Annotated in this window: 52 protein-coding genes (2 of these 52 cut by a window edge); 25 read left to right on the forward strand and 27 right to left on the reverse strand. The window is 62.7% G+C overall.

All coding sequences use genetic code 11. The annotated features are described in order from the left end of the window. Positions 1 to 451 carry the 5' portion of a TetR/AcrR family transcriptional regulator gene (locus tag EOA13_RS09610; protein WP_127291779.1) on the reverse strand. Its footprint begins 137 nt before the window's first position, so the window shows 451 of its 588 coding nt (coding positions 1–451); the start codon lies at positions 449 to 451; its stop codon lies off the left edge, out of view. A gap of 138 nt (positions 452 to 589) precedes the next feature. Here EOA13_RS09610 and EOA13_RS09615 point away from each other — a divergent pair, with 138 nt between their 5' ends. Next, the gene (locus EOA13_RS09615) at positions 590 to 1147 is read left to right on the forward strand and encodes a DUF308 domain-containing protein (protein WP_127291781.1); all 558 of its coding nucleotides are present in this window, start codon (positions 590 to 592) and stop codon (positions 1145 to 1147) included. Positions 1148 to 1280: 133 nt separating this feature from the next. Here EOA13_RS09615 and EOA13_RS09620 read toward each other — a convergent pair whose 3' ends face one another. The 5 genes from EOA13_RS09620 to EOA13_RS09640 all read right to left on the reverse strand — a co-directional run bounded on the left by EOA13_RS09620 (position 1281) and on the right by EOA13_RS09640 (position 6555). Continuing rightward, complete coding sequence (locus EOA13_RS09620) at positions 1281 to 2018, reverse strand: dienelactone hydrolase family protein (RefSeq protein WP_127291784.1); 738 nt, start codon at positions 2016 to 2018, stop codon at positions 1281 to 1283. A gap of 104 nt (positions 2019 to 2122) precedes the next feature. After that, positions 2123 to 3418: an MFS transporter gene (locus EOA13_RS09625; protein ID WP_127291787.1), complete on the reverse strand. Its 1296-nt coding sequence runs from the start codon at positions 3416 to 3418 to the stop codon at positions 2123 to 2125. Beyond that, entirely contained in the window at positions 3415 to 4092 is a 678-nt protein-coding gene (locus tag EOA13_RS09630) for a FadR/GntR family transcriptional regulator (RefSeq protein ID WP_127291789.1), read from the reverse strand. The genes EOA13_RS09625 and EOA13_RS09630 overlap by 4 nt, the downstream gene beginning before the upstream one ends. 103 nt (positions 4093 to 4195) lie before the next feature. After that, positions 4196 to 4891 carry a 4Fe-4S dicluster domain-containing protein gene (locus tag EOA13_RS09635; RefSeq protein ID WP_127291792.1) on the reverse strand — a complete coding sequence of 232 codons (696 nt, stop codon included), beginning with the start codon at positions 4889 to 4891 and terminating at the stop codon, positions 4196 to 4198. 89 nt (positions 4892 to 4980) lie between these two features. After that, positions 4981 to 6555: a trimethylamine methyltransferase family protein gene (locus tag EOA13_RS09640; protein ID WP_023812310.1), complete on the reverse strand. Its 1575-nt coding sequence runs from the start codon at positions 6553 to 6555 to the stop codon at positions 4981 to 4983. 274 nt (positions 6556 to 6829) lie between these two features. On the opposite strand from EOA13_RS09640, the gene EOA13_RS09645 reads away from it, so the two are divergent. Further along, positions 6830 to 7528 (forward strand): B12-binding domain-containing protein, encoded by a 699-nt coding sequence (locus EOA13_RS09645; protein WP_126069400.1) that lies wholly within the window; start codon positions 6830 to 6832, stop codon positions 7526 to 7528. A gap of 86 nt (positions 7529 to 7614) precedes the next feature. Here EOA13_RS09645 and EOA13_RS39560 read toward each other — a convergent pair whose 3' ends face one another. Then, entirely contained in the window at positions 7615 to 7833 is a 219-nt protein-coding gene (locus tag EOA13_RS39560) for a hypothetical protein (RefSeq protein ID WP_318011966.1), read from the reverse strand. Between EOA13_RS39560 and EOA13_RS09655 the strand changes: the two genes are divergently transcribed. Beyond that, positions 7819 to 8451 (forward strand): DUF1638 domain-containing protein, encoded by a 633-nt coding sequence (locus EOA13_RS09655; RefSeq protein ID WP_127291795.1) that lies wholly within the window; start codon positions 7819 to 7821, stop codon positions 8449 to 8451. The two genes, EOA13_RS39560 and EOA13_RS09655, sit on opposite strands and share 15 nt — an antisense overlap. On the opposite strand, the gene EOA13_RS09660 is transcribed toward EOA13_RS09655, so the two are convergent. Beyond that, positions 8441 to 9370: an NAD(P)-dependent oxidoreductase gene (locus EOA13_RS09660; protein WP_127291798.1), complete on the reverse strand. Its 930-nt coding sequence runs from the start codon at positions 9368 to 9370 to the stop codon at positions 8441 to 8443. The genes EOA13_RS09655 and EOA13_RS09660 overlap by 11 nt on opposite strands. Positions 9371 to 9485: 115 nt before the next feature. Here EOA13_RS09660 and EOA13_RS09665 point away from each other — a divergent pair, with 115 nt between their 5' ends. The 9 genes from EOA13_RS09665 (at position 9486) to EOA13_RS09705 (ending at position 17921) form a co-directional block, all read left to right on the forward strand. Next, positions 9486 to 10061 (forward strand): DUF4893 domain-containing protein, encoded by a 576-nt coding sequence (locus EOA13_RS09665; protein ID WP_127291801.1) that lies wholly within the window; start codon positions 9486 to 9488, stop codon positions 10059 to 10061. A 92-nt stretch (positions 10062 to 10153) separates the two neighbouring features. After that, positions 10154 to 10936, forward strand: coding sequence for a formyl transferase (locus EOA13_RS09670; RefSeq protein WP_127291803.1), 783 nt, complete (start codon positions 10154 to 10156; stop codon positions 10934 to 10936). Positions 10937 to 11139: 203 nt separating this feature from the next. Continuing rightward, positions 11140 to 11442, forward strand: coding sequence for a virulence factor (locus EOA13_RS09675; protein ID WP_127258521.1), 303 nt, complete (start codon positions 11140 to 11142; stop codon positions 11440 to 11442). Next, positions 11435 to 12061: a methylenetetrahydrofolate reductase C-terminal domain-containing protein gene (locus tag EOA13_RS09680; protein ID WP_127291806.1), complete on the forward strand. Its 627-nt coding sequence runs from the start codon at positions 11435 to 11437 to the stop codon at positions 12059 to 12061. Before EOA13_RS09675 ends, EOA13_RS09680 begins: the two co-directional genes overlap by 8 nt. After that, positions 12058 to 13149 (forward strand): methylenetetrahydrofolate reductase, encoded by a 1092-nt coding sequence (locus EOA13_RS09685; protein ID WP_063168204.1) that lies wholly within the window; start codon positions 12058 to 12060, stop codon positions 13147 to 13149. Before EOA13_RS09680 ends, EOA13_RS09685 begins: the two co-directional genes overlap by 4 nt. A 141-nt stretch (positions 13150 to 13290) precedes the next feature. Beyond that, on the forward strand, positions 13291 to 14265 hold the full coding sequence (locus tag EOA13_RS09690; protein WP_027034745.1) for a methyltetrahydrofolate cobalamin methyltransferase: 975 nt from the start codon (positions 13291 to 13293) through the stop codon (positions 14263 to 14265). Beyond that, positions 14216 to 16366: an ASKHA domain-containing protein gene (locus tag EOA13_RS09695; protein WP_127291809.1), complete on the forward strand. Its 2151-nt coding sequence runs from the start codon at positions 14216 to 14218 to the stop codon at positions 16364 to 16366. Before EOA13_RS09690 ends, EOA13_RS09695 begins: the two co-directional genes overlap by 50 nt. A 193-nt stretch (positions 16367 to 16559) precedes the next feature. After that, positions 16560 to 16739, forward strand: a complete 180-nt coding sequence (locus EOA13_RS09700; protein ID WP_348629751.1) for a hypothetical protein — start codon at positions 16560 to 16562, stop codon at positions 16737 to 16739. Positions 16740 to 16973: 234 nt separating this feature from the next. Next, the gene (locus EOA13_RS09705; protein WP_127291812.1) at positions 16974 to 17921 is read left to right on the forward strand and encodes an alpha/beta hydrolase; all 948 of its coding nucleotides are present in this window, start codon (positions 16974 to 16976) and stop codon (positions 17919 to 17921) included. Positions 17922 to 17948: 27 nt separating this feature from the next. Here the strand turns inward: EOA13_RS09705 and EOA13_RS09710 are convergent, their stop codons facing one another. Then, positions 17949 to 18848, reverse strand: coding sequence for a LysR substrate-binding domain-containing protein (locus EOA13_RS09710; RefSeq protein WP_127291815.1), 900 nt, complete (start codon positions 18846 to 18848; stop codon positions 17949 to 17951). 218 nt (positions 18849 to 19066) lie between these two features. Between EOA13_RS09710 and EOA13_RS09715 the strand changes: the two genes are divergently transcribed. The 3 genes from EOA13_RS09715 (at position 19067) to EOA13_RS09730 (ending at position 21009) form a co-directional block, all read left to right on the forward strand. Further along, on the forward strand, positions 19067 to 19252 hold the full coding sequence (locus tag EOA13_RS09715; protein WP_013531162.1) for a hypothetical protein: 186 nt from the start codon (positions 19067 to 19069) through the stop codon (positions 19250 to 19252). Positions 19253 to 19590: 338 nt separating this feature from the next. After that, positions 19591 to 19725 (forward strand): hypothetical protein, encoded by a 135-nt coding sequence (locus tag EOA13_RS39345; RefSeq protein ID WP_023812324.1) that lies wholly within the window; start codon positions 19591 to 19593, stop codon positions 19723 to 19725. 345 nt (positions 19726 to 20070) lie between these two features. Next, positions 20071 to 21009 carry a GlxA family transcriptional regulator gene (locus EOA13_RS09730; protein WP_348625597.1) on the forward strand — a complete coding sequence of 313 codons (939 nt, stop codon included), beginning with the start codon at positions 20071 to 20073 and terminating at the stop codon, positions 21007 to 21009. A gap of 76 nt (positions 21010 to 21085) precedes the next feature. On the opposite strand, the gene EOA13_RS09735 is transcribed toward EOA13_RS09730, so the two are convergent. The 12 genes from EOA13_RS09735 to EOA13_RS09790 form a co-directional block, all read right to left on the reverse strand. Beyond that, a complete protein-coding gene (locus EOA13_RS09735) occupies positions 21086 to 21427 on the reverse strand; it encodes a peptidase inhibitor family I36 protein (protein WP_023812325.1) in 342 nt (113 codons plus the stop codon). A 155-nt stretch (positions 21428 to 21582) separates the two neighbouring features. Further along, positions 21583 to 22431: a DUF1194 domain-containing protein gene (locus tag EOA13_RS09740; protein ID WP_127291818.1), complete on the reverse strand. Its 849-nt coding sequence runs from the start codon at positions 22429 to 22431 to the stop codon at positions 21583 to 21585. A gap of 95 nt (positions 22432 to 22526) precedes the next feature. Further along, on the reverse strand, positions 22527 to 25088 hold the full coding sequence (locus EOA13_RS09745; protein ID WP_127291820.1) for an FAD-dependent oxidoreductase: 2562 nt from the start codon (positions 25086 to 25088) through the stop codon (positions 22527 to 22529). A 154-nt stretch (positions 25089 to 25242) separates the two neighbouring features. Beyond that, entirely contained in the window at positions 25243 to 26001 is a 759-nt protein-coding gene (locus EOA13_RS09750; RefSeq protein WP_127291822.1) for an FkbM family methyltransferase, read from the reverse strand. Next, positions 25998 to 27230: a DUF2029 domain-containing protein gene (locus tag EOA13_RS09755; RefSeq protein ID WP_127291825.1), complete on the reverse strand. Its 1233-nt coding sequence runs from the start codon at positions 27228 to 27230 to the stop codon at positions 25998 to 26000. The genes EOA13_RS09750 and EOA13_RS09755 overlap by 4 nt, the downstream gene beginning before the upstream one ends. A gap of 21 nt (positions 27231 to 27251) precedes the next feature. Further along, entirely contained in the window at positions 27252 to 28724 is a 1473-nt protein-coding gene (locus tag EOA13_RS09760; protein WP_127291826.1) for an aspartate aminotransferase family protein, read from the reverse strand. A 62-nt stretch (positions 28725 to 28786) separates the two neighbouring features. Beyond that, positions 28787 to 29794: an NAD(P)-dependent oxidoreductase gene (locus EOA13_RS09765; RefSeq protein ID WP_127291829.1), complete on the reverse strand. Its 1008-nt coding sequence runs from the start codon at positions 29792 to 29794 to the stop codon at positions 28787 to 28789. Continuing rightward, positions 29791 to 30225: an EamA family transporter gene (locus EOA13_RS09770; RefSeq protein WP_127291832.1), complete on the reverse strand. Its 435-nt coding sequence runs from the start codon at positions 30223 to 30225 to the stop codon at positions 29791 to 29793. Before EOA13_RS09770 ends, EOA13_RS09765 begins: the two co-directional genes overlap by 4 nt. A 124-nt stretch (positions 30226 to 30349) precedes the next feature. Further along, positions 30350 to 31702, reverse strand: coding sequence for an FAD-binding oxidoreductase (locus tag EOA13_RS09775; RefSeq protein ID WP_127291835.1), 1353 nt, complete (start codon positions 31700 to 31702; stop codon positions 30350 to 30352). Between the two features lie 2 nt (positions 31703 to 31704). Then, the gene (locus EOA13_RS09780; protein ID WP_127291837.1) at positions 31705 to 33138 is read right to left on the reverse strand and encodes a UbiA family prenyltransferase; all 1434 of its coding nucleotides are present in this window, start codon (positions 33136 to 33138) and stop codon (positions 31705 to 31707) included. A gap of 202 nt (positions 33139 to 33340) precedes the next feature. Then, positions 33341 to 33604 (reverse strand): hypothetical protein, encoded by a 264-nt coding sequence (locus EOA13_RS09785; protein ID WP_023812335.1) that lies wholly within the window; start codon positions 33602 to 33604, stop codon positions 33341 to 33343. Positions 33605 to 33758: 154 nt separating this feature from the next. After that, complete coding sequence (locus tag EOA13_RS09790; RefSeq protein ID WP_127291840.1) at positions 33759 to 36245, reverse strand: mechanosensitive ion channel family protein; 2487 nt, start codon at positions 36243 to 36245, stop codon at positions 33759 to 33761. 240 nt (positions 36246 to 36485) lie between these two features. Between EOA13_RS09790 and EOA13_RS09795 the strand changes: the two genes are divergently transcribed. The 5 genes from EOA13_RS09795 to EOA13_RS09815 all read left to right on the forward strand — a co-directional run bounded on the left by EOA13_RS09795 (position 36486) and on the right by EOA13_RS09815 (position 43296). Next, positions 36486 to 37745, forward strand: a complete 1260-nt coding sequence (locus tag EOA13_RS09795; protein WP_127291843.1) for a sarcosine oxidase subunit beta — start codon at positions 36486 to 36488, stop codon at positions 37743 to 37745. 69 nt (positions 37746 to 37814) lie between these two features. After that, positions 37815 to 38126 carry a sarcosine oxidase subunit delta gene (locus tag EOA13_RS09800; RefSeq protein ID WP_127291845.1) on the forward strand — a complete coding sequence of 104 codons (312 nt, stop codon included), beginning with the start codon at positions 37815 to 37817 and terminating at the stop codon, positions 38124 to 38126. Continuing rightward, complete coding sequence (locus EOA13_RS09805) at positions 38123 to 41116, forward strand: sarcosine oxidase subunit alpha (RefSeq protein WP_127291848.1); 2994 nt, start codon at positions 38123 to 38125, stop codon at positions 41114 to 41116. The genes EOA13_RS09800 and EOA13_RS09805 overlap by 4 nt, the downstream gene beginning before the upstream one ends. Then, on the forward strand, positions 41109 to 41696 hold the full coding sequence (locus tag EOA13_RS09810) for a sarcosine oxidase subunit gamma (protein ID WP_127291851.1): 588 nt from the start codon (positions 41109 to 41111) through the stop codon (positions 41694 to 41696). Before EOA13_RS09805 ends, EOA13_RS09810 begins: the two co-directional genes overlap by 8 nt. 157 nt (positions 41697 to 41853) lie before the next feature. After that, positions 41854 to 43296 carry an MFS transporter gene (locus tag EOA13_RS09815; protein WP_127291854.1) on the forward strand — a complete coding sequence of 481 codons (1443 nt, stop codon included), beginning with the start codon at positions 41854 to 41856 and terminating at the stop codon, positions 43294 to 43296. Positions 43297 to 43307: 11 nt separating this feature from the next. On the opposite strand, the gene EOA13_RS09820 is transcribed toward EOA13_RS09815, so the two are convergent. Next, positions 43308 to 44012: a nitroreductase gene (locus tag EOA13_RS09820; RefSeq protein ID WP_164780034.1), complete on the reverse strand. Its 705-nt coding sequence runs from the start codon at positions 44010 to 44012 to the stop codon at positions 43308 to 43310. A gap of 225 nt (positions 44013 to 44237) precedes the next feature. On the opposite strand from EOA13_RS09820, the gene EOA13_RS09825 reads away from it, so the two are divergent. From EOA13_RS09825 to EOA13_RS09845, 5 genes are read left to right on the forward strand one after another with little or no spacing between them, the layout of a single operon-like run. After that, complete coding sequence (locus EOA13_RS09825; RefSeq protein WP_164754263.1) at positions 44238 to 44780, forward strand: XRE family transcriptional regulator; 543 nt, start codon at positions 44238 to 44240, stop codon at positions 44778 to 44780. Positions 44781 to 44800: 20 nt separating this feature from the next. Continuing rightward, positions 44801 to 47254: an FAD-dependent oxidoreductase gene (locus tag EOA13_RS09830; RefSeq protein ID WP_127291859.1), complete on the forward strand. Its 2454-nt coding sequence runs from the start codon at positions 44801 to 44803 to the stop codon at positions 47252 to 47254. Next, on the forward strand, positions 47251 to 48156 hold the full coding sequence (locus EOA13_RS09835; protein ID WP_127291862.1) for a homocysteine S-methyltransferase family protein: 906 nt from the start codon (positions 47251 to 47253) through the stop codon (positions 48154 to 48156). Before EOA13_RS09830 ends, EOA13_RS09835 begins: the two co-directional genes overlap by 4 nt. Then, entirely contained in the window at positions 48149 to 49330 is a 1182-nt protein-coding gene (locus tag EOA13_RS09840) for a pyridoxal phosphate-dependent aminotransferase (RefSeq protein ID WP_127291865.1), read from the forward strand. Before EOA13_RS09835 ends, EOA13_RS09840 begins: the two co-directional genes overlap by 8 nt. After that, positions 49327 to 51777, forward strand: coding sequence for an FAD-dependent oxidoreductase (locus EOA13_RS09845; protein WP_127291868.1), 2451 nt, complete (start codon positions 49327 to 49329; stop codon positions 51775 to 51777). The genes EOA13_RS09840 and EOA13_RS09845 overlap by 4 nt, the downstream gene beginning before the upstream one ends. Positions 51778 to 51926: 149 nt before the next feature. On the opposite strand, the gene EOA13_RS09850 is transcribed toward EOA13_RS09845, so the two are convergent. The 5 genes from EOA13_RS09850 to EOA13_RS09875 form a co-directional block, all read right to left on the reverse strand. Further along, complete coding sequence (locus tag EOA13_RS09850; protein WP_127291870.1) at positions 51927 to 52514, reverse strand: NAD(P)H-dependent oxidoreductase; 588 nt, start codon at positions 52512 to 52514, stop codon at positions 51927 to 51929. Further along, entirely contained in the window at positions 52514 to 53095 is a 582-nt protein-coding gene (locus tag EOA13_RS09855; RefSeq protein WP_127291873.1) for an NAD(P)H-dependent oxidoreductase, read from the reverse strand. Before EOA13_RS09855 ends, EOA13_RS09850 begins: the two co-directional genes overlap by 1 nt. A gap of 205 nt (positions 53096 to 53300) precedes the next feature. After that, on the reverse strand, positions 53301 to 54704 hold the full coding sequence (locus tag EOA13_RS09860) for an FAD-binding oxidoreductase (RefSeq protein ID WP_127291935.1): 1404 nt from the start codon (positions 54702 to 54704) through the stop codon (positions 53301 to 53303). After that, entirely contained in the window at positions 54704 to 56005 is a 1302-nt protein-coding gene (locus EOA13_RS09865; protein WP_127291876.1) for a cytosine deaminase, read from the reverse strand. Before EOA13_RS09865 ends, EOA13_RS09860 begins: the two co-directional genes overlap by 1 nt. Positions 56006 to 56191: 186 nt before the next feature. Continuing rightward, a protein-coding gene (locus EOA13_RS09875; RefSeq protein ID WP_127291882.1) for an ABC transporter permease crosses the window boundary here: on the reverse strand, positions 56192 to 56606 show its end. The gene runs 437 nt beyond the window's last position; 415 of the gene's 852 nt are visible here — the last part of the coding sequence; its start codon lies off the right edge, out of view — the gene reads right to left on this strand; its stop codon occupies positions 56192 to 56194.

Genomic DNA, 56606 nt, shown 5'->3' on the forward strand with positions numbered 1-56606 from the left:
GGTTGTTCAACCGGAACAAGTCCTGCTCCGCTCCAGCCCGCAGCACCGACATAAGCCATCCCGCGAGACTTTGAAAATGGGCGCGGACGCGTGATGCGACCTCTTCGGGCAGCATCTGCATCTCGCCAGCGAGCATCGCACAGACGCAGAAGGACGGCGAGGCATCGCGAATGCATGTCCGCCAATAGTTCAGGTAGGACTGCAGTTGTTCAGCAGGGCTTGAGAGTTCTCCCTGGAGAGATTCCAGACCCGTTTCGGCCTGCTGCCTGTAACGATCCACCAGCACCGAAACCAGTTCCGCCTTCGTTGGAAAGTGATGGTGGATGCTCGCCTTCCTGATGCCGATCGCAGCCGAGATATCGGCATAGCTGAACCCGTTGTAGCCTCCCGCGACGATGAGGGACTGCGCGACATCGAGAATCTTTTCTGAAGTCGAAACCATTGATTTCATATCCCAGCCTACCTTCTGGTAGGCAAACCGTCAAGATTGTGCATCGTTCCCGATTCTCACGGGGAGGTGTCCGGATATCGGGTTGACTCAAAGGTTTTGCCTACCTACTAATAGGTAGTTAACAATAAGGAGCCTGCCATGCAAAGCCAATCTTTCACCCAGTCCAACTGGTTACGATCCTATTATTTCGCCCGCGCCATATTTTCTATCGCCTGGGTTGCTGCCGCCATTCTGTTCAACGGACAACCCGGCCCCACCGCGTTTCTGCTCGTGATCTACCCTGCATGGGACGCCCTCGCCAATCTGGTTGACGCCAGGGTGAATGGCGGCCTGAAAACCAACTCGTCCCAGGCATTGAATGTCGTGGTCAGCACGATAACGGCGCTCGCCGTCATCGTGGCGGTTAGCAACAGCATGTATGCCGTTCTGGCCGTGTTTGGGGTTTGGGCGGTCCTCTCGGGTCTGCTGCAGTTGAGTACGGGAGCAAGGCGTTGGCGCTACCAAGGCGCGCAGTGGCCGATGATCCTCAGTGGCGTGCAATCAGCCCTCGCCGGCGGCTTCATGATCAGCAGATCCCTCGGTACGGTTGAGCCGACGATTCTGGACATCGCCCCTTATGCTGGGTTCGGCGCGTTTTACTTTCTGCTTTCCGCAATTTGGCTTGTCGTCGCAGCCTATCGCAAGGCAAACGCCTAGACGCAGCCTGATCCGGCGGCGGCAAGGTGAAGTCATTTGCCACCGTCGAAAGGGCAAGCATCGCTCACTCTTCGCCGCATGCATTGTGATCCAAGGTCGCGTGGCGTCCTGCTCAGGGGCGCTACCCCTGACCTTAGATCAGCGTCTCGGCGAACAACGTCGTCAGCCGCTTCCAATGGCGTTCCGCGCCGGCTGCATTGAAAACGCTATGATCGGGTACGCACCAGCCGTGCGCCATGCCGGCATAGTTCTCGATGACATGGTCGACTTCCGCGACCCTGAGCGCCTCGGCCAGCCGCGCCGACTGTTCCGGCGGGAAACTCCTGTCGACGCCGGACGTGCCGACATAGACGCGCGCCTTGATGGAGGCTGCCTTGCGATGCGGGCTGTCGGCGGCGTCGCTGGCCAGATTGCCGCCATGGAAGCTTGCCGCCGCCCTTATCCTGTCGGGATAGGTTGCGGCGGCATTCAGTGCCCGGCCGCCACCCATGCAATATCCGACCGTGCCGATCGGCCCAGTGATTCCTTCCGCCGCGAGCGCATCGAGGAACGCACCGCTGTCACTGATGGTCATGTCCTGCGTCGTGCCGGTGACCAGCGCCATCAGCGGGATTTTGGTCTTTTCCTCGGCGAAGGCGGTCTTGGCGTCGAACGGCCCGTAGGGTGCATTGCGGTAGAACAGGTCCGGCACCAGCACCGCATAGCCTTCATTCGCCAACCGCTCGGCCATACTGTCGAGCGCCGGCCGCGGACCGAAGGCGTCCTGATAGAGAATGACACCGGCCTTGGCAGGAGATGCGTTTGCCGAGCGGAAAAGCCCGGCATTGGCAACACCATCCCTGGTCTTGATCTGAAGGTCGTGTTTCGTCATCGCCCGCTCCGTTCGACTGATGCGCGATACATATCCGCGCTAGCCTATACGGCAAGGCGTTCCCTGAACCCGGCAGTCAACATTTCGTGCAGGATTTCGTGACGCTATTGCTCGCCTTCTCGCACGGTCCGCGCGCCGACATGCAGCGCACGGCCGGCACCGAGCCCCATAATGGCTACGCCAAGCCCGAGCGCGACAAACAGGAATGCCGTTCCCGAAAAACTGCCGGTCCAGTCGCGGATCAGGCCCACCAGCAGCGGGCCGAAGGCCGCCAGCACATAGCCGACGCCTTGCGCCATGCCTGAAAGATGCGCGGCGACATGCGAATCCGGCGAACGCAGCACGATCAGGCTCATGGCAGCCGCGATCAGGCCACCCTGCCCGATGCCTTGCAGGACCGCCCAGAAAAGCACGGTCGAGGTCGGTGCGAAAAGAATGCCGAGCAGAGCGATCACCGCTATGGCAATCAGCGCCACATTGATGCCGCGCTGATCCTTCAGCCGCATCGCAAAGGAGGGCACCGCGAGGCACGTGATCACCTGGGCCATGACAGACACCGAAACCATGGCGCCGGCGGTGGCCGCATCGAAGCCGCGCTCGCGCAGGATCGGCGCCAGCCAGCCGAAGATGCAATAGGCAAGTGCCGACTGCAGTCCCATGAACAGCGTCACCTGCCAGGCCAGGCGATCGCGCCAAAGCCCGACGACGTGAAAGCCGCGATGACTGACCTGCCGACGGCTGCCCAGCGCCTGCGGAATCCAGATCAAAAGGACGACCAATGTAGGCACCGCCCAGGCAGCGAGTGCCCCGGACCATGAACCGGTGACAAAATGCTCGATCGGCAGCGTGAAGCCCGCGGCGGCGGCCGAACCGGCGCAGAGCGCCATGGTGTAGAGCCCGGTCATGACAGCGGCCCTGTCGGCGAAATCGCGCTTCACCAGGCCCGGCAGCAGCACATTGCCGATGGCAATCGCGCCACCGGCCAGGAATGTGGCGACAAACAGCAGGGGAACCGTACCGAACCAGCGCAGGCCGGTTCCCAGCACCAGCAAGGCGAGCGCCCCGAGCAAAGTGCGCTCGGCTCCATAGCGCTGCGCAAGCCTTGGCGCGAAGGGCGCGAACAGGCCGAGGCACAGGACGGGTAGCGTCGTCAGCAGGCTGGCGCCCGTCGTCGAAAGACCGGTTGCCTGCATCACCTCGGGCAACAGCACCGAAAGGCTGGAAAACAGCGGCCGCAGGTTGAAGGCGATCAGCACAAGGCTCGCGCCAAGCACGATGCGCGCCGCACGGCTGCGCAGTTCAGGCGGCTGCGGCATGGGCAGGCTGTCGGCCTCGGCATCGACGAGTTCCAGACCCTCGACCTCGGCCTTCGGATCAGGCTGACGAAAACTCTGGTTCATTGCGAAAGCAGTCTTTCAAGTTGGGTAAGCACCGGCGCCATGAAGGCTCGGACGGCGGCAACGGCGCGCTCGGGATCGCTCGCGGCAATGGCGTCGACGATTGCCGCATGCGCCTGGTGGTCCGGTTCGGGCAGATCGCCGTCGATGGTGGCATGGATGGTCTCGGTGATGGCGGCGGTGAAGAAGTCATAGAGCTCCATCATCGCCCTGTTGCCGGACGCCGCGACGACGGATTTGTGGAAAGCGAGATCGCGCCGGATGAAGGCATCGCTTCCGCCGTCCGCGACGGTGCCGCGTTCGGCAAGCAATTGCCGCATCCGCTCGAGGTCGGCTGGCGTGTGACGCAAGGCGGCGAGCCTCGCGGCCTCGAGGTCCAGCGCCGCCCGCGCCTCCCACTGATCGCGCAAGCCGCTGCGTTTGACCCGGTCAAGCGCGGCAGAAGTATCGACGGCGGAGCGCACATAGGTGCCCGAGCCCTGACGCGTATTCAGCAACCCCTGCGAGACCAGCACCCGCACCGCCTCGCGGACGGTGCCCCGACTGACCGACAGAAGGTCGGTCAGAGCTGCCTCGTTGGGGATACGCTCGCCGACACCCCAGCGGCCGCTGACGATTTCAGCCCGCAGGCTCTCAGTGGCGCTGTCGGTGAGATTGGTTCGGATAGCAGGTTGCATCGGCCTATTCATCAAGTCATCAGATGACTTGATGAATAGGCTTGTTTCTAACTATCGTCAAGATGCTCATCGAAGCGAACGAACACCACGCAATGGGAATGGATCAGCTGGTGGCTCGTGCGAAGCTCGCCATGTGGAAGGCCTGAACCTCCGGCGGATAGCGATACTCCGTGCCATAGGGGCACGCATTGCGATCAAGGCAGCCGCCGCTGCGGCAAGGCGAGCCGCCGGCTCCACGCACATGCACCAGGCAGGATTGATAAGCAAATCCTTGCGCGGAATAGGCGTCGACCGGACAAGATTTCAGGCAAGGTTTCTCGACGCAGCTATCGCAAAGGTGAGGCGCCGTTTCGCCGGCTTGAATCGGAAGCTCGTCCTCGAACAGCAGCGCACCGCGATAGGCATGCCATAGCCCGTATTGCGGATGCATGAGGATGCCGAGCGGCGACGGCTTCAGTCCCTCCGCCCGCATCGCCCATTGCTGAAACGGCAGATAAGGTCTGTCGGAAGGGGAAACGGCTCGCGCCCCGAATGCCTCGGCAACGGCTCCGATCACTTCGCGCGACCACGAGTCGAGCGGATTGGCGATGGTCTGCGATTGCTTGTCGATCCAGCGCAGGAAATGCGGCCAAGGCGCTGCACCCGCCTGCCCGACCAGCAGGACGGATTTGACGGGAGCACCTGAGAGGTCGGCAAACGGGGTTTCGCTCGCTCCGCACTTGAAGCCGCCGCGCAGGATGAGGCCATGGGCCGAAAGCACGGTCGCGATGTCCTCAACCCGGCGCCCCGCGGCAATCATTCCTTCTTGACCGGATCGGAGAACGCGCTCCGCCAGACTTCCTTGTGGATAATGTTGGCGACTTTAGCCCCGCCTGACTCGGGCTCCTTTCAAGTGAAGGCGTCGGGCATCGACCCCTTCTTCTTGGCGATGAAGTCCTGCAACGCTTCGTCGATGCTCGGATCGAGATAGGGCGCCTCGTAGCTTTCCAGCCAGCGACGGGCGAGCTCGTTGGCGCGCTGCGGCGCGGTCTTCTCGCCTTCGGCCAACCACTGCTCGTAGGAATTGTTGTCGGCGATGTTGGAACGATAGAAAGCGGTCTGGAAGTTGGCCTGGGTGTGGTCGCAGCCGAGATAGTGGCTGCCCGGCCCGACCTGGCGGATGGCGTCCATCGCTTGGCCGTTTTCCGACAGATCGACGCCCTCGGAAAACTTCTGCGTCATGCCGAGCTGGTCGATGTCCATCATGAATTTCTCGTAGCAGGACGCCAACCCGCCCTCGAGCCAGCCGGCCGAATGCAGCACGAAATTGGTGCCGGCCAGGATGGTCGAGTTCAGCGTGTTGGCGCTTTCATAGGCCGCCTGAGCATCCGGAACCTTCGACGCGCAGAGCGAGCCGCCGGTGCGGAACGGCAGGCCCAGCCGACGCGCCAGCTGCGCGGCGCCATAAGACACCAGCGACGGCTCCGGCGTGCCGAAGGTCGGCGCTCCCGACTGCATCGAAATCGACGAGGCGAAGGTGCCGAACAGCACCGGCGCGCCGGGACGGATCAGCTGCGTGAACGAGGCGCCGGCCAGCACTTCGGCCAGAACCTGCGTCAGCGTGCCGGCCACCGTCACCGGGCTCATCGCGCCGGCAAGGATGAATGGCGTGACGATGCAGGCCTGGTTGTGGCGCGCATAGACTTTCAGCGCGCCGAGCATGGTCTCGTCGAACACCATCGGCGAGTTGGCGTTGATCAGGCTGGTCAGCACCGTGTTGTTCTCGACGAAATCGTCGCCGAACACGATCTTGGCCATGGCGACGGTGTCTTCGGCGCGCTCAGGCGCGGTCACCGAGCCCATGAACGGCTTGTCGGAATATTTGATGTGGCTGTAGATCATGTCGAGGTGGCGCTTGTTGACCGGCACGTCGACGGGCTCACACACCGTGCCGCCCGAATGGTGGATCGACGGCGCCATATAGGCGAGCTTCACGAAATTCTGGAAATCCTCGATCGTCGCATAACGCCTGACGCCATCGAGGTCACGCACGAAGGGCGGACCGTAGACCGGCGCAAAGACGGTGGCATTGCCGCCGATCTGCACCGAACGCTCGGAATTGCGCGCATGCTGGGTGTAGACGGACGGCGCGGTCTTGAGCAGCGAACGGCACAGCCCCTTCGGAAAGTGCACGCGCTCGCCCTTGACGTCGGCGCCGGCCTCTTTCCACAGTTGCAGCGCTTCCGCGTCATCACGGAAGATGATGCCGATCTCCTCGAGCACCGTGTCGGTGTTCTTTTCGATCAGCGCCAGGCCTTCCTCGTCCAGCACCTCGTAAACGTTGATCTTGCGCTTGATGTAGGTGAGCTGCGTACCCGGGCCACCGCCCGAACGTGCTGCCCGCCGGGCTGCAGCCCCGCCACTGGCGCCACGCCCACGTCGCGCGTTTGACGCTTCCTGATCGACTGCCGCGTGTTCGCTCATGGTGGTTCTTCCCTGAATCTGTTCTTGTCTGGAATCCATAGCGGCTGCATCTCGCCGCTTCTTGCCAGATCGTAGCCATGCACCCTATTCGAAACGGCCCGCCAGCGCCAACGCCTGTCGCAAAATCGACAAGAATTCCAAGAGAGTTACGGTCGCTTTCCTTTTGCGGGAAGTCGCAAATCAGCTATGGATACATGCCCTCAGCGGGTTAGGTATGAACGCGAAGATGTGTGCCTTGCGACATGGTCGCGATGCCGGCAGGAGCTCGATACAAATGTCCGACGACGAGATCATCCTTTCTGAACTTTCCGACGACGAGTTGGTGCAGCAGATGCACGACGATCTCTATGACGGGCTGAAGGAAGAGATCGAGGAAGGCACCAACATCCTGCTCGAGCGCGGCTGGGTGCCCTACAAGGTGCTGACGGAAGCGCTGGTCGAAGGGATGCGCATCGTCGGCGAGGATTTCCGCGACGGCATCCTGTTCGTTCCCGAAGTGCTGCTGTCGGCCAATGCGATGAAGGCCGGCATGTTCATCCTGCGCCCGCTGCTCGCCGCCACTGGCGCGCCGAAGCAGGGCAAGATGGTCATCGGCACCGTCAAGGGCGACATCCACGACATCGGCAAGAATCTCGTCGGCATGATGATGGAAGGTGCTGGCTTCGACGTCATCGATCTCGGCATCAACAATGCGGTCGAGAAATATCTCGATGCGATCGAACAGCACCAGCCGGACATCATCGGCATGTCGGCACTGCTGACCACGACCATGCCTTACATGAAGGTCGTCATCGATACGATGAAGGAAAAGGGCATCCGCGACGATTATGTCGTGCTGGTCGGCGGCGCGCCGCTGAACGAGGAGTTTGGCAAGGCCGTCGGCGCCGATGCCTATTGCCGCGATGCGGCGGTGGCGGTCGAGACCGCCAAGGACTACATGAAGCGCAAGCACAATGTGCGCGCTTCGGCCTGATTGGCCAATCCGGCATGGACAATAGGAAGCCGCGCCTTGCAGCGCGGCTTTTTTGTTCCCAGATGGTGGAGAAGGCCGCGCGCGGATCAGGGCTTGGTGACGGTGTCCTCGACCGCCTTGGCAGTCGATTTGACATCCCTGCCGACACCACGGACGGTGTTCGCGCAAGCCGCAAGGGCCAAGGCGCAGGCCAGTATGGCAATCGGCGTGATGCGTAGCAGTTTCATAGACGGTGTCTCCCTCAATAGATAAATTAGCGCCACAACAACGAAGGCCGCTCGACTGGTTCCATGGCCAAGACGCAAAAAACGAAACCGAATCAAGACGACAGGCTGCTCGTCATCGCCTGCGGGATGATTGCGCGTGAAGTTCTGGCCGTCAAGGAACAGCTCGGACTGGATCACCTCGACCTGACCTGCCTGCCGGCGGAATTCCACTTCTACCCGGACCGCATCGCTCCGGCCATGGACAAGGCAATCGAAAAGGCCAAGGCCGAAGGCTACAGCAACATCTTCGTCGGCTATGCCGATTGCGGCACCGGCGGCCTGCTCGACAGGGTCTGCGAGAAGCATGGCGTCGAGCGCATGGCCGGCCCGCATTGCTTCGCATTCTACCAGGGCATGGAGGCCTACGCGAAGGTCGCAGACGACGACATGATGTCGTTCTACATGACCGATTTCCTCTGCCGGCAGTTCGACGCCTTCTTCATGAAGCCGCTCGGCCTCGACAAGCATCCGGAGTTGATCAAGGACTATTTCGGCAACTACGAAAAGCTGATCTATCTGGCCCAGACCAACGATCCGGAACTCGACAAGGTCGCCGAAAAGGCCGCCAGAATGCTCGGTCTCGTCTACGAACGCCGCGCCACCGGCTATGGCGACCTGACGGCCGGAATGGCGCACGCCGCAGCGGTCACCGGCTAGGCTGCCCCTCTTCCGCGCGTAACGCTGCAAGTATATCGGCAAAGCTCGTCTTGCAGACGAAAGCCAGCCTGTCCCTCGCCCGCGACGCGTCGTAGACCCGGTCGATGGAGGAAAACATCGTCCAGCCTTTTCGCGCGTAGAGGGCCGGAAAATCCGGAAAGTAGCGCGCGACGACCGACGGGGCATCGGCAATCAGCGCCGAGCAATCATCGGGCCGGAACGGCGTCGGCGCGCAGACGATGAAAATGTCGAAACCCAGCTCTGGTGCCTTTTCCAGGGCAAGGATGTGGGCATCGGCCGCGTCCTCCACCGTCAATCGGCGAAACAACAGCTCATTGGCCTTGGTGTTGGCGTCCGACTGTTCGATCGCATGCGCCATGTCGTCGGCTTCGGGAAAGAAGCGGGCCGTGCGGAGCACCACCACCGGCAGCCCGTGCTGGATGTGATAGAGGCGGCAGAGATGCTCGGCCGAAAGCTTGGTGACGCCATAGATGTTGCGTGGCTCGGGCGACATCGCTTCCGTCAGCCAGGTCGCCTTGCGCGCACCACCGCTGAACCCGTCGCGTATTGCCTGCGAAATCATCAGCGAGGTCGTCGAGGTGAAGACGAAGCGCTGCACGCTGGCCGCCACCGCCGCGTCGAGCAGGTTGAGCGTGCCTTGCACATTGGTGGCGACGAAATCGCTGTTGGCGCGGCTCTCTATGTTGGGCTTGTGCAACGCGCCGCTGTGGATGATCGCCTCGATCCGGTTGTCCCGAACTGTCCGCATGATAAGGTCGCGATCAGCGATTGAGCCGACGATGAGGGTCTCCGCCGATGGCACAGGATCGAGGCCGGTGACATCGTGCCCGAGCGCGCGCAGACGCGGCGCCAAAGCGCTGCCCAACCAACCCGACGACCCCGTGAGCAAGATTCGCATTCGTCACACCATGATTTTTGACCGTGACGCTGTTAAGCACGGATGACAGGCGCCAGCGACCCGATAAGTTATGCACCAGCCGGCGCTGCGCCAGACTTCAACCGGGAGGCCTCTTATGACACTTCGCCCGCTGTTCGCCCTTGTCGGCCTGCTCTGCTGCACTCTTCCCGCTCATGCCGACGGCGAGATACAGAAACTCATCACCCCAGCCGACAAGACGCGGCTCGACAAATATGGCGAGACCCGCAAGGCAGCCCTTGCCGAGGCGAAGGCAGGCAACCCGGCCGAGGTCAAGCAACTCGATGCCCTGCTGGCAAAGCCGCTGGTGGCTTTTTCCGACAAGGACCTGACCGGCAGCTGGCAGTGCCGCACGATCAAGGCCGGCGGACCTTTGCCGCTCGTCATCTATGGCTGGTTCAAGTGCAAGGTGACCGACGACGGTTCCGGCTGGCGGCTGGAAAAGATCAGCGGCTCGCAGCGCACCAAGGGCCGCTTCTTCGACGATGGCGAGAAACGCGCGATCTATCTCGGCTCCTTCTATGTCAACGATGATCCGGCAAAGCCCTATGGAAGCGGCCCGCAAACCGACCAGGTCGGCTACGCCTTCCGCAACAGCGCCAAGGAATGGCGCATCGAATTTCCGGCGCCCTACTACGAATCGAAGCTCGATATCATCGAATTCAAGCGCTGACTGTGTATCGAAGGCTGATCACCAAGGATTAACCCGGACACCCTAGCATCCCGTCCATTGTCGAGAACGGGTTGCTTGGAGGGGCAGTATCCATGGCAGCATTAGAATCCAGTACGCGTCCGATCGTGGTCGTCACCGGGGGCGGCCAGCATGTCTGGGCTATGATCAATGCAATTGCCGATCGCGTTGGTCCTGTCAGCGTCGTCCTCGAAACGCCTGAATCCAAAAAGCAATTGCTTCGCGGCCGGGCTCGCCGCCAGGGCTGGATCTCCGCCATCGGCCAACTTGGCACGATGGTGCTGAGCAGGTTGGGCAAGCGATTCCTGGCCGGCCATAGCGCGCGATTGATTGCCGAGGAGAAGCTGGAGGTTGAGCCGCGACCAGGCCAGGAGATCATCCAAGTATCCTCGGCCAATGGGCTTGAGTGCCTGCAGGTGATCCAGAAGATCCGGCCAGGCGTTGTGCTGCTCAACGGTTGCCGACTAATCTCGGCGGAGATGCTGAGGAAAATGCCCTGCCCGGTGCTCAATTACCATGCGGGCATCACGCCGAAATATCGCGGCATGAATGGCGGCTATTGGGCTCTGGTATCAGGCGATGCGCAGAATTTCGGCACGACTGTCCACCTCGTCGACGCTGGCGTCGACACCGGTGGCGTGCTGAAGCAGGCGCGCGGCAGATCGAAAAAGGGCGACACCATCTCAAGTCACGCGCTACGCCAGACGGCGTTCTCGCGCGACATCTGCGTCGAGGCCGTCAGCGATGCACTGGCTGGAAAACTCACGACGATCGATCCCGGCCTGCCTTCGAAGCTGTGGTATCATCCGACGATCTGGTTCTACGTCTGGACGGGCCTCAGAACCGGCATCTGGTAGCGAGTTCCTCGCCCGTATCCGCATGCCGCACGCTGGCTCTTCCGGCGCGTCGAACCTGCCGCCAGCACACGCCGCAAACGAATAAACCCACCTTTCATTTTACGACATCCAAATGCGTCGCTTTTGAATGCGCGCGCGTCGTCCCATAACAAGCGGCCCCACTGCGCTTCCGGCAATGCTCGCAGATCGAGGAGTGAGAATTCATGGCCGATCTGATCGTCGTCTACTGGCGCGATATCCCCGCCCAGATCATCGTCAAGAAGGGTCGGCAGAACGCCAAACGTGAACTGCCGCTGCGCTTCACCGAGGCGATCGACATGTGCGCCATGCGCACTGGCGCCGGCGGCACCGACGACTATCTGGCCGAATGGCGCAAGGCCGATCCCATTCCGGTTGGCGACGACCTCGAAGCCGAGGTCGAGAAGGCTTTTCAGGACATCGACACGAAATATGACCGTGAGCGGCTGGTCGCGCTGGTCAAGGCGGGCGGCAAAGAAAATGTCTGAGACCATTCCTGCCAAGGAGGGGCCGGCTGTTACCCAGGCCACTCTGGTCAAGAAGGCAGCGCCGAAATCCGACTACAAGCCGGCCGACGTGTCGCCGCAACGGCGCGTGCAGCGTTCCTTTGCGGTTCGGCTGTGGTCTGTGCGGCACTCGCGATTGCTCGAATGGTTCTACGCCAAATTCGCCGACATGTTCCTGCTCCTCCATCCCCTCTGGAAGGGCATAGGCTACGGCCGCATCGAAGGGCCGATCAAATTCGTCGAGAAGCGCGTGAAGGGCTTCATGTTCGACTGCCGCATGTGCGGCCAGTGCATCTTGTCCTCGACCGGCATGTCGTGCCCGATGAACTGCCCCAAGCAATTGCGCAACGGCCCTTGCGGCGGCGTCCGCGCCAACGGCAATTGCGAGGTCGAGCCCGATATGCCCTGCGTCTGGGTCAAGGCCTGGGAAGGCTCGCAAAACATGGTGCACGGCGACAGGATCCTGACCGTGCAGAAGCCGGTCGACCAGTCGCTGCGCGAAACCTCGGCCTGGCTGCGGGTGACCGCGCAGGCGGCCACCGCGCGCGAAGCGGCCGCTGCCGCCAAGAATGAGACGGCCAACACCGGGGCGTCGGCATGATCGGCCGCCAGCGCGACGAGAACCCGGCTGGCATCCACCTGCCGCTCGAACCCCTGCCCGGCCACACCTCGCGCGGCCGGCTGGAACGCGTCCTGCGGCGCGGCGAGTTCGCGGTGACCACGGAACTCAACCCGCCCGACAGCGCCGATCCGGAAGACGTCTATAACAGGGCGAAGATCTTCGATGGCTGGGTCGACGCCATCAACGCCGTCGACGCATCGGGCGCCAATTGCCACATGTCGTCGGTCGGCATCTGTGCGCTTTTGACCCGCATGGGCTATGCGCCGATCATGCAGATCGCCTGCCGCGACAAGAACCGCATCGCCATCCAGGGTGACGTGCTCGGTGGTGCCGCCATGGGCGTCGCCAACATGCTGTGCCTCACCGGCGACGGCGTGCAGGCCGGCGACCAGCCCGGCGCCAAGCCGGTGTTCGACCTTGACTGCATGTCCCTGTTGGAAACCTGCCGCATCATGCGCGACAATGGCAAGTTCCTGTCCGGCCGCAAGCTGACGACGCCGCCGCAGCTTTTCCTGGGTGCTGCGATCAACCCGTTCGCGCCGCCGATCGATTTCCGCCCGCATCGCCTGGGCAAGAAGATCGCCGCCGGCGCGCAATTCGTGCAGAGCCAGTATTGCTTCGACGTGCCGATGTTCCGCACTTACATGCAGAAGGTGCGCGACCTCGGCTACACCGAAAAATGCTTCATCCTGGTTGGCGTCGGGCCGCTGGCCTCGGCCAAAACGGCCAAGTGGATCCGCTCGAATGTGCCGGGCATCCATATTCCCGATTCGGTTATCAAGCGGCTGGAAGGCGCCCAGGACCAGAAAAAGGAAGGCAAGCAGCTCTGCATCGACATCATCAACGAGGTGAAGGAAATATCAGGCGTTTCCGGCGTCCATGTGATGGCCTACCGGCAAGAGGAATATGTCGCCGAGATCGTCGATGAATCGGGCGTGCTGAAGGGCCGCCAGCCGTGGAAGCGTGAGATTCGCCGCGACGACCAGATGGTCGCCGATCGGCTCGAGCACATACTGCACGACGACATTACCGAAACGCAGGTGGACATGGTGAAGACCGCGCACTGATGTATGTCGCCCAAAAGGGGGAACCGGTTTTGGGACAACGACATACTTTAACTCGAGGCGAAGCGCGGACGGCCCTCCATTCGCTTGAACGAAACCAGATAACGATATAAAGAAATCTTTATATCACGGCGGAGAGAATTCATGACCCGTACCATCGTCGCTTCGGCGACACGAGAAATCATCATCGGCTTCGACCAGCCGTTCTGCGTGATCGGTGAACGCATCAACCCGACCGGCCGCAAGAAGCTGGCCGCCGAGATGATCGCGGGCAATTTCGAGACCGTCATCAGGGACGCGCTCGAGCAGGCGGCCTGCGGCGCCACCATGCTCGACGTCAACGCCGGCGTCACTTCGGTTAACCCGAACGAGACCGAACCCGGCCTTTTGGTGCAGACGCTGGAGATCGTGCAAGGGCTGGTCGACCTGCCGCTGTCGATCGACAGTTCCGTCACCGCAGCGATCGAAGCCGCACTCAAAGTTGCCAAGGGCCGCCCGCTGGTCAACTCCGTCACCGGCGAGGAAGAAAAGCTCGAAGCCATCCTGCCGCTGGTGAAGAAGTACAATGTGCCTGTCGTCGCCATCTCCAACGACGAGACCGGCATTTCCATGGATCCGGACGTGCGCTTCGCCGTCGCCAAGAAGATCGTTCAGCGCTGCGCCGATTTCGGCATTCCGGCGCATGACGTCGTCGTCGATCCGCTGGTGATGCCGATCGGCGCGCTGGGCGACGCCGGCCGCCAGGTGTTCGCGCTGCTGCGCCGCCTGCGCGAAGAGCTCAAGGTCAACACCACATGCGGCCTGTCCAACATCTCCTTCGGCCTGCCGCACCGCCACGGTATCAACGCCGCCTTCATCCCGATGGTGATCGGCGCCGGCATGACCTCGGCCATCATGAACCCGGTGCGTCCGCAGGAAATGGAAGCCGTGCGCGGCGCCAATGTGCTGAACGGCACCGACGAGAACTGCACCAACTGGATCCGCACTTACAAGGATTACAAGCCGGCCGAAGGCGGCCAGGCGATCGCCGCCCCGACCCAGGTCAATGCTCCGGGTGATGGTGCTAGCAATGGAGGTCGCCGCCGTGGCGGCCGTGAAGCCCGGATGGGCCGAGGATAAGCGCGCAATCGTGAATTCACCTGCAAACATCACCGACCCCCTCGTGCTGTTCATGCCGTCGGGCAAGCGCGGGCGTTTTCCAGTTGGAACGCCCGTGCTAGACGCCGCGCGCCAGCTTGGCGTCTATGTCGAAAGCGTCTGCGGCGGACGCGCCACCTGCGGACGCTGCCAGATCGAAGTGCAGGAAGGCAATTTCGCCAAGCACAAGATCACCTCCTCCAACGACCACATCACGCCCAAGGGTGCCAAGGAAGAGCGCTATGAGCGCGTCCGCGGCCTGCCCGAACGGCGCCGCCTCTCTTGCTCGGCGCAGATCCTCGGCGACCTCGTCATCGACGTGCCGCAGGATACGGTCATCAACGCGCAGACCATCCGCAAGGATGCCGACACCAGGGTGATCGCCCGCGATGCGGCGATCCGCATGTGCTATGTCGAGATCGAAGAACCCGACATGCACAAGCCGCTTGGCGATCTCGACCGGCTGAAGATCGCGCTGATGCACGACTGGGGCTTGAAAAGCCTTGATTTCGATTTTCATCTGCTGCCGCAGGTGCAAGGCATCCTGCGCAAGGGCAACTGGACCGCGACCGCCGCCATCTACAAGGATGCCGATTCGGAGACCGCGCGCGTCGTAGCACTTTGGCCCGGCCTCAAGAACGAAGCCTATGGGCTGGCTTGCGACATCGGCTCGACCACCATCGCCATGCATCTGGTATCGCTGCTATCGGGCCGCGTCGCCGCCTCGTCCGGCACGTCGAACCCGCAGATCCGCTTCGGCGAGGATCTGATGAGCCGCGTCTCCTATGTGATGATGAATCCTGACGGGCGCGAAGGCATGACGGTCGCCGTGCGCGAGGCCATCTCGGGTCTCGTCGACAAGGTCTGTGCCGAAGGCAATGTCCAGCGCAACGACATCCTGGACAGCGTCTTCGTCGGCAATCCGATCATGCACCATCTGTTCCTCGGCATCGATCCGACCGAGCTTGGCGGCGCGCCCTTTGCGCTGGCCGTTTCGGGCGCCGTGCATATCAAGGCATCCGACATCGGCCTGAAGCTCAACCAGGGCGCCAGACTCTACATGCTGCCTTGCATCGCCGGGCATGTCGGAGCGGACGCGGCGGCCGTCACGCTGTCGGAAGGCCCGCATCGCCAGGACGAGATGATGCTGATCGTCGATGTCGGCACCAATGCCGAGATCGTACTGGGCAATCGCCAGCGGGTGGTTGCGGCCTCCTCGCCCACCGGCCCTGCCTTCGAGGGTGCTGAAATCTCCGGCGGCCAGCGCGCCGCACCGGGCGCGATCGAGCGCGTGCGCATCGACCCAGACACGCTGGAGCCGAAATACCGCGTCATCGGCTCGGAACTGTGGTCCGACGAACCGGGCTTCCTGGAAAGCGTCCAGGCAACCGGCGTCACCGGCATCTGCGGTTCCGGCATCATCGAAGTGGTGGCGGAGATGTATCTCGCCGGCATCATTTCCGAGGACGGCGTCATCGACGGCGGGCTTTCGGCCCGTTCGCCGCGCGTCACCGCCAACGGCCGCACCTTCTCCTATGTGCTGAAGGAAGGCTCCGCCGCATTGACGGAAGATGGGCCGAAGATCACCATCACCCAGACCGATGTGCGCGCCATTCAGCTTGCCAAGGCAGCGCTTTATGCCGGGACCAAGCTGTTGATGGAAAAGCAGAACACCGAGCATGTCGACCGCATCCATTTCGCCGGCGCCTTCGGCTCCTTCATCGATCCGAAATACGCCATGGTGCTCGGCCTGATCCCGGATTGCGACCTCGACAAGGTCTCGGCCGTCGGCAACGCCGCCGGTGCCGGCGCCCGCATGGCGCTGCTCAATCGCGGCTACCGCCGCGAGATCGAGGACACGGTCAGCAAGATCGAGAAGATCGAGACGGCGCTGGAACCGAAATTCCAGGAGCATTTCGTCTACGCCATGGCGCTGCCCAACAAGGTCGATCCGTTCCCGAAACTGTCGGCGGCGGTGAAACTGCCGCCGCGCAAGACGGTCAGCGAGGACGGCGTTGCCGGCGACGCCGCTCCGCGACGGCGTTCGCGCGAAGGCCACGCCGCCAGGCGTGGACGGGAATAAGCGGCCGCGCCCAGGCCACCGCCTTTCCAAACTCATTTGCATGCAAATGTTTCCGGATCGCTTGATCCGGAAACCAAAACGCTGTTTTCGTGAAATTCGCCAGATACATGGCAGGCGCATTCAACCGGCATCGAATGGCAGGCTGGAGATATCTTTCAGCCGTCGCAACGCTCCAGAGGAGACAACGATGTCAATGCTCGAAAGCCTCGGCCGCTATGGCACGGCCATCAAGAATGCTCACGACCGCAGCAAGGCGCGGCGCTTGTTGAACAGCCTGCCGCCTGAGATTCAGAAGGACATCGGCTGGCCGGTGTCGCCGCGATCCAGCGAAAAGGCAGCACTCATCAACACCATCTGGAGCGCCGCGCGCTGATGACCTTCGCCGACAAATGCAAATTGCTCGGCATGCGCCGGGGATCTCGCATGTCCCCGGCGACCACCAGCAACCGGCTGCGTGCCGCACTTTTGCCGCGCCGCTGAGCATCGCGGCGCGGATCACACCACCGTGTAGATACGGCGCGAATCTTGACATTTTCGGCCACGGCACGATCTTCGAAGATAGTGGGGGGTTCTCTTAGTCGGCTTTGGCCGAAGTTCGCGTATCCGCATGCCAAGTTTGAAAAGCCATGTCGTGTCTTTTGTCCTGCGGCACAGCCGCAAGCAGGCATTTGCCAGTCCGGAAAATCTGCAGCGCTGGATCGCGGCCGCGCGCAAGACCGAGAACCACCGGCCGCCCGCCTCGCTGCACCAGCGTCTCGACATCGAGATGCATGCGGTCGATGGCTTCCCCGTCTACGAAATCGCACCCAGGACCGGCGAGCAGAAGCGGATTCTCTACTTGCACGGTGGTGCCTATGTCTTTGAAATCACACCCTATCATTGGCACCTAATCGCCGAGATGGCGGAGCGGCTGGGCTACGGGATCACGGTGCCGATCTATCCAATCGCTCCCGAACACGATTTCCATGCCATGTTCGGAATGGTTGGCGATGTCTACCGGCAGATGCTCACCGAGACGGAAGCCGAAGACATCGTCTTCATGGGCGATTCCGCCGGCGGCAATATGGCTGTGGTGCTGACCATGATGGCCGCCGAAGAAGGACTGCCCCTGCCGTCGCGGCATGTGCTCATTTCGCCGGGTCTCGACGTGTCGCTCACCAATCCCGCAGTGTTCGAGGCGGAACGCAACGACCCTTGGCTGGGCATAGCTGGCGGACGAGAGGCAATTCGCCTGTACAGTGCCGGCATCGATCCCAGCGATTGGCACATCAGCCCGGTCTATGGAGATTTGTCCGTGCTGCCAAGAACGCTGCTTTTGACCGGCTCGCGCGATCTTTTGACTCCCGACAATCTGATCTTCGCCGAAAAAGCCCGCGCAGCCGGCGTTGAAATCGATCTTGTCTATGAGGAAGGCATGTTCCACGTCTGGCCGCTGATCGACATGCCGGAAGCGCGGCGCGCCCGCGAGCGCATCGTCGCCTTTCTCGGGGAGAGCCGGATCGTGCACGATACGAGAGTAAGGCATGAACAGCGCCCCGCCGAAGCGGCGGAGTAGCTCTATACTATCGTCCTTGCCAGCCGGTCAGAACTTGCCGGTTTCCCGGAAGACTTCGAAAGTCGCGCGGATGTGGTCGGCAACGGCCTTGACCGGGGCACTGGCATCCGGCGCCACCACCATCGCCAGATTGTAGGTCCCGATGTCGGGCATGCCGTCCTTCGGGCAGAGTTCGACCATGTCGTTGCCTAGGAACGACTTCGGCAATGGCGCCACGGCGAGATCGGACATGATCGCGGCGCGCTGGCCGGCCGTGTGCGCGCTCATATAGGCGATGCGGTAGTTGCGGCCCTCGCGGCCAAGCGCGTCGAGCGCCCCGGCACGCCAGGCGCAGCCCTCTTCCCACAGCGATACCGGCAAGGGCTCGCGCAGATGCGCACAGCCGCCCTTGGCACCGGCCCAGACGATCGGCTCGGTCAGCAGCACCTCGGCGCCGAGCGCGCTGGTCTTGTAGGAATTGGTCAACAGCGTGATGTCGAGCGCCCGGTCGTCCATGCGCCGGCGCAGATTGCTGCTCTGGTCTATGGTGACGTCGACGGCGATCGACGGATGCGACTGCGCGAAACGCTTCAGCACATGCGGCAGCACGCGCTCACCGTAATCGTCCGGCGAGCCAAGCCGCACCACACCGACAATGTCGGGAATGATGAACTTCGACACCACCTCGCGATTGATGGACAGCAGCCGGCGGGCATAGCCGAGCAGCATCTCGCCGTCCGTGGTCAGCGACACCGAGCGAGCGTCGCGCGCGAACACGGAGCGGCCGAGAATGTCCTCGAGCTTCTTGATCTGCATGGAAACGGCCGACGGCGTGCGGAACACGGCATTGGCGGCGGTGGTGAAGCTGCCGGTCTCGGCAATCGCCACGAACGTGCGCAAAACATCGAGATCGAGCAGTGGCAGCGGATGATTGAGCGGGGCGTTCATGGCAACCGACCTTCAATTTTTCTGATACAAAACATCATTCCATTTCGTTTGATTGAACATCAGATTGGGAGGATAGTCAACTCCATCGAAGCAGTAGCTGCCACAAGCAGCCATGAAACGACCTCGACACAGACCTGCATTCGACACGAAATGAAGTTGAAACAAACCCGCAGTAGCCAACTCGCTGTCTGGCACTAGCCAACCCAAAGGAGAAAGAGATGTCTATCCTGTCGTCCCTTGGTCGCATCGCGACCGAATTCAGCGCGGCACGCGCCCGCTACCAGACCGAGCGCGCTATCCGCTCCCTGCCGATCGAACTGCAGAAGGATATCGGCTGGCCTGAAGCTTCCGACACCAAGACCGGTACTCGCAATGGCATCGGATCCTGGGCTGGAGCAAAGTAGATCGTGTGTACCATGTGCTGAAGGCCTGCCGCGCAGCCCGCCCGGCAGGCCTTCTCTGTTTTATTTGTATTCAACTGAGCTTTGGAGCCATGTCGCCGGCGCATGACGCATATGAGAAAGCCGCATAGCAGCGCCTGTTTCCAACTAATGCCTTGTAAATAATCGTAAATTTTGGGCACCTTGCTCAAATCTGTCGCTATCGATGTCGCATTTCATATCAAGCGCTTCGCTTTTGCGATTTAGTTTCTGCTTACACAAGCCTATATCGGCGCCAGCAAACGAGCTGCCCCACTCCATCAAGCGAAGGCGACCCGTCTAAGCAACAAATGGAGATGATTATGAAGCTTTTTGCACGCCTCTTTGCCCGCCGCGAAATGAACCTGACCACCGCTCTCGAGCGTCAGCGTCTTGCCAACACCATGCCCGGCCAGACCGGCGCCATGAATGCGGCGCGCCTCGGCTTCATCGCCTGAAGATTTCTAGAGGCGGCGCATCCCTGCCGCTGCTTTAAAACTGCAACGCCGCCTGGCTCCAGCCAGAGCGGCGTTTTGTTCTGCGCGCAGGCCGTACGTTGCCCGTCCCTTGAACAGTTCGTGCCACTTCCAGGGCTCGCTGCACGCCGATTGCCCATTTGCGACCCATGTCGCAAATTTAATCTTGTCGGAGCGGCGTAGCCGATTGACAGACATGGTTTTTCCTGATGTCGCTATGCTATTCGCGACATCCTGTTCGCGCCATGGCTGTGTGAGGTTCCCTTGAACGCGGTAAAGCATCCGATCAAGCGATCGTTTGTATTCTTCCTTATTCCCGATTTCACCATGATCGCTTTTGCGACCGCGCTCGACCCGTTGCGTTCGGCCAATCGCATGCTCGGCTACGAGGCCTATCGCTGGCGCCTCGCCAGCATCGACGGCAAGCCGGTGCGCGCCTCGAACGGGGTCGAATGCGCGGTCAACACGTCGCTCGAGGATGAACGCAAGAAGATGGCAGGTCCCGACCGGCCGAACATGGCCATCGTCTGCAGCGGCATCAATGTCGAGCGCTACCAGAACAAGTCCGCCTTCGCCTGGCTGCGCGAGGAATACAATCGCGGCGTCGCCGTCGGCGGCCTGTGCACCGGCGCGCATATCCTCGCCGCCGCCGGGCTTCTGTCCAACAAGCGCTGCGCCATCCACTGGGAGAACCTGCCGGGCTTTTCCGAGGCGTTTCCGAAGGCCAATGTCTTTGCCGACCTCTTCGAGATCGACCAGAATATCTATACCTGCGCCGGCGGCACTGCCGCGCTCGACATGATGCTGAAGCTGATCGGCGACGACTTTGACGAGAACCTCGTCAACCGCGTCTGCGAGCAAGTGCTGACCGACCGCGTACGCAGCCCCACCGACCGCCAGCGCCTGCCACTACGCGCCCGCCTCGGCGTCCAGAACTCGAAAGTGCTGACCATCATCGAGCTGATGGAGGGCAATCTGTCGGAGCCGCTGTCACTGATCGAGATCGCCGACCATGTCGATCTGTCGCGCCGCCAGATCGAGCGGCTGTTCCGCACCGAGATGGGCCGCTCCCCCGCCCGCTATTATCTCGAAATCCGGCTCGACCGCGCCAGGCATCTGCTAATCCAGTCGTCGATGCCGGTAGTCGAGGTGGCGGTCGCCTGCGGCTTCGTCTCGGCATCGCATTTCTCCAAATGCTACCGAGAACTCTACGCCCGCTCGCCGCAGCAGGAGCGCGTCGACCGCAAGCAGCTGCTGGCGGCCTGATCCGATACGCCCACGGACAAACAGGCTAGTGTCATGATGTCGTCAGGCAGCGGCGTCCCGCTGCCTGAAACCAACCTCAGTAATCATCGCAGGTGCATTCCGCCGAGGAGATACGGTCGTTCCAGTCACTGCCGCCCAAATTGCGGATCCTGCGCGTGATCTCGATCGAGCGGCCGCCCATCCGAGAATCCTCATAGGCCACGAGCGTGCAGCCGCGGCGAACGATCACCGACGACACACGGTCATTCCAGAACTGGCCGCCACGAAAATTTACGGAATCCTCGGCACCCATGCCGATGGACCGCCCGCGAAAATTCCCGTTCTCGAACATGATGCAGGCAGCCTGGTTGTATTGGGCGCTGGCGACGTCGGCATACAGCACGGACGCGACTGCGGTCAGGATGGCAAGACGTCTCATCGGTTTTTCCTCGGTTCGGCAGCGCTCCTGGCTGGGTCACGCGGCCTGCCCAGTTTGCCACTGCTTCGGTCGCGGAGGCAAGCCTGGAGCTTAAGCCCGAGCAGATAGGCAATGGGAGCCGGTTCGGCAAAGATCACGCTCAATGGGGAAGAGCTTTAGCGGCTGTCGAACATCCAGCTGCGGTTTCGCCACATTTTCTCGCCGACCAGACAGTCGGTGGTGGATCTCTCCTGTGCCAATATCACCGGCGGATGGGCGGCTTCTTCCGCCGCCCATTGCGGCGAGGCCGGACCGGCGAGTTCCAACACCAGCTTGCGGCGAATGGCTTCGGGAAACTGCGTCCAGTCATTGACCGGGATCATGAAGGCTCCGGGACCACCAATGACGCAGTCGCTGTAGTAGCGATCGAGATTGCTGACGTCGTAGGCGCCGGTGAAGCCGCCTCGCGTCATCAGCGGCAGACCGTTGATGACGATGCCTTGCTTGATCAGCTCGTCGCGGGTCAGGTTGACCGGCGCGCCCTGATTGTTGGGGCCGTCGCCCGAAATGTCGATGACCCGCTTCGTGCCTCGGTAGCCGCTTTCGGCGAACAGGTCGTTGCCGAACTCCAGCGCTCCGGAGATCGAGGTGCGCCGCGCGCTGTTGGGCGGCTGCGCCGGCAACTGCGCAACCAAGCGCTCGGCGTCGGTGCGGCTGGCGATCACCGTCCACGGCACGATGACGCGCTGCCAGGTGGTACCGGCCCATTCGACATAGGTGACGGCGATCTTGCCATGGGCGCCATTGGCAATGGCCTGCAGCACATTGTCGTGCGTCAATGCGGCTGCGTAGCCATGACGCTGGATCTCGAGCTCTTCCGGCGACATCGACAGCGAAACGTCGACCGCCAGCACCAGCTCGACATCGACAGGCTCATCCGCAAGGGACACTGGCGCCAGCCAGAGCGTTAGCGCGAATGCGGCGCAGCCTGAGAGGAAATGTCTTGCGCGGGCAAAAGCAGACATGCCGCAAGGGTAAGCGAGAATCGTCTGTTTAAGAAGAGAAAAGCGCGGCCGATGGCCAGGCTTTTGCCTTCATGCCTTTTGCGCCTGCCGGGCGATCAGCTGCGCGGCTTCAAATTCTCCGGATCGTAGAGTGGCTTGTAACCGACAGCGGCGACTTCAACCGGATAGGTCTCGCCGAAATACTCGATGGTGAGCTTGCGGCCTTCCTGGGCGTAGGCCCATGGCAGATAGGCGAGGCCGATGTTCTTGCCGATGGTCGGGCCATAGGCCATCGACGTGGTGAACGACCGGCGGCCGAGTTCGTCGACCAGCGTCTCGCCGGTCTTCGGGTCCATCACCGGCATCGTGCCGACAGGATAGCGGGCAACGCCTTTGGAATCGACATTACTGGTCATCACCAGCGTGCACAGCATGGCCGGTTGGTGCTCGCGGGCGCGGTATTCGACATGCTTGGCCTTGCCGCAAAAGTCATTCTCCTTGACCTTCGGACGCGCAAGATCGGCTTCGAGCAGGTTGTACTCGGTCAAAAGGTCGGCGTTCTGCAGGCGCAGGCTCTTTTCCATACGGCGGGTGTTGGCATAGGTCTCAACGCCGAAGGGCATCACGCCGGTCGAGCGCAGCGCGTCCCAGACGGCCAGGCCGTCCTCGTAGCGCATATGCAGTTCCCAGCCCTGCTCGCCGACATAGGAGATGCGGAAAGCGGTGATATCCTTGCCGCCGATCCGGACCGGCTTGATCGCCGCGAATGGGAAGTTCTCAACAGAGAGCCCGTCCGGATTCTCGACCACCTTCTGCAACGTCGCCCGGGCGTTCGGCCCCCAGATGCCGATGGTGACATATTTCTCGGTCACGTCGGTGATGGTGACGTCGAAATCTTTGTCCTGTGCCGTGCGGCGCATGTACTGGAAGTCGCGCGGACCGGCGTCGGCGCCATCGATCAAACGGCAGCGGTCGGCCATGCGGATGACGGTGAAGTCGGCGCGCACCATGCCTTCCTCGTCGAGGAAGTGGGTGTAGATACCCTTGCCGATGTTGTTGTCGCCGCCGATCTTGGCCGCGCACAGCCATTCCAGCAGCGCGACATGGTCCGGGCCTTCGATGTCGTACATGGCGAAATGCGACAGGTTGACGATGCCGCAATCCTCGCTCATGGCGAGATGTTCGGCATTGGAGACGCGCCAGAAATGGCGATTGTCCCACTCGTTCTCGCGCACCGGCACCCGGTTGCCGTATTTTTCCAGCAGATGCTCATTGGCGGCATAGCCGTGGGCGCGCTCCCAGCCGCCCAGCTCCATGAAATATCCGCCGAGTTCCTTCTCGCGCTCCCAGAACGGCGAACGTCTGATGTTGCGGGCCTTGGAGAAAGGCTCGCGCGGGTGCACGGCCGGATTGTAGACCTTCATGGCCGTCTCGGTGCAGCGATCCCAGATGAACTGCTCCTTGGTCTGGTGCGGATAGAACCGCGCATAGTCGATGGCATGGTGATCGATCGCGGTGCGGCCGTCGGTCATCCAGTCGGCGATCAGCTTGCCCATGCCGGGACCATCCTTGACCCAGATGGCGACCGCATACCACAGGCCCCGCACCCTCTGGCTTTCGCCCATGGACGGGCCGCCATCAGCCGTCACCTGGAGAAGCCCGTTGAAGGAATGGCTCTCATTGTAGCCGAGTTCGCCGAGGATCGGCGTCAGTTCCATGGCGCGTTCGAGCGGCGCCAGGATCTGCTCCATGTCGAGATCGCGCTGCGACGGCGACAGCCGCGCCTGGTCTTTTTCAAGCAGGTCGCGCGGATGGCAAAGGCGCGGGTTGGTCTCTTCGTAATAGCCCCATTCGATCTGCCCGCCCTCGGCGGTCCTGGGATCGCCGGTGTCGCGCATATAGGCCGAGTTGCCCTGGTCGCGCAGCAGCGGCCAGCCGATCTCCTTGCCGGTGCCGGCGAACTCGTTGTAGGGGCCGAAGAAGGTCAGCGGATGGTCGATCGGCATGACAGGCAGATCCTCGCCGACCATTTCCGCGATCAGCCGGCCCCATATGCCGGCGCAGACGATGACATAGTCGGCCTCGATGGTGCCGCGATCGGTCACCACGCCTGAAATGCGGCCGTCCTTGACGACCAGCGACCGAGCCGGCGTGTTGGCGAAGGATTTGAGCTTGCCCGAGGCTTCCGCCTGGTCGACCAGCTTGCCGGCGACCGTCTGCGACCGCGGGATGACCAGACCGGCATCGGGATCCCACAGGCCGCCCTGCACCATTGCTTCTTCGATCAGCGGAAATTTTTCCTTGATCTCGGCCGGTTCGATCAGACGGGCGCGCGTGCCAAACGCCTTGGCGGAGGCGATCTTGCGCTTGATCTCTTCCATGCGGCTGTCGTCGCCGACGCGCGCGACCTCAAGGCCGCCGATACGCGCGTAATGACCCATCTTCTCGTAGAAATCGATGGAGTAGAGCGTCGTCCAGCACGACAGGAAATCGTGGCTGGTCGTGTAGCAGAAATCGGAGGCATGCGCGGTCGAGCCGATATCGGTCGGGATGCCTGATTTGTCGATGCCGACAATGTCGTCCCAGCCGCGTTCGATCAGATGATGGGCGATCGATGCGCCGACAATACCGCCCAGGCCGACGATGACGACCTTCGCCTTTTTCGGAAACTCTGCCATTGCCCGCGACTCCAAAGTGATAAAGCGGGCGGACTATAGGGCGGAGCGGCAGCACGATTGAAGCCTGTTTGCGACATTGGCAAAAAGCCGAGCGACCAGACGGCAGAATGCTTCACACCGGCGCCTGGGGCGGTTCGCTTTTCGGTGGGCTAACTCAGGCGAAGGCCCAGATGTCCTCGGCCTGGAAACCGACCTGATAGCCTGATGTCTTCAGCTTGACCACGACCTGGCCGATCTCGGCGGCCAGCAGCGCGCCAACCTCGACCTTGATCATGCCGGGACGGTAGCGCTTGAGGTCGAGCTGTTCGAAGACGATCCAGTCGGCGCCCTCGCAATCGACGAGGAAAGCGTCGATATGGCTGATGCCGTTGCGGTCGAGCAGCGTCTGCAGGGTCTCGGATGGCACCTCGATATCCCTGAGATGCGGTGCGAACTTGTTGAAGTTGGCGTCGGCCTCGCCCCAGGCATTCTTGCCCGACATCAGATTGGTGTCGGTGACCGACGAGCAGCCGATGAATTCGATGGGCAGCGTGCCGGCCTCGAGCGCGGCGGCATCGAAGGTATGGACGGTGATCGTGCCCATGGCCTTCGTCACCGCCACCGGCTCGATGACGAAACGGTCCGTGTCGGGGTAGTTGGCGCGCAGCCGTTTCTGATTGTAGGGGATCGGCTCGACCAGCATCGCGCGTGCGCCGGCAATCCGGTGCAGCCACGGCGTCACATCGTCGAACAGCGCGCCGTCGCAGGCTCCGACATTGACCATCTGGAACGGCCGTCCTGTCCCACCAAACCGCGCCTTCAGCGCCGCCTTGGCCAGGAATTTCGTGCCGCGCAGTGAGGGCCCGCGATCGAGAACGCCACTGGGAAGACCAAGCGACAGGGCAACGCGCGCCAGGCTGGATAGCGAACTCATGACTTGTCTCCGGAAATGGCGTGCAAGGCGGCGGGACGCTTGCCGCGAGCCACGGCCGCCCACCACGCCATGAACGGCGTCGCCAGCAGCAGGAATGGCGGGATCAGATGCGGGAAATAGATGCGTGTGTCGTGGATCGGAAAGACGGTGAACTTCGCCAGCGCGCCGAGCACCAGTGCCGCGAACAGAATGCCGGCGCCGCGATCGAGGCGGAAGCCGGCGCGGGAGGTGGCAAACCAGCCGGCAAGTGCCAGCACCGACACGCCGACCCAATTGTTCAGGTTGACGGCGCGCAGCAGCGAGGTGGCGAAAGCTCTGAGATAGGCACCCACCGAGAATGGCGGTTCGAACCCGTCCATATTGTAGTGCTGCTCGATGCTGGAGAACCACAGATGCGGCCACCAGCCGGGATGATGCGCCCAGTGCGAGATGGCGAAATAGGCAACGAAGGAAGCGGCAAAACCGGCCAGCGCGCCCCATGCCCTCTGCCGGAACGCGACCAGCAGGATCGCGAAAATCGCAAGGAAAACAATATTGTCCGGCCGCACCATGAAGGCGAGGAAGAGCAGGATCGCCGTTGCCACCTCGCGGCCGCGGACATAGGCATAAAGCCCGCCCAGCAACAGCGCCGATGTGAGCAGATCCGGCGTCGAGGCGCGCGCCGCATCGCCGAAATCGGCCATGATCAGCACCGCGCCGACCACAGGCGCCAAGGCCAGTGCCCCCTCGGAGCGCAGCCACATCAGGGCGATCGCGCCGAACAGCAGAACCGAGAACACTGAGACCAGGCGCATCGCCTCGACCGGCGACATCACCGCGCTCATCGTCGACAGGATCTCGGCGTAGAGGAACTTGATCCGGTACATGCCGAGCAGCGAATGGAAGTCGGCGGCATTCTCCGCCATATGGCTGCGGAAGCCGCCGCCATCATCGGTCAGCGCCTTATAATCGCTTGCCGAAACGCCCGATTTGACTGTGTTGTAGGCATAGTCGTGCAGCGCTTGTGCATCGGGATAGGTGCCCTCCTCCGCTATGGCGAGATAGGGCAGCATGTCCCAGTTCGCGTCGGGCATCACCCACGCCGTGAACGCCGTCAAAAATATGTAGAGCGCGAAGGCCGCGGCGCCGATGGGTGCCGCCAGCCGCGCATAAGTCCCCTCGCCCCACGCCAGACCGGCCTCGGTGAGCCGGTCGAGTGGGTTTTGTGGAGCGGGCGACTTGGTCAGCATCGTTGTACCCAGCGAACTCGCTTAACGAACCTGGCTTTTGACGAAATCCTTGACGATCGACACGATGCCGCGCGACAGCAGGCTGTCGAAGGCATCGACGAAGCTGTCGACATGCTCGCGCTGGCAGATCAACGGCGGCTCCAGCCGGATGACGTTGCGGTTGTACTCGGTGAAGGCGACCAGCACGTCGTAGTCGCGCAGCAGCAACGCGCCGACGAAGCCCGACAGCGAGCCCTTCAGCTTGTCGTCGAGCACGCTGACGATCGGCCGCAGCACCATCGGCAAGGTCTGCGAGAAGTCGTGGAACTCCAGGCCGACCATAAAACCCTTGCCGCGCACATCCTTGATGATCTTCGGGTACTTTTCCCTGAGCGCTTGCAGCCGCTGCAACAGATAGTCGCCGGTGACGGCGGCGCTGTCGATCAGCCCCTCGTCATAGAGCACGTTGAGCCCCTCGATCGAAGTGACGCAGGCCTCGCCCATGCCGCCGAAGGTTGCCATGGCATGGATCATCGCCGTCTTGGGCGTGCCGTAGGCCTTCATGTAGACCTCGCGCCGGGCAATCATCGCGCCGACCGCCGCCTTGCCGGCGCCGAGCGACTTGGCCAGCGCCGTCACATCGGGAATGACGCCGTAATGCTCGAAGGCGTAGAAGCGGCCCGAACGGCCGTAGCCGCACTGAACTTCGTCGGCGACCCACAGCACGCCATACTGGTCGCACAACGCGCGCAGCTTCTGCCAATATTCAGCAGGCGCCTGGATGATGCCGCCGCCACCCTGGATGGTTTCCAGCACGATGACGCCGACCTCCGGATCGGAGCGGAACAGGCGCTCGACCGCCTCGATGTCGGCAAACGGGATGCGGACCGTGTTTTCGGCCACCTTGAAGTCGGCGCGGTAGAGTTGGCCGTCGGTGATGCCCAGCACACCCTTGGTCTTGCCATGGAAGGAGTTCTCGGCATAAACGATTTTCGGCCGTTTCGGACCGGCGGCGCGCTCGGCGAGCTTCACCGCCGCTTCCATCGCCTCCGAGCCGGACGAGCCCAGGAACACCATGTCGAGATCGCCGGGCGAGCATTGGGCGATGTTGTGCGCAAGTGCCGCCGCATATTGCGACATGAAGGCGATGGCGATTTCCTGGCGCTTCTCCTCCTGGAATTTCTTGCGTGCTTCCAGGATGCGCGGATGATTGTGGCCAAAGGCCAGCGAACCGAAGCCGCCGAAGAAGTCGAGGATCTTGCGGCCGTTCTGGTCGATGTAGAACATGCCTTCGGCACGCTCGATCTTGATCTTGTGGAAGCCGAGCAGCTTCATGAAGTGCAGCTGGCCGGGGTTGAGATGCGCCTTGAACAGGTCGGTCATGCGGGCGACGTCCATCGCCTTGGCCTGCTCGACGCTGATCAAATCGGGCTTGGCGATGGTGGCGGGCGACAGCGACGGCGCGCTGACCACGGTACGCACGTTCGTCTGTTCTGGCTTGGCCATGACGGTCATTTCAATCTCCTGTCTGCACGCACGACCAGGGTCGGGCGCAACGAAAGCTGTTTTGCGAGCCGCTATTCGGCGGGCACATGTTTGGTGGCGACTGCGTGGCCGGCTTTCTTTGCGCAGTACTCGCTATAGGCGGCGATCAGCATGTCCTCGTCGCGATATTGCGGCACCCAGCCGAGCTGGCGCCCGGCCTTGGACACGTCGAGCACGCAGTCCTCGTCGGCGATCAGATACTGTTCCGGGTCCATGATCGGCATGTTCAAGAGGTCGAGCAGGTCGAGCGTGCGCTTGACCGCCCAGCCCGGTGTCGGGATCAGGATCGATTTCGAGCCGGCATGCCTGACCAGATCGCCGAGCAATTTCTTGACCGGCGGCGGATTGAGCGAACCGAGATTGTAGGCCTCGTTTGGCACGCCGGCCTTCCAGGCCGCGCGCGCGGCCTCGGCGCAGTCGAACACCGAGATGAACTGATAGGGGTTCCTGCCCGAACCGATCATCGGCACCGGAAAGTTCCAATCGATCAGCTTGAACAGCTTTTCCAAGATGCCGAGCCGGCCTGGGCCGATGATCAGGCGCGGGCGAAACAGCGAGATCGACATGCCGCGCTTGCGCCATTCGGCCGCCAACTCCTCAGTCTTCTGCTTCGACCAGCCATATTCGCCCAGCGGCGCCACCGGGTGCTCCTCGGTCATCGGCTGCGTGACCGTGTGGCCGTAGATCATGTCGGTCGTGTAGTGGACGAGTTTTGACGCACCGGCTCTGTCCATGGCCTGCATGATGTGCTCGGTGCCATGAAAATTCACCGGGAAAAAGAAATCGTGCCGCTTGGCGCGCACCTGGATCGGCGACAGCATCTTGGCCGACAAATTGTAGACCATGTCATCAGCCTTCAGCCCAACCGCAGCGACCGACGCCGGATCGGTGACGTCGCACTGGATAAAGCGGACGGTGCGGTAATGCGGCAGATCGTTCTTGACGATGTCGGCGACGACAACCTCTTCACCATCGGCCACAAGCTTCGGGGCAAGATGGCGGCCGACGAAACCGTCGCCGCCGAAAATCACATGTCTCATCGAACGATCTCGTTTGCTTGGATCTTGTCGGGCGTGATGGAAGCGGTCTGGTCCTCATGCCCTCGCCCGCTTTGCGCGATCAGCACCGTGCCGGCGCAGATGAAGGCGATACCGGCGATGCGCCAGCCATTGAGGTCCTCGCGGAAGACGAAATAAGCAAAGATGGCGACGGCAACGTAGGCGAGGCTGAGGAATGGATAAGCGAAGGAGAGTTCGACCTTGGACAGCACATAGAGATGCGAGGCCATCGAGATGACGAAGGTACACAGGCCAAGGAACACCCACGGGCTGAAGACGATCTGCAGCAGCTTGACGAGCGGATTGACGCCCTCGAACGAGATCGGTCCGAGCGACATCATGCCTTGCTTCAGCATCAGCTGCGCGGCGGCATTGGTCATGACGGTAAAGAGAATGAAGACGATGTATTTCATGTGTTCCAAGCCACCCCTTCGCGCTTCCTATTACAAACCCGCAAACATTTGGTGAAGTCCCAACAATATTTTGAGTGAATTGCGTTGTTAATCATCAATTAACCAGGAATTATTCGAATTTTATCTATTCGGCCGCCTCGACCGAGCCTCGTCGCGCATCCAATCTCTTCGCGGTGCGCGCCCAGAAGTCAGACATGAAGGCGTGGTCGCGGAGCGCTTCCAGCCGCTGCCATTCGGGAAAGGACGAAGCGAAGATTTCGGCCCCCATGCGGGCGTCCTTGTACGGATTGACCGCGCCGCCGGCCTCGACCGTGATGCAGTCGAGCTCCCGCAGCAGCGCCAGCGTCGCAGCCCCCCTGTTGGGGAAATCCAGCGTCAGCGTGTAGCCGGGACGCGGGAACGACAGCAGCGCCGGCGAGCGGATGGAGCCGAAGCGTTTCAATACGGTGAGGAACGAGCCCTGCCCGGCTTGCCTTGCAGCCGCAAGCAATGCCGGCACGGCCTCGCGCGCCGCCGCTTCCGGCACCACGCTCTGGTGTTGGAAAAGCCCTTTCGGCCCATAAAGCCGGTTCCAGTCGCGCACGCCGTCGAGCGGGAAGAAGAAGCCCTGGTAGCCGGTCTGGCTCGGCGCCGTCGAGCGCCCTTTCTTCCACCTGTAGGCGGCGTTGAAGGCGGTCAGGAACGGCTGGTTGAGCACATTGAACGGCGGCTGGACCGGCACCGAGAAATTGCCGCCGGCGCGCGAGGCGGCATGCGAGCCGTGCTCGGCGTGATTGCCTGTAAACAGCAACCCGCGACCGCTGTTGCGGCCGCCGGCCAACTGGTCGATCCAGGCGACCGCATATTCGTTGGCCTGATCCGCCGCCTCGGCCAGGTCGAAGAATTCGCCAAGATCGCGAAACGGCGTCGCCTTTTCGACGATGTCGAGGGAATGCACCCGCATCAACCGGATCGAGGCCGACAGAATGAGGCCGGTCAGCCCCATGCCGCCGATCGTCGCCGCAAACAGCCGCGCATTGTCTGTCGCCGAGCAGCGATGGGTCTTTCCATCGGACCTGAGCAGCGTGAAGCTCTCGACATGGCAGCCGAAGGTGCCGCGCCGATGATGGTTCTTGCCATGCACGTCATTGGCGATGGCGCCGCCGAGCGTGACGAATTGCGTGCCTGGCACAATGGCGGGGAAGAGGCCGTAAGGGGCGGCGTGGGCGATGATGTCGGACAAGAGCACGCCGGCCTCGGCTTCGAGAACACCGGTTTCGGCGTTGAAGGCGTGGATCCGGTTCAGCGATCGCATATCGACGACCGCTCCGGCCTCGTTCTGGCAGGAATCGCCGTAGGAGCGGCCATTGCCATAGGCAAGCAGCGACGCCGGCTTGGCCTGACCGCCCTTCAGCAGCGCGATCGCCTCATCGGCCCCGATGGCGCGCGGCGCCGGCGGTGTGGCAAGGCCAAAGCTTGGGAAACGTCCGGCGGTCATGCCTACCAGCCCCCGATGACCAGCATCACCGCACCGATCAGCACCACGATCTGGCTGCGCCAGTCGCGGATGATGAACACGACCGGATCGTCATGCATCTCGTTGCGGCGCGCCAGGATCCAGACGCGCATGGTGAGATAAAGCACGATCGGCGCCAGCGGCCAGATCAGCCATGGATGCGGATAGAGCTCCCGCACCGCGACACTGTCCATGTAGAGCGCCAGCACCAGCGCCGAGGAGAAGGCCGAGGCCATGCCGGCCTGGGCGACGATCTCCTGGTCTTCCGTGCGATAGCCGCGACCGGCAATGCGCTCGCCAGGCGGGATGGCGGTGGTGCGCAATTCGACGAAGCGCTTCACCAGCGCCAGCGACAGGAAAAAGAAGATAGAGAAGGCCAGCAGCCAGAACGAGACGTCGACGCCGGTCGCCGCCGCACCGGCCAGGACGCGGATCGTGTAGAGGCCGGCGAGCGTCAGCACATCGACCAGCAGCATGCGCTTGAACGACAGCGAATAGGCAGTGGTGACGACCATGTAGCCGCCGAGCACAGCCATGAATTCGGGCGACAGGAACAGCCCGGTGCCGATGCCGATAGCCAGAAGCACCGCGATCGCGCCAAGTCCGAACGGGATCGACAGCGCACCGCTGGCGAACGGCCTGTTGCGCTTGGTGAGGTGCTTGCGGTCGAGCGCGAGGTCGAAGAAATCGTTGAGGATGTAGATGGCCGATGCCACCGCACTGAACGAGACGAATGCCAGCAGGCATTCCCAGATCATGTCGGTGTTGAAATATTCATGCGAGAGCACCATCGGCACTGCGATCAGCGAATTCTTTAGCCACTGATGGACACGCAGCATCTTGACGATGGTCCGCAAAGTCGGCTTTGGCGCCGGCATTGTCTCGGCGCCATGTGCCGCCTGCCAGCGCGCGGCATGGCGGTCGGGCGCGACGACGATCGCGTTGCGCGCTGCATCGAAGACCTGGAGATCGTGACGGCTGTTGCCGGCATAGTCGAAACCGCCATCGCCATAGGCTGCGATCAGCGAAGCGCGCTTCCTGCCCGAGGTGAGATTGGCGAGACCATCGGTGGCCAGCACCTGGTCGAAAATGCCGAGATGGGCCGCGATGGCGTCGGCGAACTTGCGCGGCGTACCGGTCGCCAGCACGATCTTGCGGCCTTCGCCGTGCTCGGTCCGGAGGCGGCAAAGCAGCACCTCGCGATAGGGCAGCGATGCCGGATCGATGTCGATGCGCTGCGCGATCGCCTGCTTCAGCCGCGCCGGCCCGCCGGCGGCCCAGAAAGGCACGAGGAAGATATAGAGCGGGTTCTTCTTGAGAAGGATGAACAGCCCTTCCCACAACAGGTCGGTCGCGATCAGCGTGCCGTCGAGATCGACCGCAAGCGGTATTGCGTTCCTGTCCGACCGCGCATCCATGTCCTGCCCTGCCCGCGTAGAGTTGCGCGCCGCTTTTCGGCGTCTTGAGGCTGGTATAGCGGGCGATGACGTAGCGAACGTTAAAACGCACGGTTGCAGACGGCTGCCATGGGGGTATTTCCGGCGTCATTGTTAAACAACCGCTACCGGAAACGATAAAAGGCCGGGCAAATTCCCGGCCTCCGCAATCGTGACGCCAGGATTACTTGATGCGGGCGACACCGCCCGAGATCTCGACGGTTTCCGAACCGGTCAGGGCTTCGAGGTCGCCATTGGGCAAGGTGACGAAGCAGCCATTCGGGCAGAACTCAACCGTTTCGCCACCGGCCAACGCAAGGTCGGTCTTGCTGCCGCCCTCGGTGACGACCAGCGTTCGGGTCTCGGCGTCCTTGTTGACCGCGCTCGCGGCATGGACCGAGCCGATAGCGGCGACCAGGGCGACGGCAGCGACGAGAGACTTCCACATGGTGCAATATCGGTGTTCCCACCGCCTCTGTTGCATTTCGCAAGGCATTTTCGCCTTTGCATGAAGCTTATATGAGATGGAAGCTGAACCGCAACTGAATGCCCCATTCATGCCGCAATCGGCTTTCGATGGTTGAGACCCACCGATTCCCAGCCTAGTCCGGATCCGGCTTCCTGGTTTTGCGGGACTTGACCAGTCGCTTCTTCTCCGCCTCGGCTTCGGCCTTCACCTGCTCCTGTTCGGCGAAGTCGGCCTCGATCTTGTCGTCGTCTGTCGGCCAGGCCTTGGGCTTGTGGGCCTCGACCACGGCGCGTGGCGTCGAGGGCATCTCGATGTGTTCGCTGCTGAATTTTTCAAGCACGGCAAAACGGATGTCGTTCTGCGCGATGTTGCCGTTCATCACATCGGCCAGGAACACGCGGATCTCGAATTCCAGGGCGGCAGGGCCGAAATTGGAAAATAGCACGAAGGGTTCGGGGTTCTTCAGCACCATCGGGTGGCTGCGGGCGATCTCCAGCAGGACGGCATGAACCTGCTTGACGTCGCTGCCATAGGCGACGCCGACCTTGATGTCGATGCGGCCGAGCTTGTTGCGGTGCGTCCAGTTGCCGACGGCGTTGTTGATCAGGTTCGAATTGGGCAGGATCACCGATTGCCGCTGGAAGGTTTCGATCTCGGTGGCGCGCACGCTGATCTTCTTGACTGTGCCGCTGACATCGCCGGCAACGATCCAGTCGCCCACCTTGAACGGCCGTTCGGCCAACAGGATCAGGCCGGAAACGAAATTGGACACCACGTTCTGCAGGCCAAAGCCGATACCGAGGGAAAGAGCGCCGGCGACCAGTGCCAGGCTGGACAGGTCGATGCCCGCCGCCGAGATGCCGACCAGTGCCGCAAGCGCGACGCCGGCATAGCCGACCGCCAGCCTGATCGAGTTGCGCACGCCGGTATCGACCTTGCCACGCGCCATCACGGAACCGTCGAGCCAGCCCTGGAACCAGCGCGTCAGGAAATAGCCTATGACGAAGACGACGATGCCGGAGAGGATGCCGGTGACCGAAATCGTCACCGAGCCGATGTTGATCCCGGTTGCGAGCTTGTAGGCCCAAGCCTGGATATCGCCGGGCTGGAAACCCCACATCAGCAGGATCAGAGGCAGGAACACCAGCACGATCATCACATTGATGGCAACGCTGACGACAAGGCCGAGCTGGTCGAGGGCCGTATCCTCGTAGCTGGAATTGGCCGACAGCCAGCGCCCGACGGTCGTGTTGGCGAAAGCACCCTCCTCGCCGATCGCCTGCGCCGACAGGAAGCCGATATAGGCGGTGATCAGCACGGTGCCGGTAACGACGACCTGCAGCGAAACGAACAGAGCAAGGCCGATGTAACCGAGCAGCGCCGCGACGATGGTGAAAAGACCGAGCGCAAGCGCCGTATAGCGCAGCCATGCCGGCCACGGCCGCCAGCTTCCGTCACGCGCCTTGAACGGCCTCAGCATCGCCATCAGGATCAGGATGACGCCGACGATGATGGTGGCGCCGAAACTGCGGGCGATGGTCAGCGACAGCGGCGAGCCCATCTTGTCGTTGATGACCGACAGGAAATAGTTGACGCCGATGACCACGGCCATGGCGGTTGTCAGCCGCACCAGCCAGCGCGCCGGACCTGTCTCGACGGGGATAAGGCGCCAATTCGGCAGCCGCGGCTCGAGCGCCGCATTGGTCAATCGGTTGACGCAGAACACCACCCCGATGACGGCCGCGAGCGCATTCAGGAAGAGGCCGATGTCGCCACGCAACACATTGTAATAGTTGAAAAAGAACACCGTGGAGGCCAAAAACACGCCGACCGCCAGCGTCGGCAGCAAGGTCGACCAGAAGGCCACCGACAAGCGGCTGAGATAGGATGGATCCTCATTGGCAGGGTCGGCTTCGAACACACGCCCGAACAGGCGCCGGCCACCGACCAGCAGCACCAGCGCCAGCCCGAGCGCCACGAAGGTTGCCGCCAGGATTGCCTGGAACTTGAACTTGAAAGCGAAGCTTAGCCATGACGACACCGCTTTGTAGAAATTGCCGAATTCGTCCCTGGCGTCCGAAAAGACCTGCGGGCTGAGCGCGTCGGACAGCACATAGCGCTTGGTGAGCACATTGCGGAACAGCTCGCTGCGCATGTTGCCGATCTTGTCGATCAGCCCGCTGATACGGATCGAAAGCGATTGGGCTTGCGCAATGACGGCGTTGATCTCCGCCTTTTCCGACACCAGCGCCTCGCGTTCGCCGCTGACGATGTCGGGCTCCGGCGGCTGACCCGCCGCAGGTGCCGCGCCAAGCTGCTCAAGACGGCTGTTGATCTCGCCAAGACGCGTACGGAAGGCCAGTGCGCTGTTCAGCGATTGCCGCGACAGTTCCTCGAGTTGCAAGCGGATATCGACAAGGCTGCTATCCTCCTCGCCGTCCTGCTGTATCTGCTTCTCGAAATTGTCGGTCTTGGTCGTCAGCGCCTGGATGATCTTCTGCTGGTCGGCGACCAGTCCGGCAGGCGCCTGGCCAAGCCCCTGTGCCACCGCATCGAACGACAGCGGCGCCGAGACGACAAGCGTGAGGATCAAAATGAGACGAAGCAATCGGAAAAGCATGATTTGTTGGCGACTCATCGGCGGCAAAGGCAATTTGAAAGCCTGCTCTTGATAAAGACGGCCCTATCATGGGGCAAGCCGTCGTATCGCGAGCCCGTCCGATCATTGGCCTCAACCGATCACTCACTCCGATTGATCCCATCCCAGGCGTCGGCCAGTCGAAAGGCGATGGCGCAATATTGGCTTTGCGGATGCGGCCTGCTCTATAGTCTGCCGCATCGCCCGAACCGGATGACATCAATGGCAGAGTACTCGGCCTTTTCGCTGCTCGCGAACGCGCTCAAGGGAAACAAGGATTGGAAGCCGGCATGGCGCAAGCCTGACCCGAAGGCGTCTTATGACGTCATCATCATCGGTGGCGGCGGTCACGGGCTGGCGACCGCCTATTATCTTGCCAAGGAACACGGCATCACCAATGTCGCCGTTGTGGAAAAGGGCTGGCTCGGCTCCGGCAATGTCGGCCGCAACACAACGGCGGTGCGCTCGAACTATCTGCTGCCGGCCAACACCCGCTTCTACGAACACTCGATGAAGCTGTGGGAAAACCTTTCGCACGAGCTCAACTACAATGTCATGTTCTCGCAGCGCGGCTGCCTGAACCTGGCGCACACGCCGGCCCAGTTCGACGACTATGCAAGACGCGGCAACGCCATGCGCCATCTCGGCGTCGATGCCGAATTGATGACGAAGGCTGAGATCAAACATCTGATTCCGGCGCTCGATATCTCCGACAGCGCGCGCTTTCCGGTGGTTGGCGGCCTGATGCAGCGACGCGCCGGCACCGCCCGCCATGATGCGGTGGCCTGGGGCTATGCGCGCGGCGCCGACCGTCGCGGCGTCGACATCATCGAAAACTGCGAGGTCACCGGCTTCCTGCGCGACGGCGACCGCATTTCAGGCGTGACGACGTCCCGTGGCGACATCCGCGCCAGGAAGGTGGCCGTTGCGGTCGCCGGCAGCACCGGACGTGTGATGCAACTGGCCGGCATCGAGACGATGCCGATCGAAAGCCATGTGCTGCAGGCCTTCGTCACGGAATCGCTGAAACCATTCATCGACACCGTAGTCACCTTCGGCATGGGCCATTTCTACATGTCTCAGTCGGACAAGGGCGGCCTCATCTATGGCGGCGACATCGACGGCTACAACAGCTACGCCCAACGCGGCAATCTGCCTGTCGTCGACGAGGTGATGAGCGAGATGCTGGCGCTGTTTCCGGGCCTTGCCCGCGTGCGCATGCTGCGCTCCTGGGGCGGTGTTTGCGATATGTCGATGGACGGCTCGCCGATCATCACAGCCGGTCCCCTGCCCGGCATGTATCTCAACTGCGGCTGGTGCTATGGCGGCTTCAAAGCGACGCCAGCTTCCGGCTGGTGCTTTGCCTGGACCATCGCCAAGGACCAGCCCCACGACCTCAACGCCCCCTTCACGCTCGACCGCTTCCACCGCGGCCTGGTGATCGACGACAAGGGCCAGGGTGCAAACCCACGGCTGCATTAGACCATGATCCGGAAAAGTGGATGCCGGTTTTCCGATAAGATCATGGTCAAACAAGAAGAATAGAATCCAATGTTGATCACTTGCCCCTATTGCGGCCCGCGCGACGTCACCGAGTTCACCTATCAGGGGGACGGCAACCGCGAGCGGCCCGACCCCGCCTCGCAGAATTTCGAGGCATGGAACGCCTATGTCTATGACAGGCTGAACCCGGCCGGCGACCACAACGAAATCTGGCAGCATTCCGGCGGTTGCCGCGCGCATCTGCGGGTCGTGCGCAACACGCTGACGCATGAGATTTTGAGCGTCGCCTTCGTAAGGGGTGATCATGGGCGCGGCGATCACACCTCGGCCGCGCGCCGCAAGGCGGAGGGCAAGTCATGAGCTCGCGCCGCACCGACACTGGCGGCCGCATCGACCGGCTGAAGACCATCCGCTTCACCTTCGACGGCGCGTCCTACACCGGCCATGCCGGCGACACGCTGGCATCGGCACTGCTGGCCAAGGGCGTCACCCTTTACGGGCGCTCATTCAAATACCACCGCCCGCGCGGCCTGCTGACGGCTGGCGTCGAGGAGCCCAACGCCCTGGTGACGGTGCTGAAGGGCGAGGTCCGCGAGCCCAACATTCCGGCAACCATGGTCGAGATCCATGACGGGCTGGTTGCCATCAGCCAGAACCGTTTTCCCTCGCTTGCCTGGGACATCAACGCCATCAACCAGCTCGGCGGCAAGATCCTGTCGGCCGGCTTCTACTACAAGACCTTCATGGGACCGGTATTCGGTCCGCTCAAAGGCACGCGCTTCTGGATGTTCTGCGAGCATTTCATCCGCCGCGCCGCCGGCCTCGGCAGCGCCGGATCGGCGAAGGACCCCGCCCGCTACGAACGCATGAACGCCTTTTGCGACGTGCTGGTGGTCGGCTCCGGCCCGGCCGGCCTGATGGCTGCCAAGGCCGCGGCCGATCAGGGCGCCCGCGTCATGCTGGCCGATCTCGAGCCGCGTTTCGGCGGCTCGGCCAACTGGTCGGATGAAACGATCGACGGCGCGCCGGCCGCAGACTGGGCCCGCCGCACCGTCGCCCAGCTCGAAGGCCGCGACAATGTCAGGCTTCTGCCGCGCACCACGGTGTGGGGCTATTACGACAACAACACGCTTGCCGCGCTCGAACGGGTCAGCGACCACAAGGAGCAGCCAGGCAAAGGCGAGCCGCGCCATCGCTACTGGGCGATCCGCGCCAAATCCGTGGTGCTGGCCACCGGCGCTTTCGAGCGGCCGCTGGTCTTCCCGGGCAATGACCGGCCAGGCGTGATGCTGGCGCATGCCGCCGAGCGCTATGCCAACGAATTCGGCGTGCTGCCGGGCGAGCGGATCGCGCTGTTCACCAACAATGACAGCGCCTATCGCGCTGCCATCGCCTTGAAGAATGCCGGTGCCGCGGTCGTCGCCATCGCAGACGTGCGGCCAGAACTTTCGCCGGAGATGCGCAAGCTGGCCGCGGAAGCCGAGGCCGAGATCTTTGCCGGCCATGCCGTCGTCGCCACCGAAGGCGGCAAGGCGCTGTCCGGCCTCAAACTGCAACGCTTCGACATGACCAATGGCGCACTCATCGGCGATGCACGCAGCATCCATGCCGATTGCCTGCTGATGTCGGGCGGCTGGTCGCCGACCATCCATCTGGCCAGCCAGGCCGGCGCCAAGGCGGAATGGAATGCCGCCCGGCAAGCCTTCCTGCCGCCGAAGCCGACACAGAGCTGGATCGGCGCCGGCGCCTTCACCGGCAGTTTTTCCACCACCGAAGCCATCGCCGAAGGCCGCGCCGCCGGCCTCGCCGCCGCCGGCGGGCAGAGCACACCGTCCGTGCTGCCGACCGTAGAAGCCGTGCCCGGCGATCCCGATCCCGCCCCGGTGTTCGAGATCAGGGCCAAGGGCAAGAGCTTTGTCGATTTCCAGCACGACGTTACAGCCGAGGACGTGCGACTTGCACACCGCGAAGGATTCGTCTCGGTCGAGCATCTGAAGCGCTACACCACGCTCGGCATGGCGACCGACCAGGGCAAGAGCTCCAACGTGCCTGGCCTGGCCATCATGGCCGAAGCGCTGGGCAAGCCGATCCCCGAGGTCGGCACGACGCGCTTCCGGCCGCCCTTTGCTCCGGTGTCGATCGGCTCGCTGGCGGCGGAACGCTTCGGCGACCTGAGGCCCGAGCGGCTGACGCCGATGCATGACTGGCACGTCGCCAATGGCGCGACGATGTATTCCGCTGGCCTCTGGTATCGCCCGATGATCTATGGCCATGCCGGCGAAACGGTCGAACAGGCCTATGTGCGGGAAGCCAAGGCGACACGCGACAGCGCCGGCATCGTCGACGTCTCGACACTGGGCAAGATTGCCGTGCAAGGACCCGACGCCGCCGCGTTCCTCGACCGCGTCTACACCAACATGTTTTCGACGCTGGCCGTCGGCAAAGCGCGCTACGGGCTGATGCTGCGCGAGGACGGCCTCGCCTTCGACGACGGCACCACCTGGCGCCTCGGCGAGCAGGATTTCCTGATGACCACCACCACGGCCAACGCCGGCAAGGTGATGCAGCATCTGGAGTATTTCCTCGACGTGATCTGGCCGGAGCTGAAAGTCCATGTCACCTCGGTGACCGACGAATGGGCGGGCGCTGCGATCGGCGGGCCGAAGGCCAGGCAGATCCTCGCCGCTTGTGTCACCGGCACATCGGTCGACAATACCACCTTGCCCTTCATGGGCATCGTGCGTGGCGAGATATCAGGCGTGTCGGTGATGATCTGCCGGCTCTCTTTCTCCGGTGAAATGGCGTTCGAGGTCTATTCCGGTGCCGGCTACGGTACCCATGTCTGGGAAGCCTTGATCGAGGCCGGCAAGCCGTTCGGGCTGGTCACCTACGGGCTCGAGGCGCTCGGCACGATGCGCATCGAAAAAGGCCATGTCACCGGCGCCGAGATCGACGGCCGCACCACGGCGCGCGACCTGCATCTCGACTGGATGCTGTCGAAGAAGAAGCCGTTCATCGGCTCGGCGATGATGGACCGCGAGGGCCTCATCGCATCCGACCGCCTGGAACTGGTCGGCCTGATTGCGCTCGACAACAAGCCGCTCAATGGCGGCGCGCACATCGTCGAAGAGGTTGACGAGGCCAATCCTCACGGCTCGATCGGTCACATCACCGCTTGCTGCTATTCGCCGGCGCTCGGCAAGCATATCGCGCTGGCACTGGTCAAGGGCGGCAAGGCACGGCGCGGCACCCGCGCCCATGTCTCCGATCCATTGCGCAACCGGTTCGGACCGGTCGAGATCGTCTCCAACCACTTCTTCGATCCGGAAGGGACCCGCATGCATGGTTGAGCGTCAATCGCCACTCGAACCGGAATTTCATGTCGGCTCGCACGGCAATTTCGAGCATGGCGTCGAGATCATCCTGACCGAGACGCGGCCGGGCTCGATCGTGCAGCTCGCCGCCTGGCCCGGCGAGGAGAAGAAGCTGATCGCGGCCATCCGCACCGTCACCGGACTTGCTCTGCCCGATGGCGCCGGCGGCGGATTGAGCGACGGCGTGAAGTCGGTGTTCGGCTTCGCGCCGGGAAAGTTCACCGTTGCCGACGAGGCCGAAGGGCTGGCCGCTGCCTTTGCCAAGGTGGTTACCCCGGCTATCGGTACGATCACCGACCTCTCGCATGGCCGCACCGCCATCCGCATTGCCGGGCCGAAGGCCGAATGGGTGCTGGCGAAATTCTTCGCCATCGACTTTTCGCTGCCGGCCTTTCCCGTCGGTGCCGGCCGCTCGACCACCCACCACGATGTCTTCGCCCAGATCCAGCGCACCGGCGCCGATCAGTTCGACATCTATGTCTTCCGCTCTTTCGCGCGCTCGTTCTGGAAGGCGCTCTGTCACGCCAGCGAGGAAGTCGGCTACGAGGTGCAATAGGCGGCGCGGCTACGCTTCTGGCATCAATGCCAGCCGGTTCTGCCGCTAGAGAATCGCGCCGCAGACGCCCATGATCGACAAATGGCCGCCCAACCGGCCCAAGGGATATGAAAATCCCGTCTCAGAGTCGGCACATTCGTTTGGTTCGAACATCCCCATGACCGCAGAACTATCCGCCGGCGCCACGGATCGCGCCGATGTGTCGGCCAGAGCCTTGCTCCTGCTGCCGCTGACGGTCGCCTGCGGTGTCTTCATGACCAGCCTCGACCAGAACGTCGTAGTGACGGCGCTGCCCGGCATCAGCGAAAGTCTCGGCCGCCCGCCGAGCCAGCTCGGCCTGCTGATCACCGTCTACGTCGCCAGCCTGATCATCTCGATGCCGCTTGGCGGCTGGGCCGCCGACCGCTTCGGACTGCGCAACGTCTACTGCTTTGCCTTGCTGGTGTTCGCCGCCTCGTCGGCGCTCTGCGGGCTGTCCGACAACATCTGGACGCTGGTCGGCGCCCGCGCGCTGCAAGGCTTTGGCGGCGCCTTGATGGGCACGCTCGGCCAGGTCGTCATCCTGTCGACCTTTCCGCGCAGCCGAACGCTGAAGATCAACATGTACATCTCGCTCGCCGGCCAGTCCGGACCGTTGGTCGGTCCGCTCGTGGGCGGCGCGCTGACCACCTACATTTCCTGGCGCTGGATCTTCTTCATCAACGTGCCGTTCGCGCTGGCTGCGGCAATTCTTGCTGCCTCGCTATTTCCGACGATGACCAAGCCGGTGCGCACGCCGTTCGATTTTCCGGGCTTCCTGCTGGTCGGCAGCGGCATGGTCCTGCTGGTCTTCGGCATGGATTCGCTTGCCGCCAAGGATGCCGCGGGCGGCATCATCGCCGCCGAACTGGCGCTGGCGCTCGTCATCCTGACCATCGCCTCGTTCTACTGCCTGCGCGTGCGCAATCCGCTGCTCGATCTCAAGCTGTTGCGCATCCGTACCTTCCGCATTTCGTTCCTCACCGGTGGCGGGCTGGATACGATTGGGCTCAGCTCGGTGGTGTTCCTGCTGCCCTTGATGTTCCAGCTCGGCTTCGGCATGAGCGCGGTGCAGGCGGGATCGCTGACCTTCGTCGCCGCGGTCGGCTCCGTGGCCATGCGGTTCTTCATGCCGCGTGTCCTCAACCGTTTCGGCTTTCGCCGCGTGCTGGTCTACAACACGCCGATCGTCGCCATCATGGTCGCCGGCTTCGCCTTGATGCAGGCGACCACGCCGGTCTGGATCGTGCTCGCCTACATCTTCGTCTTCGGCGTCTTCCGCTCCGCGCAATGGGCTTCGACCGGAAACCTCGCCTATTCCGACATCGCGCCCGAGCAGCTCGCCCGTTTCAGCGCGCTCTATTACATTCTGTGGCAGCTGGCGGTGGCGATCAGCGTTGGCCTGGCCGCCGCGGCACTGTCGTTTCTGGCGGGCGGCGGCCCTGCCGTCGCCGACGACTTTCGCATCCTGTTCGTGATCGAGGGCGTCATCACGCTCTGCGCGCTGCTTGCCTACCTCAAGCTGACGCCGCAAGACGGCGCCCATGTCAGCGGCCACGGCGCACAGATGAACACGGAATGAAGCTGGCTGGCTTACTCGCTGAACGTCACCCACTCTTCCAGCGGCACGCGGTCGGTGCGGAAGGCGTTTTCAGGTTTTGAGATATCTTCATAACCAACCGCCATGCCGCAGACGACGATCTCTTCGTCCGGGATGTCGAGCACCGGCCTGATCTGCCGGTGATAAGGGGCGAATGCCGCTTGCGGACAAGTGTGCAAACCCCTGCCTCTGGCTGCGACCATGATGTTCTGCAGGAACATGCCGTAGTCGATCCATGAGCCTTGGTTGAGGCGGCGGTCGATGGTGAAGATCATGCCGACCGGGGCGTCGAAGAAGACGAAGTTGCGGTCGTGCTGGGCGCGCATCTTGTCGACCTCGCGACGACCGATCCCGAGCGCGCCATAGAGGCCGAAACCGTTGGCGCGGCGGCGGGTCAGATACGGCTCGAAGAACTGCGTGGGATAATACCGGTACTCGTCCCAGTCAGCTTTTTCGGCGCGAATGCCGGAATTGAGGATGGCGTCTGATATCCGCTGCTTGCTCTCGCCCTTGGCGACATAGACCTTCCATGGCTGCATGTTGGTGCCGGATGGGGCGCGCGCCGCAACCGCCAGAATGGCGCGGATGGTGTCGTCGTCGACCATGTCGGGCAGGAATGCGCGCACCGAACGGCGCGACAGGATCGCCTCGTCGACAATCTCGGCATCGCCCGCGATTCGGGGGTTATTTTCCAGCATGGGCCGTCCCTTACCCTTTGTCTCGATCGGACGTCCCCACTCGCCGCTCTCGGCGGAGCCTTTGCATGAACCGTCAAAATCGCGCAAGCAAATCTTGTGCATCCGTGAAAATCTACTTGATTTTTTCATGAGCTTGATTTCTCATGAAATTTGACGGTATTTTTTCATGAAGAGAGCGTTTTGCCTTCGACTACCGCAAGAACATTGCAGGGACCTGACGAACGCGTGCTGGCCGGCGATATCAGGGCCCTGCGCAAGGCGCGCGGGCTGACGCTCGCCGAGATCGGCCTGAAGCTTGGCCGTTCGGTCGGCTGGGTCAGCCAGGTCGAGCGCGGCCTATCGACGCCATCGCTCGGTGACCTCCGAGCCTTCGCCGAACTGTTCGGCGTGCCGATCAGCCTGTTCTTCAGCCATGACGTGCCTGTCGAAAGCGAGCGCGGCGTGGTCGTGCGTGCCGGCCGGCGCCGCACGCTTGGCACAAGCGAATCCGGCCTGGTGGAGGAGCTTCTGTCGCCCGATCTCGGCGGTAGCTTCGAGATGGTGCGTTCGGTCTTCGCGCCGGGCGCGGAACTGAAGGCCGAGGCGCAGCGACCGACCGAGGAAGCCGGATACGTCGCGTCCGGACTGTTCGACATCGAGATCGGAGGTGTCTGGCATCGGCTTGGCGAGGGCGACTCCTTTCGCTTCGAAGGCAAGCCCTACCGCTGGCGCAATCCGGGTGCCGAGCCTGCAATTATCATCTGGGTGGTTTCACCACCCGTCTATTGAGTTCAAGTTTGGAGAAGAACATGGCGGGTTTGCCGAGCACGGCGCGCGTGGTGATCATCGGAGGCGGTGCCGTCGGCACCTCCGCGCTCTATCATCTCGCCAAGGCGGGCTGGACCGACTGCGTGCTGCTCGAAAAGTACGAGCTGACCTCCGGCTCGACCTGGCATGCCGCCGGCAATGTGCCGACCTTCTCCTCGTCCTGGTCGCTGATGAACATGCAGCGCTATTCGACCGAGCTTTATCGCGGGCTGGCCGACGCGGTCGACTATCCGATGAACTATCATGTCACTGGCTCGCTGCGCCTTGCCCACTCGAAAGAGCGCATGCAGGAATTTCAGCGCGCCAAGGGCATGGGCCTCTACCAGGGTATGGACATAGACATTGTCGGTGTCGACGAGATCCAGCGCCGCTATCCTTTCATCGAGACGCATGATTTGAAAGGCGCACTTTACGACCCAAGCGATGGCGACATCGATCCGGCGCAGCTCACCCAGGCGCTGGCCAAGGGTGCGCGCGACATGGGCGCGAGGATCATCCGCTTCTGCCCGGTCACAGGCGTGCGCCGTGAGAACGACGAATGGCTGGTCGAGACGGCACAAGGTGAGATCCGCTGCGAGATCGTCGTCAATGCCGCCGGCTACCGCGCTGCCGAAGTCGGCCGGATGTTCGGCCGCGACGTGCCGATGATGGTGATGAGCCATCAGTACATATTGTTCGAGGAAATCCCCGAGCTGGCGGCATGGTCGAAGGAACAGCGGAAGAAACTGCCGCTGCTGCGCGACGTCGATACCTCCTACTATCTGCGCCAGGAGAAGAACGGCATGAATCTCGGCCCCTATGAGCGCAATTGCCGCGCGCATTGGGCCACCCACAACGACCCGATGCCGGAGGATTTTTCCTTCCAGCTGTTCCCCGACGACCTCGACCGGCTGGAACATTATCTGGCCGACGCCGTCGCCCGCGTGCCGATCCTTGGCACCGCCGGCCTGTCCAAGGTCATCAACGGCCCGATCCCCTACACGCCGGACGGCAATCCGCTGATCGGCCCGATGCCCGGCGTTCCCAATGCCTTCGAGGCCTGCGTCTTCACCTTCGGCATTGCCCAGGGTGGCGGCGCCGGCAAGGTGCTGGCCGAATGGGTGACAGAGGGCCAGACCGAATGGGACATGTGGTCGTGCGACCCGCGCCGCTTCACCTCCTTTGCCTCGGCGCCGGACTATTGCGTCGCCAAGGGCATGGAGATCTACGGCAACGAGTATGCCATCCAGTTCCCGCGCCATGCCTGGCCGGAAGGGCGCGACCGCAAGCTGTCGCCGATCCATGATCGCATCAAGGCGCTCGGCGGCCGCTTCGACGCCTACAATGGCTGGGAGCGGGCCACCTGGTACGCACAAGACGGCGATGACATTTCCGAGGAAGCCACGCTGACCTTCCGCCGCGACGGACCGTGGCATCATCGCGTGCGCGAGGAATGCCTGGCCGTGCGCGACGCCGCTGGCATTTTGGACCTGCCGGGCTTCTCGCGCTTCAATCTCGACGGTCCCGGTGCCGCCGAATGGCTGAGCCTGCAGGTCACCGGCCTGGTGCCGAAGCCAGGCCGCATCGGCCTCGTCTATTTCGCCGACGACAAGGGCCGCATCGTCACCGAAATGTCCGTGGTGCGCCACGACGACAACCTGATGACGCTGATCACCGCGGCGGTCGCGCAATGGCACGATTTCGAGTGGCTGAAATCGCGCATGCCCAAGGACGCACCGTTCAAGCTGATCGACCGGACCGAGGAATTCTCGACCCAGATCCTGGCAGGCCCGAACTCGCGAAAAATCCTCGCTGATGTCTGCGAAGCCGACCTCACTCTGTCATGGCTGACGCATCAGGAGACAAAAATCGCCGGCCGCTGGGCGAAGCTTGTGCGCGTCTCCTTCGCCGGCGAACTCGGCTGGGAAATCCACACAAGGGTGGACGACACCGCCGCGATCTTCGATGCCATCTGTGCGGCAGGCCAGCAGCACGGGCTGAAGCCGTTCGGCATGTATGCGCTGGATTCGCTCAGGCTCGAAAAAGGCTACCGCACCTGGAAGGGCGACCTGTCGACCGACTATTCGATCCTGCAGGGCGGGCTCGAACGCTTCGTCAAATGGGACAAGCCCGACTTCCGTGGCAAGGCGGCACTGCTGAACGAAAAGCAGCAAGGCGTGAAGAAGCGCTTCGTCACGCTGGTCGTCCAAAATCCTGGCGACTGCGACGCCCCTTCGGTGTCGACGCTGTGGCATGACGGCAAGATCGTCGGCGAGACGACCTCAGGCGGCTGGGGTCATCGGGTCGACAAATCGATCGCGCTCGGCATGCTGCGCGCCGACCTGGCCGAACCAGGTACATCAGTCGAGGTCGAAATCTTCGGTGACCGCTTTCAGGCGATCGTGCAGAAGGATGAACCGCTGTGGGATCCGAAGAACGAAAGGCTGCGCGCATGAAGAAAATCATCCTCACCGATGGCGGGATGGGCCAGGAACTGGTCCGCCGCAGCAAGTCCGAGCCGACGCCGCTATGGTCGGCCAGGGTGCTGATCGACGAACCGGATCTGGTGCGCGACCTGCACGCGGAATTCATCCGTGCCGGCGCCCGCGTGATCACCATCAACACCTATTCTGCGACACCCGAACGCCTGGCGCGCGAGGGCGCGGAAGACCTCTTCAAGCCATTGCAGAAGCGCGGCATCGAATTGGCCGGGCAGGCCCGCGACGAAGCCGGCGATGCGGCCATCGCCGGCTGCCTGTCGCCGCTTTTCGGCAGCTATGCACCGGCGCTGACCATTTCCTTCGAGGACACGCTCGATATCTACCGCCGCATCGTTGCCGAGCAGGCCGAGGGCGTCGACCTGTTCCTGTGTGAAACCATGGCGTCGGCGGACGAAGCCCGCGCGGCGGTCACCGCGGCATCGGAAAGCGGCAAGCCGGTATGGGTGTCGTGGACGCTGGCCGACCACGGCAAGCCGCGGCTGCGCAGCGGCGAAGCAATAGCCACCGCGGCAGGCGCGCTCGATGGCCTGGCAGTCGCCGCGCGGCTGGTCAATTGCTGCCGGCCGGAAGCAATCGCCGCGGCTTTGCCTGACCTGATCGACCTCGGCGGCCCGGTCGGCGCCTACGCCAATGGCTTCACTTCAACCGAAGCACTCAAGCACGGCGGCACCGTCGATGTGCTGCACGCCCGTCACGACCTTGGCCCGGATGCCTATGCCGACCAGGCGATCGGCTGGGTCGAGGCTGGGGCAAGCATCGTTGGCGGCTGCTGCGAAGTCGGACCACCGCACATCGCCGCTCTGCGCGACCGGCTCGAACAGGCCGGCTACGAAATTTCGGGAGTTTTGCATGCCTAGACCATCATCGCGTATTTCCGGCATCGTGCCTTCGGGCAAGGACGGCTGGGAAGTCCATTTCGCCGCCTGGACGCGCAAGGAGGCCGGCGAAGACATCATCATGCTGTCGGTCGGCGACCATGATTTCGACACGCCTTCGCAGACCATCGAAGCCTGTGTGACCGCGGTTCGCGGCAGCAATCATCACTACACCCCGCTTCCCGGCTTGCCGCGCCTGCGCAGGGCGATGGCGGCGGCCTCGACCGCCTGCACCGGCGTCGAGACGTCGCCGGATCAGGTGATCGCCACACCGGGTGGCCAGGCCGCACTCTACGCCGCCGTGCAGGGCGTGCTCGACCAGGGCGATCACGCTATCGTCGTGGCGCCCTACTATGCCACCTATCCCAACACGTTCAGCGCTGCTGGCGCTGAGTTCACCGTCGTCGAGACACCGGCCGAGGATGGCTTCCAGCCGCGTGCCGACATGATCCGCGCGGCAATCCGGCCGAACACGCGCGCCATCCTGATCAACACGCCGAACAATCCGACAGGAGCTGTCTATTCGCGCGAGCGGCTGGAGCAGTTGGCCAAGGTATGCCGGGAGCACGACCTCTGGCTTCTGTCGGACGAAGTCTACTGGACGCTCGGCGGCGGCGAGCACGTCTCGCCGCGTTCGCTGCCGGGGATGGCCGAGCGTACGCTGGTCATCAATTCGATGTCCAAGAGCCACGGCATGACCGGCTGGCGCATGGGCTGGCTGACGGGGCCGGAGGAGATGATCACGCTCATGATCAATCTCAATCTGGTGACGACCTACGGCCTGCCGGCCTTCATCTCGATCGCTTGTTCCGAGGCGCTGGAGAACCGTTACGGCGTCAAGGAGATCGCCGAACGTTACGCGGCACGCCGCACCGTCTTGCTCGACGCCGTGCGGGGCATGAACGATGTCACCGTGCGCGGTTCGGAGGGCGGCATGTATGTCATGCTCGACATCTCGGCCGTCGAACCGGACGACGAGAAATTCGCCTGGGCCCTGCTCGACAACGAAAAGGTTGGCGTGATGCCCGGCTCCAGCTTCGGCGAGGCGGCCGCCGGCCACATTCGCATCAGCCTCTGCCAGCCCGAACCCGTGCTGCGGGAAGCTGCACTTCGTCTGCGCCGCTTTGCTTCCAGCTACCGTCGCGAGGCAGCATGACCGCCAAGGCAGTTCCCGCCAAAGCAAGAGCGGTCATCATCGGCGGCGGCGTTTCCGGCTGTTCGGTCGCCTATCACCTGGCCAAGCTCGGCTGGACCGATATCGTGCTTCTCGAACGCAAGCAGCTGACGTCGGGCACGACATGGCACGCCGCCGGCCTGATCGGCCAGTTGCGCGGCTCCCAGAACATGACCCGGCTGGCGAAATATTCCGCCGACCTCTACGTCAAGCTGGAAGCCGAGACCGAAGTCGGCACCGGCATGCGCCAGGTCGGCTCGATCACCGTGGCGCTGACCGAAGAACGCAAGCACGAGATCTATCGGCAAGCATCGCTGGCGCGCGCCTTCGATGTCGATGTTCGCGAGATTTCGCCCAAGGAAGTCAGTGAGATGTACCCGCATCTCAATGTCTCCGACGTCGTTGGCGCCGTGCACCTGCCGCTCGACGGCCAGTGCGACCCCGCCAACATCGCCATGGCGCTGGCCAAGGGCGCGCGCCAGCGCGGCGCCACCATTGTCGAGAATGTGAAGGTCACGAAGGTCCACACCAAGGCCGGCCGCGTCACCGGCGTGTCCTGGGCACAGGGCGAAGACCAAGGCACCATCGAGGCGGACATCGTCGTCAACTGCGCCGGCATGTGGGCGCGCGAACTGGGAGCGCAGAACGGCGTCACCATCCCGCTGCACGCCTGCGAGCATTTTTACCTCGTCACCGAACCGATCCCCGGCCTCGGCCGGCTGCCGGTGCTGCGCGTGCCGGACGAATGCGCCTACTACAAGGAAGACGCCGGCAAGATGATGCTGGGTGCCTTCGAGCCGGTGGCAAAGCCCTGGGGCATGGACGGTATTCGCGAGGATTTCTGCTTCGACCAGTTGCCGGAGGACATGGAGCATTTCGAGCCGATCCTCGAAATGGGCGTCAACCGCATGCCAATGCTGGCTACCGCCGGCATCCACACCTTCTTCAACGGCCCCGAAAGTTTTACGCCGGACGACCGCTATTATCTCGGCGAGGCGCCCGAACTCTCCGGTTATTGGATGGCGACCGGCTACAATTCGATCGGCATCGTCTCTTCCGGAGGCGCCGGCATGGCGCTGGCGCAATGGATCAACGACGGCGAAGCCCCCTTCGATCTCTGGGAAGTCGACATCCGCCGCGCCCAGCCGTTCCAGAAGAACCGCCGTTACCTCCGGGAGCGCGTCTCCGAAACGCTCGGCCTGCTCTATGCCGACCATTTCCCCTATCGTCAGATGGCGACGTCGCGCAATGTCAGGCGTTCGCCGCTGCATGAGCATCTGAAGGCGCGCGGTGCCGTGTTCGGCGAAGTCGCCGGCTGGGAGCGCGCCAACTGGTTCGCTCGTGAGGGCCAGGAGCGCGAATACCGCTATTCCTGGAAGCGGCAGAACTGGTTCGACAACCAGCGCGAGGAACACCTTGCGGTCAGGAACAAGGTCGGCCTGTTCGACATGACCTCGTTCGGCAAGATCCGTGTCGAGGGCCGCGACGCCTGTGCCTTCCTGCAAAAGCTCTGCGCCAACGACATGGACGTCGTGCCGGGCAAGATCGTCTACACCCAGATGCTCAACCAGCGCGGCGGTATCGAGAGCGACCTCACCGTCTCGCGCCTGTCGGAAACGGCGTTCTTTCTCGTCGTGCCAGGCGCCACGCTGCAGCGCGACCTTGCCTGGCTGCGCAAGCATCTGACCGACGAGTTTGTCGTCATCACAGATGTCACCGCTGCCGAAAGCGTGCTCTGCCTGATGGGACCGGACGCGCGAAAGCTGATTCAAAAGGTGAGCCCGAACGATTTCTCCAACGAGGCCAATCCGTTCGGCACGTTCCAGGAGATCGAGATCGGCATGGGCCTGGCCCGCGCGCATCGTGTCACCTATGTCGGTGAGCTCGGCTGGGAACTCTATGTCTCGACCGACCAGGCGGCCCATGTTTTTGAGGCAATCGACGAGGCAGGGGCGGATGTCGGCCTGAAACTCTGCGGCCTGCACACGCTGGATTCCTGCCGCATCGAAAAGGCGTTTCGGCATTTCGGCCATGACATCACCGATGAGGACAATGTCCTGGAAGCCGGCCTCGGCTTCGCGGTCAAAACAGCCAAGGGCGACTTCATTGGCCGTGATGCCGTGCTGAGGAAGAAGGAAGCCGGACTGTCACGCCGGTTGATGCAGTTCCGCCTGAAGGACCCGCAACCCCTGCTTTTCCACAACGAAGCGATCCTGCGCGACGGCAAGATCGTCGGCCCGATCACCTCGGGCAATTACGGCCATCATCTCGGCGGCGCCGTTGGGCTGGGCTATATCAAGTGCCAGGGCGAGAGCGAGGCGGACGTGCTGGGCTCATCTTACGAGATCGAGATCGCCGGCGAGCGTTTTGCGGCGGAAGCATCGCTGAAGCCGATGTACGATCCGAAGTCGGAGCGGACCAGGATGTAGCGCTGTCTTCCCTTCTCCCCGTTTCACGGGGAGAAGGTGGCCCGAAGGGTAGGATGAGGGGCGGCGCCAAGGTCCGAAAAGTTCGCGCTGCCCCTCATCTGCCTGCCGGCATCTTCTCCCCGTAGAACGGGGAGAAGGACGCCAATTCCCTAAAACCGCTCCAGCTTCGCCCGCACCTTGCCCAAAAACGCCGCCCGGCTCCGCGGCGTCGAAGCATCCATCAAATAGTGCGCCAGGAAAAACGTCCGGCAGCGCGTCGCGCATAGCGCCCGCATGCCGCGCAGCAGGGTCTTGCGTCCCGGCTGGCCGACGACGACGCTCCACCAGGTCGGGGCGCCGCAGGTGGTGATGACACCGACCTTGGTCACATGCGTCATCAGCGACTTGATCCGCCCCTTGCCGGCCGGCAGCTTGAAGGCGACGTCCGTCGCCCACACCCGGTCGAGCCAGCCCTTCAGCATCGCCGGCAGTCCGTACCACCAGGTCGGATATACAAACAGGATCGCTTCGGCCCAGTTGAGCAGCTCGAAATGCGGCTTCAGCGCCGGGTCCTGCGGCGCCTGGTCATTGTAGGAGCGTCGCTCGTCGCAACCCATCACCGGGTCGAACTTCTCGGCATAGAGGTCGAGCAGCCGCACCTCCCAGCCTCGTCGCATCAGCACGTCGATGGCGGTATCGCGAATTGCTGCACAGAAGCTGTCCGGCACCGGATGGCAGTAGACCACCAGCGCGCGCATCAGAAGGCATCCATGCTGGCCGCGACCTTGGCCATGAAGGTCTTGCGCGTGCTGTCGGTCGACAGATTCATCGAATAATGTGCAAGATAGCTCACCGGTGCGCCCGGTTTGACGGTGGCGCGCAGCATGCGCTTGATCAGTTTGCGCGGCGGATCACCCATCAGCATGGCGCGGAACCGGCTGCCGCCATAGGTAGTCACCGCGGCAACCTTGCGTATGTTGTGCAGCGACGGCTGCGCCTTGCCGTCGACCAATTTGAACGACACGGCGGGCAGGAAGACGCGATCGAAAAAGCCTTTCAGGATCGCTGGAAAGCCGTAGTTCCAGACCGGATAGGAAAGCACCAGCGCATCGGCGCGCAGCAGGCGTTCGACATAAGGCGCGGCAGCGTCAGCGGCGCCGCGCTGATTGTGGTAGCCCAGCCTTTCCTGCCGCGTCATCCGCGGATTGAAATCCTCCGCGTAGAGGTCGCAGTCATCGACCGTATGGCCCGCCGCCGTCAACCGCTCTACGATCATGCGGTGCAGGCCGGCATTGAAGCTGGTCTCGACCGGATGGGCGTAAAGGACGAGGATGTTCACAGGGGAATATCCGCAAGGTCAGTGCGAGGCACCCCCCTCTGCCCTGCCGGGCATCTCCCCCGCAAGGGGGGAGATCGGACTGCCGTATCGCTTTCGCTAACTGTCGACGCCGCAGAATGGTCGCGACTCAAAGGCTGCCAATCTCCGCCCTTGCGGGGGAGATGTCCGGCAGGACAGAGGGGGGTACTCAAGCGCAAACCTCTCCTCATCCCACTCTCTGCAGCCCCTTGAACAGAAAAGTCCGACCCGAACGGTAGTCGTAGTCCGGGTTCTCCCAGGCGATCATCTTGCCGGGGTTGAGCAGGCCTTGCGGATCGGTCTCGCGCTTGAAGGCGAGCTGCACGGCATCCGTCTGCTTCATGCCGCCCTCTTCCAGCGTGTAGCGATGCGGGTTGAAGATCGGGCAGCCATTCTCCTCATGCAGCCGCATGATCTCGTCGAGCCTTGCTTCAGTGGTGAACTTGACCAGCGGCAGGCCGAAGCAGGTGATGTTGCCGTCCAGCCGTACGAATTCCAGATGCGAGAAAACCTCGCCCGGAAACATCGCATCCATCTTTTCGACCAGCGCCAGTTGCTTGGGAAAGGGATAGAGCGACTGCAGATAGGTAATCGAAGGATCGACGCGCAGCGCCCTCAGTGTGGTGTGGTTCCAGGCCAGCTCATAGGCCGGTGGCAGGCCCTTTTTCTCGTCCAGCGTCGCTGAGGCTGCATTGAAGATCACCTCGCCGCCGGCACGGCGATTAAAGGCCAGGAAGGCATCTAGCCCGTGCCGCGCCACCATGACGACGCAGATGCTCTGCCCCTGCTTCAGGAATTTCTGATGCCGCTTGAAATAAAGCTGTGGCACGGGTGCCGCTATCGGCGTGATCAGCTTGGTCAGGATACCGTCCTGGCACGCCAGCGCATTTCCATAGCGGGCCGCATCCATGAAAGCGTCGAAGCCGACGATGACGTCGATCCATTCATAAGCCGCGGTCAGCGGCATCTCGACTTCGGTGATGATGCCGTTGGTGCCATAGGCATGGGTCACCTTGTGCAGATCCTCGCCGGTGAGTTCGAGCGCTTTCGGCTCGGCCTCCATGGTCACCACCCGCAGGCGCAGCACATTGCCGAAATCGCGCAACCCGCCGAAATTGATCGAGCCGACGCCGCCCGAACCGCCGGCGATGAAGCCGCCGATCGAAGCGGTGTTGTAGGTGGAGGGCGACAGCCGCAGCTCCTGCCCGGAATGCGCCCGCGTTGCCTTGTCGATATCGGCCAGAATGGCCCCCGGTCCGGTCACGACGCGACCCCGGGCGATCGACTTGATCTCGTTCATCTCGGCAAGGTTGAGCACGACGCCGCCGGAGAGCGGCATCGCCTGGCCGTAATTGCCGGTGCCGCTGCCGCGCGGTGTCACCGGCACGCCATGGCGATGACACGTAGCAAGCACGCGTATCAGTTCGGTCTCATTCCTTGGCGTCACGATCAGATCGCCGGTGACATGGTCCAGTTGCTGCTTCAGCACCGGGCTGTACCAGTAGAAGTCACGGCTTTTCTGCTGGACGATGGCCGGGTTGTCGTCGACCTTGAGCCCGTCAAGATCGCGTTTGAGCGCCGAAAAATCCATCATTCCACCATCAGTTCGTCGAGTTCGGCATAGTCGGGCAATTGCCGGTCGATCGCCTTGCCGCCGCGCACCACGATGCGATCCGATTCGGGCCGCGAGAGCAATTCCGTCCAGCTTCGGCCTTTGAACAGGACAAAATCGGCATCGCCGCCGGCGGCAAGCGTGCCGAAGCCATCAAGCCGCATCACCTTGGCCGGCGTCGCGGTGACCGCTTGCGGCCAGTCGGCGACCGGATGATCGAAATGCAGGATGCGCGTCGCCAAGCGGTAGACCTCCAGCATGTCGAGATCGCCATAGGCGTAGAAGGGATCACGCGTGTTGTCGGAAGCGACTGCCACCGGAACCCCCCTCGCCTTCATCTCGTGCAGCAGCGTCACGCCGCGCCAGCGCGGCGTGGTTTGGTCGCCGCGCCGGTCCTGCAGATAGAGGTTGCACATTGGCAGCGAGACGATGGCGAGCCCCGCTTTCGCCACCTTGTCCAGCGTGTCGAGCACATCGAGGTCCGGCTGGCGCGCAAGCGAGCAGCAATGGCCGACGAGGATCTTTCCTTCGAAACCGTTCCAAAGAGCGGCCTCGGCGATCTTCTTCAGCGATATGGCGGAGATGTCATCGGTCTCGTCGGCATGGAAATCGAGATCGAGGCCATGCTTGATGGCTTGCGCGAAGACATGGTCGAGCAGTTCTTCGAGGTCCGGCACCATATAGGTGACGACACCGAGCACGCCCTTTGCCGCGGCAACCCTTTTTGCCAGTCTGTCGAACCACTTTTTGTCGCGCACGCCTTCGATGCCGAGCAAACAGGCGCCCTGCAACTCAATGCGGCCGCGCCATGTCTCGCGCATCGCCTCGAACACCGGCCAGGAGATTTCCTCCTGCGGCGCGACGCTGTCGAGATGCGTGCGCAGCGCCCTGGTGCCATGGGCGTAGGCTGAGCGCAGCGAGAAATCCATCCGTTTCGCAACGTCCTCGGCGCTCCAGCGTGCCACACGATCGGCGCCGGCGGCATTCAACGCGCCCATGAACGTGCCGTCGGGATTGGGCTTTCGCGGCCAGATATGGCCCTTGTCGATATGCGTGTGGCAGTCGACGAAGCATGGCAGGATTATACGGCCGGCGAGGTCGATGGCATCGGCACGTGCCTTCGATTTGCCATGCGCTGCAATGCTGGAGACCTTGCCGTCGGCGACGGCAATGTCGGCCAGCGCGAAACCGTCATTATCGTAAGTTGCAGTAAGGCCCGACGTCAGTGATTGATGAACACGGACGTTAGCGAGCTGATAAGAGCCGGAGGCTGGTATCAAGGCCTGCCCCCCTCTGTCCTACCGGACATTTCCCCCTCAAGGGGGGAGATTGGCTGCTTCAGCCACGCCGCTCCTCTTGCAACATTTGAAATTGGCGAAAACAAAACATACAGTTGATCTCCCCCCTCGAGGGGGAGATGGCCGGCAGGCCAGAGGGGGGCGTTTCGCACCAACCTTTCAGTCATCCTAGCGCTCCTGCTTCAGTGCGCTTTCGTGCCAGCGCCGCAAAATGAGATGCGAAATCAGCGACAGCACGAGGAAGATCAAAATGCCGGTCAGCGAGATCAGGAACAGCGCCGCGAACAGCCGCGGCGCGTTGAGCCGGTAGCCGGCCTCGATGATGCGCGAGGCAAGGCCGGACGACTGGCCGGTGGTGCCGGCGACGAACTCGGCCACCACCGCGCCGATCAGCGACAGGCCGCCGGCGATCTTCAGCCCGCCGAGGAAATAGGGCATCGCCGCCGGCAGCCTGAGATAGCGCAATTGCTGCCAGCGCGTCGCGCCGTTGAGCTTGAACATGTCGCGCAGATTGCGGTCGACGGAGTTGAGGCCAAGCGTGGTGTTGGACAGGATCGGAAAGAAGGCGACGATCCAGGCGCAC

Source organism: Mesorhizobium sp. M7A.F.Ca.US.011.01.1.1, from assembly GCF_003998295.1.
GTDB lineage: Bacteria > Pseudomonadota > Alphaproteobacteria > Rhizobiales > Rhizobiaceae > Mesorhizobium.

What these genes read in the sequence shown, in the direction of transcription:
- EOA13_RS09690 (WP_027034745.1), top strand. Translation starts at nt 13,291, where the DNA reads ATGACCCGTACCATCGTCGCTTCGGCGACACGAGAAATCATCATCGGC.
- EOA13_RS09785 (WP_023812335.1), bottom strand. Translation starts at nt 33,604, where the DNA reads ATGTGGAAGTCTCTCGTCGCTGCCGTCGCCCTGGTCGCCGCTATCGGC.
- EOA13_RS09685 (WP_063168204.1), top strand. Translation starts at nt 12,058, where the DNA reads ATGATCGGCCGCCAGCGCGACGAGAACCCGGCTGGCATCCACCTGCCG.
- EOA13_RS09625 (WP_127291787.1), bottom strand. Translation starts at nt 3,418, where the DNA reads ATGAACCAGAGTTTTCGTCAGCCTGATCCGAAGGCCGAGGTCGAGGGT.
- EOA13_RS09695 (WP_127291809.1), top strand. Translation starts at nt 14,216, where the DNA reads ATGGAGGTCGCCGCCGTGGCGGCCGTGAAGCCCGGATGGGCCGAGGAT.
- EOA13_RS09750 (WP_127291822.1), bottom strand. Translation starts at nt 26,001, where the DNA reads ATGAGTTCGCTATCCAGCCTGGCGCGCGTTGCCCTGTCGCTTGGTCTT.
- EOA13_RS09835 (WP_127291862.1), top strand. Translation starts at nt 47,251, where the DNA reads ATGAAGAAAATCATCCTCACCGATGGCGGGATGGGCCAGGAACTGGTC.
- EOA13_RS09850 (WP_127291870.1), bottom strand. Translation starts at nt 52,514, where the DNA reads ATGCGCGCGCTGGTGGTCTACTGCCATCCGGTGCCGGACAGCTTCTGT.
- EOA13_RS09790 (WP_127291840.1), bottom strand. Translation starts at nt 36,245, where the DNA reads ATGCTTTTCCGATTGCTTCGTCTCATTTTGATCCTCACGCTTGTCGTC.
- EOA13_RS09700 (WP_348629751.1), top strand. Translation starts at nt 16,560, where the DNA reads ATGCTCGAAAGCCTCGGCCGCTATGGCACGGCCATCAAGAATGCTCAC.
- EOA13_RS39345 (WP_023812324.1), top strand. Translation starts at nt 19,591, where the DNA reads ATGAAGCTTTTTGCACGCCTCTTTGCCCGCCGCGAAATGAACCTGACC.
- EOA13_RS09845 (WP_127291868.1), top strand. Translation starts at nt 49,327, where the DNA reads ATGACCGCCAAGGCAGTTCCCGCCAAAGCAAGAGCGGTCATCATCGGC.
- EOA13_RS09815 (WP_127291854.1), top strand. Translation starts at nt 41,854, where the DNA reads ATGACCGCAGAACTATCCGCCGGCGCCACGGATCGCGCCGATGTGTCG.
- EOA13_RS09655 (WP_127291795.1), top strand. Translation starts at nt 7,819, where the DNA reads ATGGCCAAGACGCAAAAAACGAAACCGAATCAAGACGACAGGCTGCTC.
- EOA13_RS09665 (WP_127291801.1), top strand. Translation starts at nt 9,486, where the DNA reads ATGACACTTCGCCCGCTGTTCGCCCTTGTCGGCCTGCTCTGCTGCACT.
- EOA13_RS09645 (WP_126069400.1), top strand. Translation starts at nt 6,830, where the DNA reads ATGTCCGACGACGAGATCATCCTTTCTGAACTTTCCGACGACGAGTTG.
- EOA13_RS09860 (WP_127291935.1), bottom strand. Translation starts at nt 54,704, where the DNA reads ATGGATTTTTCGGCGCTCAAACGCGATCTTGACGGGCTCAAGGTCGAC.
- EOA13_RS09800 (WP_127291845.1), top strand. Translation starts at nt 37,815, where the DNA reads ATGTTGATCACTTGCCCCTATTGCGGCCCGCGCGACGTCACCGAGTTC.
- EOA13_RS09830 (WP_127291859.1), top strand. Translation starts at nt 44,801, where the DNA reads ATGGCGGGTTTGCCGAGCACGGCGCGCGTGGTGATCATCGGAGGCGGT.
- EOA13_RS09820 (WP_164780034.1), bottom strand. Translation starts at nt 44,012, where the DNA reads ATGCTGGAAAATAACCCCCGAATCGCGGGCGATGCCGAGATTGTCGAC.
- EOA13_RS09715 (WP_013531162.1), top strand. Translation starts at nt 19,067, where the DNA reads ATGTCTATCCTGTCGTCCCTTGGTCGCATCGCGACCGAATTCAGCGCG.
- EOA13_RS09660 (WP_127291798.1), bottom strand. Translation starts at nt 9,370, where the DNA reads ATGCGAATCTTGCTCACGGGGTCGTCGGGTTGGTTGGGCAGCGCTTTG.
- EOA13_RS09775 (WP_127291835.1), bottom strand. Translation starts at nt 31,702, where the DNA reads ATGACCGCCGGACGTTTCCCAAGCTTTGGCCTTGCCACACCGCCGGCG.
- EOA13_RS09620 (WP_127291784.1), bottom strand. Translation starts at nt 2,018, where the DNA reads ATGACGAAACACGACCTTCAGATCAAGACCAGGGATGGTGTTGCCAAT.
- EOA13_RS09640 (WP_023812310.1), bottom strand. Translation starts at nt 6,555, where the DNA reads ATGAGCGAACACGCGGCAGTCGATCAGGAAGCGTCAAACGCGCGACGT.
- EOA13_RS09675 (WP_127258521.1), top strand. Translation starts at nt 11,140, where the DNA reads ATGGCCGATCTGATCGTCGTCTACTGGCGCGATATCCCCGCCCAGATC.
- EOA13_RS09755 (WP_127291825.1), bottom strand. Translation starts at nt 27,230, where the DNA reads ATGCTGACCAAGTCGCCCGCTCCACAAAACCCACTCGACCGGCTCACC.
- EOA13_RS09670 (WP_127291803.1), top strand. Translation starts at nt 10,154, where the DNA reads ATGGCAGCATTAGAATCCAGTACGCGTCCGATCGTGGTCGTCACCGGG.
- EOA13_RS09680 (WP_127291806.1), top strand. Translation starts at nt 11,435, where the DNA reads ATGTCTGAGACCATTCCTGCCAAGGAGGGGCCGGCTGTTACCCAGGCC.
- EOA13_RS09780 (WP_127291837.1), bottom strand. Translation starts at nt 33,138, where the DNA reads ATGGATGCGCGGTCGGACAGGAACGCAATACCGCTTGCGGTCGATCTC.
- EOA13_RS09765 (WP_127291829.1), bottom strand. Translation starts at nt 29,794, where the DNA reads ATGAGACATGTGATTTTCGGCGGCGACGGTTTCGTCGGCCGCCATCTT.
- EOA13_RS09795 (WP_127291843.1), top strand. Translation starts at nt 36,486, where the DNA reads ATGGCAGAGTACTCGGCCTTTTCGCTGCTCGCGAACGCGCTCAAGGGA.
- EOA13_RS09770 (WP_127291832.1), bottom strand. Translation starts at nt 30,225, where the DNA reads ATGAAATACATCGTCTTCATTCTCTTTACCGTCATGACCAATGCCGCC.
- EOA13_RS09710 (WP_127291815.1), bottom strand. Translation starts at nt 18,848, where the DNA reads ATGAACGCCCCGCTCAATCATCCGCTGCCACTGCTCGATCTCGATGTT.
- EOA13_RS09630 (WP_127291789.1), bottom strand. Translation starts at nt 4,092, where the DNA reads ATGCAACCTGCTATCCGAACCAATCTCACCGACAGCGCCACTGAGAGC.
- EOA13_RS09740 (WP_127291818.1), bottom strand. Translation starts at nt 22,431, where the DNA reads ATGTCTGCTTTTGCCCGCGCAAGACATTTCCTCTCAGGCTGCGCCGCA.
- EOA13_RS09735 (WP_023812325.1), bottom strand. Translation starts at nt 21,427, where the DNA reads ATGAGACGTCTTGCCATCCTGACCGCAGTCGCGTCCGTGCTGTATGCC.
- EOA13_RS09615 (WP_127291781.1), top strand. Translation starts at nt 590, where the DNA reads ATGCAAAGCCAATCTTTCACCCAGTCCAACTGGTTACGATCCTATTAT.
- EOA13_RS09760 (WP_127291826.1), bottom strand. Translation starts at nt 28,724, where the DNA reads ATGACCGTCATGGCCAAGCCAGAACAGACGAACGTGCGTACCGTGGTC.
- EOA13_RS09745 (WP_127291820.1), bottom strand. Translation starts at nt 25,088, where the DNA reads ATGGCAGAGTTTCCGAAAAAGGCGAAGGTCGTCATCGTCGGCCTGGGC.
- EOA13_RS09635 (WP_127291792.1), bottom strand. Translation starts at nt 4,891, where the DNA reads ATGATTGCCGCGGGGCGCCGGGTTGAGGACATCGCGACCGTGCTTTCG.
- EOA13_RS09730 (WP_348625597.1), top strand. Translation starts at nt 20,071, where the DNA reads ATGATCGCTTTTGCGACCGCGCTCGACCCGTTGCGTTCGGCCAATCGC.
- EOA13_RS09840 (WP_127291865.1), top strand. Translation starts at nt 48,149, where the DNA reads ATGCCTAGACCATCATCGCGTATTTCCGGCATCGTGCCTTCGGGCAAG.
- EOA13_RS09805 (WP_127291848.1), top strand. Translation starts at nt 38,123, where the DNA reads ATGAGCTCGCGCCGCACCGACACTGGCGGCCGCATCGACCGGCTGAAG.
- EOA13_RS09810 (WP_127291851.1), top strand. Translation starts at nt 41,109, where the DNA reads ATGGTTGAGCGTCAATCGCCACTCGAACCGGAATTTCATGTCGGCTCG.
- EOA13_RS09705 (WP_127291812.1), top strand. Translation starts at nt 16,974, where the DNA reads ATGCCAAGTTTGAAAAGCCATGTCGTGTCTTTTGTCCTGCGGCACAGC.